The organism is Sulfitobacter sp. M13 (genome assembly GCF_053474885.1).
Map to the genome: position 1 here is coordinate 1060458 of NZ_CM130281.1, position 56871 is coordinate 1117328.

The 56871-nt window shown below is 59.2% G+C and carries 51 protein-coding genes, 1 tRNA gene, 3 pseudogenes and 1 riboswitch (2 of these 56 running past the window's edge); of the genes and pseudogenes, 28 read left to right on the forward strand and 27 right to left on the reverse strand.

The genetic code is table 11. The features are described from left to right. The 6 genes from exbB to ACVBAU_RS05070 form a co-directional block, all read right to left on the reverse strand. Positions 1 to 521 carry the 5' portion of a tonB-system energizer ExbB gene (gene exbB, locus ACVBAU_RS05045; protein ID WP_138924129.1) on the reverse strand. Its footprint begins 343 nt before the window's first position, so 521 of the gene's 864 nt are visible here — the first part of the coding sequence; the start codon lies at positions 519 to 521; its stop codon lies off the left edge, out of view. Position 522: 1 nt separating this feature from the next. Further along, positions 523 to 1206: a Fe2+-dependent dioxygenase gene (locus tag ACVBAU_RS05050; RefSeq protein ID WP_448328243.1), complete on the reverse strand. Its 684-nt coding sequence runs from the start codon at positions 1204 to 1206 to the stop codon at positions 523 to 525. 65 nt (positions 1207 to 1271) lie between these two features. Further along, complete coding sequence (locus tag ACVBAU_RS05055) at positions 1272 to 3725, reverse strand: TonB-dependent receptor (RefSeq protein WP_448328245.1); 2454 nt, start codon at positions 3723 to 3725, stop codon at positions 1272 to 1274. A 165-nt stretch (positions 3726 to 3890) separates the two neighbouring features. Next, positions 3891 to 4367 (reverse strand): hypothetical protein, encoded by a 477-nt coding sequence (locus ACVBAU_RS05060; protein ID WP_138924127.1) that lies wholly within the window; start codon positions 4365 to 4367, stop codon positions 3891 to 3893. Next, on the reverse strand, positions 4364 to 4528 hold the full coding sequence (gene hemP / locus ACVBAU_RS05065) for a hemin uptake protein HemP (protein WP_093734290.1): 165 nt from the start codon (positions 4526 to 4528) through the stop codon (positions 4364 to 4366). The genes ACVBAU_RS05060 and hemP overlap by 4 nt, the downstream gene beginning before the upstream one ends. Before the next feature lie 367 nt (positions 4529 to 4895). Next, complete coding sequence (locus tag ACVBAU_RS05070) at positions 4896 to 6539, reverse strand: BCCT family transporter (RefSeq protein WP_448328247.1); 1644 nt, start codon at positions 6537 to 6539, stop codon at positions 4896 to 4898. Positions 6540 to 6936: 397 nt separating this feature from the next. On the opposite strand from ACVBAU_RS05070, the gene ACVBAU_RS05075 reads away from it, so the two are divergent. The 3 genes from ACVBAU_RS05075 to ACVBAU_RS05085 all read left to right on the forward strand — a co-directional run bounded on the left by ACVBAU_RS05075 (position 6937) and on the right by ACVBAU_RS05085 (position 9838). After that, positions 6937 to 7668 carry a hypothetical protein gene (locus ACVBAU_RS05075; RefSeq protein WP_254700445.1) on the forward strand — a complete coding sequence of 244 codons (732 nt, stop codon included), beginning with the start codon at positions 6937 to 6939 and terminating at the stop codon, positions 7666 to 7668. A gap of 35 nt (positions 7669 to 7703) precedes the next feature. Continuing rightward, a riboswitch (cobalamin riboswitch) is annotated at positions 7704 to 7881 on the forward strand. A gap of 50 nt (positions 7882 to 7931) precedes the next feature. Continuing rightward, a complete protein-coding gene (gene bluB / locus ACVBAU_RS05080; protein WP_448328249.1) occupies positions 7932 to 8612 on the forward strand; it encodes a 5,6-dimethylbenzimidazole synthase in 681 nt (226 codons plus the stop codon). 227 nt (positions 8613 to 8839) lie between these two features. Continuing rightward, positions 8840 to 9838 (forward strand): hypothetical protein, encoded by a 999-nt coding sequence (locus ACVBAU_RS05085; protein ID WP_448328251.1) that lies wholly within the window; start codon positions 8840 to 8842, stop codon positions 9836 to 9838. 376 nt (positions 9839 to 10214) lie between these two features. Here the strand turns inward: ACVBAU_RS05085 and ACVBAU_RS05090 are convergent, their stop codons facing one another. From ACVBAU_RS05090 to tnpA, 6 genes and pseudogenes are all read right to left on the reverse strand, one after another. Further along, positions 10215 to 11156 carry an AAA family ATPase gene (locus ACVBAU_RS05090; protein ID WP_448328253.1) on the reverse strand — a complete coding sequence of 314 codons (942 nt, stop codon included), beginning with the start codon at positions 11154 to 11156 and terminating at the stop codon, positions 10215 to 10217. Continuing rightward, positions 11153 to 11551, reverse strand: coding sequence for a hypothetical protein (locus ACVBAU_RS05095; RefSeq protein ID WP_448328255.1), 399 nt, complete (start codon positions 11549 to 11551; stop codon positions 11153 to 11155). Before ACVBAU_RS05095 ends, ACVBAU_RS05090 begins: the two co-directional genes overlap by 4 nt. Positions 11552 to 11647: 96 nt before the next feature. Beyond that, positions 11648 to 12735, reverse strand: a protein-coding gene (locus tag ACVBAU_RS05100; protein WP_448325853.1) for an IS3 family transposase whose coding sequence is annotated in 2 segments (ribosomal slippage) — positions 11648 to 12474 and positions 12474 to 12735 — 1089 coding nt in all. Because the reading frame shifts where the segments join, the coding sequence is not laid out codon by codon here. A 72-nt stretch (positions 12736 to 12807) separates the two neighbouring features. Then, positions 12808 to 13835 (reverse strand): annotated as a pseudogene (tnpC, locus tag ACVBAU_RS05105) (IS66 family transposase); the annotation flags it as partial. Positions 13836 to 13897: 62 nt separating this feature from the next. After that, complete coding sequence (tnpB, locus tag ACVBAU_RS05110; RefSeq protein ID WP_086055032.1) at positions 13898 to 14245, reverse strand: IS66 family insertion sequence element accessory protein TnpB; 348 nt, start codon at positions 14243 to 14245, stop codon at positions 13898 to 13900. Continuing rightward, on the reverse strand, positions 14242 to 14616 hold the full coding sequence (gene tnpA, locus ACVBAU_RS05115) for an IS66-like element accessory protein TnpA (protein ID WP_243266315.1): 375 nt from the start codon (positions 14614 to 14616) through the stop codon (positions 14242 to 14244). The genes tnpB and tnpA overlap by 4 nt, the downstream gene beginning before the upstream one ends. Positions 14617 to 14708: 92 nt before the next feature. Here tnpA and ACVBAU_RS05120 point away from each other — a divergent pair, with 92 nt between their 5' ends. Further along, on the forward strand, positions 14709 to 15167 hold the full coding sequence (locus ACVBAU_RS05120; RefSeq protein WP_448328258.1) for a DUF4238 domain-containing protein: 459 nt from the start codon (positions 14709 to 14711) through the stop codon (positions 15165 to 15167). Between the two features lie 230 nt (positions 15168 to 15397). On the opposite strand, the gene ACVBAU_RS05125 is transcribed toward ACVBAU_RS05120, so the two are convergent. Then, positions 15398 to 15472: transfer RNA gene (locus tag ACVBAU_RS05125), tRNA-Thr, on the reverse strand. An 84-nt stretch (positions 15473 to 15556) separates the two neighbouring features. On the opposite strand from ACVBAU_RS05125, the gene ACVBAU_RS05130 reads away from it, so the two are divergent. The 6 genes from ACVBAU_RS05130 (at position 15557) to ACVBAU_RS05155 (ending at position 19918) form a co-directional block, all read left to right on the forward strand. After that, complete coding sequence (locus ACVBAU_RS05130; protein ID WP_093734285.1) at positions 15557 to 15757, forward strand: hypothetical protein; 201 nt, start codon at positions 15557 to 15559, stop codon at positions 15755 to 15757. 3 nt (positions 15758 to 15760) lie between these two features. Further along, a complete protein-coding gene (murA, locus tag ACVBAU_RS05135; RefSeq protein WP_448328260.1) occupies positions 15761 to 17029 on the forward strand; it encodes a UDP-N-acetylglucosamine 1-carboxyvinyltransferase in 1269 nt (422 codons plus the stop codon). Continuing rightward, positions 17026 to 17496, forward strand: coding sequence for a DUF2948 family protein (locus ACVBAU_RS05140; RefSeq protein WP_138924120.1), 471 nt, complete (start codon positions 17026 to 17028; stop codon positions 17494 to 17496). The genes murA and ACVBAU_RS05140 overlap by 4 nt, the downstream gene beginning before the upstream one ends. A gap of 81 nt (positions 17497 to 17577) precedes the next feature. Continuing rightward, positions 17578 to 18879 carry a histidinol dehydrogenase gene (hisD, locus tag ACVBAU_RS05145; RefSeq protein WP_448328262.1) on the forward strand — a complete coding sequence of 434 codons (1302 nt, stop codon included), beginning with the start codon at positions 17578 to 17580 and terminating at the stop codon, positions 18877 to 18879. 94 nt (positions 18880 to 18973) lie between these two features. Then, complete coding sequence (locus tag ACVBAU_RS05150) at positions 18974 to 19453, forward strand: UPF0262 family protein (RefSeq protein WP_138924118.1); 480 nt, start codon at positions 18974 to 18976, stop codon at positions 19451 to 19453. Next, positions 19454 to 19918 (forward strand): arsenate-mycothiol transferase ArsC, encoded by a 465-nt coding sequence (locus ACVBAU_RS05155; RefSeq protein WP_138924117.1) that lies wholly within the window; start codon positions 19454 to 19456, stop codon positions 19916 to 19918. Between the two features lie 38 nt (positions 19919 to 19956). Here ACVBAU_RS05155 and ACVBAU_RS05160 read toward each other — a convergent pair whose 3' ends face one another. Together ACVBAU_RS05160 and ACVBAU_RS05165 are read right to left on the reverse strand one after the other, a co-directional pair. Further along, positions 19957 to 20316, reverse strand: a complete 360-nt coding sequence (locus tag ACVBAU_RS05160; protein WP_448328265.1) for a hypothetical protein — start codon at positions 20314 to 20316, stop codon at positions 19957 to 19959. A gap of 155 nt (positions 20317 to 20471) precedes the next feature. Beyond that, positions 20472 to 21458, reverse strand: a pseudogene (locus ACVBAU_RS05165) (porin); the annotation flags it as partial. 463 nt (positions 21459 to 21921) lie between these two features. On the opposite strand from ACVBAU_RS05165, the gene lepA reads away from it, so the two are divergent. The 3 genes from lepA (at position 21922) to ACVBAU_RS05180 (ending at position 26560) form a co-directional block, all read left to right on the forward strand. Then, on the forward strand, positions 21922 to 23721 hold the full coding sequence (gene lepA, locus ACVBAU_RS05170; RefSeq protein ID WP_138924114.1) for a translation elongation factor 4: 1800 nt from the start codon (positions 21922 to 21924) through the stop codon (positions 23719 to 23721). A gap of 181 nt (positions 23722 to 23902) precedes the next feature. Next, positions 23903 to 25438 (forward strand): transposase, encoded by a 1536-nt coding sequence (locus ACVBAU_RS05175; RefSeq protein WP_448328267.1) that lies wholly within the window; start codon positions 23903 to 23905, stop codon positions 25436 to 25438. Between the two features lie 34 nt (positions 25439 to 25472). After that, positions 25473 to 26560, forward strand: a protein-coding gene (locus tag ACVBAU_RS05180; protein WP_448325853.1) for an IS3 family transposase whose coding sequence is annotated in 2 segments (ribosomal slippage) — positions 25473 to 25734 and positions 25734 to 26560 — 1089 coding nt in all. Because the reading frame shifts where the segments join, the coding sequence is not laid out codon by codon here. 207 nt (positions 26561 to 26767) lie between these two features. On the opposite strand, the gene ACVBAU_RS05185 is transcribed toward ACVBAU_RS05180, so the two are convergent. The 7 genes from ACVBAU_RS05185 to ACVBAU_RS05215 all read right to left on the reverse strand — a co-directional run bounded on the left by ACVBAU_RS05185 (position 26768) and on the right by ACVBAU_RS05215 (position 33207). Beyond that, positions 26768 to 27085, reverse strand: a complete 318-nt coding sequence (locus ACVBAU_RS05185) for a hypothetical protein (protein WP_448328269.1) — start codon at positions 27083 to 27085, stop codon at positions 26768 to 26770. A gap of 136 nt (positions 27086 to 27221) precedes the next feature. Beyond that, the gene (locus ACVBAU_RS05190; RefSeq protein WP_448328271.1) at positions 27222 to 27971 is read right to left on the reverse strand and encodes a polysaccharide deacetylase family protein; all 750 of its coding nucleotides are present in this window, start codon (positions 27969 to 27971) and stop codon (positions 27222 to 27224) included. After that, entirely contained in the window at positions 27968 to 29107 is a 1140-nt protein-coding gene (locus tag ACVBAU_RS05195) for a glycosyltransferase family protein (RefSeq protein ID WP_448328272.1), read from the reverse strand. Before ACVBAU_RS05195 ends, ACVBAU_RS05190 begins: the two co-directional genes overlap by 4 nt. Next, on the reverse strand, positions 29104 to 29685 hold the full coding sequence (locus ACVBAU_RS05200; RefSeq protein ID WP_448328274.1) for a histidine phosphatase family protein: 582 nt from the start codon (positions 29683 to 29685) through the stop codon (positions 29104 to 29106). Before ACVBAU_RS05200 ends, ACVBAU_RS05195 begins: the two co-directional genes overlap by 4 nt. Beyond that, on the reverse strand, positions 29682 to 30758 hold the full coding sequence (locus ACVBAU_RS05205) for a glycosyltransferase family 4 protein (protein WP_448328276.1): 1077 nt from the start codon (positions 30756 to 30758) through the stop codon (positions 29682 to 29684). The genes ACVBAU_RS05200 and ACVBAU_RS05205 overlap by 4 nt, the downstream gene beginning before the upstream one ends. Then, positions 30758 to 32005, reverse strand: coding sequence for a glycosyltransferase family 4 protein (locus tag ACVBAU_RS05210; protein ID WP_448328278.1), 1248 nt, complete (start codon positions 32003 to 32005; stop codon positions 30758 to 30760). Before ACVBAU_RS05210 ends, ACVBAU_RS05205 begins: the two co-directional genes overlap by 1 nt. Continuing rightward, a complete protein-coding gene (locus tag ACVBAU_RS05215) occupies positions 32002 to 33207 on the reverse strand; it encodes a glycosyltransferase family protein (RefSeq protein WP_448328280.1) in 1206 nt (401 codons plus the stop codon). Before ACVBAU_RS05215 ends, ACVBAU_RS05210 begins: the two co-directional genes overlap by 4 nt. 426 nt (positions 33208 to 33633) lie before the next feature. On the opposite strand from ACVBAU_RS05215, the pseudogene ACVBAU_RS05220 reads away from it, so the two are divergent. Together ACVBAU_RS05220 and ACVBAU_RS05225 are read left to right on the forward strand one after the other, a co-directional pair. After that, positions 33634 to 36065, forward strand: a pseudogene (locus ACVBAU_RS05220) (mechanosensitive ion channel family protein). 78 nt (positions 36066 to 36143) lie between these two features. Beyond that, positions 36144 to 36914 (forward strand): MBL fold metallo-hydrolase, encoded by a 771-nt coding sequence (locus ACVBAU_RS05225; RefSeq protein ID WP_138924107.1) that lies wholly within the window; start codon positions 36144 to 36146, stop codon positions 36912 to 36914. A gap of 72 nt (positions 36915 to 36986) precedes the next feature. On the opposite strand, the gene ACVBAU_RS05230 is transcribed toward ACVBAU_RS05225, so the two are convergent. From ACVBAU_RS05230 to ACVBAU_RS05245, 4 genes are read right to left on the reverse strand one after another with little or no spacing between them, the layout of a single operon-like run. Beyond that, positions 36987 to 38141 (reverse strand): ABC transporter permease, encoded by a 1155-nt coding sequence (locus tag ACVBAU_RS05230; protein ID WP_448328282.1) that lies wholly within the window; start codon positions 38139 to 38141, stop codon positions 36987 to 36989. Continuing rightward, the gene (locus ACVBAU_RS05235) at positions 38138 to 39166 is read right to left on the reverse strand and encodes an ABC transporter permease (RefSeq protein ID WP_138924105.1); all 1029 of its coding nucleotides are present in this window, start codon (positions 39164 to 39166) and stop codon (positions 38138 to 38140) included. The genes ACVBAU_RS05230 and ACVBAU_RS05235 overlap by 4 nt, the downstream gene beginning before the upstream one ends. Beyond that, positions 39163 to 41088: an ABC transporter substrate-binding protein gene (locus ACVBAU_RS05240; protein WP_448328285.1), complete on the reverse strand. Its 1926-nt coding sequence runs from the start codon at positions 41086 to 41088 to the stop codon at positions 39163 to 39165. The genes ACVBAU_RS05235 and ACVBAU_RS05240 overlap by 4 nt, the downstream gene beginning before the upstream one ends. Beyond that, positions 41081 to 42856, reverse strand: a complete 1776-nt coding sequence (locus tag ACVBAU_RS05245; RefSeq protein WP_448328287.1) for an ABC transporter ATP-binding protein — start codon at positions 42854 to 42856, stop codon at positions 41081 to 41083. The genes ACVBAU_RS05240 and ACVBAU_RS05245 overlap by 8 nt, the downstream gene beginning before the upstream one ends. A gap of 161 nt (positions 42857 to 43017) precedes the next feature. On the opposite strand from ACVBAU_RS05245, the gene ACVBAU_RS05250 reads away from it, so the two are divergent. From ACVBAU_RS05250 to ACVBAU_RS05300, 11 genes are all read left to right on the forward strand, one after another. Further along, on the forward strand, positions 43018 to 43512 hold the full coding sequence (locus tag ACVBAU_RS05250; RefSeq protein WP_138925178.1) for a class I SAM-dependent methyltransferase: 495 nt from the start codon (positions 43018 to 43020) through the stop codon (positions 43510 to 43512). A 165-nt stretch (positions 43513 to 43677) separates the two neighbouring features. Next, positions 43678 to 44733: a C4-dicarboxylate TRAP transporter substrate-binding protein gene (locus ACVBAU_RS05255; protein ID WP_448328289.1), complete on the forward strand. Its 1056-nt coding sequence runs from the start codon at positions 43678 to 43680 to the stop codon at positions 44731 to 44733. 27 nt (positions 44734 to 44760) lie between these two features. Next, positions 44761 to 45294, forward strand: coding sequence for a TRAP transporter small permease (locus tag ACVBAU_RS05260; protein WP_138924101.1), 534 nt, complete (start codon positions 44761 to 44763; stop codon positions 45292 to 45294). Further along, positions 45294 to 46634, forward strand: coding sequence for a TRAP transporter large permease (locus tag ACVBAU_RS05265; protein WP_138924100.1), 1341 nt, complete (start codon positions 45294 to 45296; stop codon positions 46632 to 46634). The genes ACVBAU_RS05260 and ACVBAU_RS05265 overlap by 1 nt, the downstream gene beginning before the upstream one ends. After that, positions 46631 to 47407 carry an IclR family transcriptional regulator gene (locus ACVBAU_RS05270; RefSeq protein ID WP_138924099.1) on the forward strand — a complete coding sequence of 259 codons (777 nt, stop codon included), beginning with the start codon at positions 46631 to 46633 and terminating at the stop codon, positions 47405 to 47407. The genes ACVBAU_RS05265 and ACVBAU_RS05270 overlap by 4 nt, the downstream gene beginning before the upstream one ends. A 28-nt stretch (positions 47408 to 47435) precedes the next feature. Beyond that, a complete protein-coding gene (locus ACVBAU_RS05275; RefSeq protein ID WP_448328292.1) occupies positions 47436 to 49532 on the forward strand; it encodes an FAD-dependent oxidoreductase in 2097 nt (698 codons plus the stop codon). A 46-nt stretch (positions 49533 to 49578) separates the two neighbouring features. Next, positions 49579 to 50787, forward strand: coding sequence for an acyl-CoA dehydrogenase family protein (locus tag ACVBAU_RS05280; protein WP_138924097.1), 1209 nt, complete (start codon positions 49579 to 49581; stop codon positions 50785 to 50787). Then, positions 50784 to 51917 carry an acyl-CoA dehydrogenase family protein gene (locus ACVBAU_RS05285; RefSeq protein ID WP_335745037.1) on the forward strand — a complete coding sequence of 378 codons (1134 nt, stop codon included), beginning with the start codon at positions 50784 to 50786 and terminating at the stop codon, positions 51915 to 51917. The genes ACVBAU_RS05280 and ACVBAU_RS05285 overlap by 4 nt, the downstream gene beginning before the upstream one ends. Further along, complete coding sequence (locus ACVBAU_RS05290; protein WP_335745038.1) at positions 51898 to 52326, forward strand: PaaI family thioesterase; 429 nt, start codon at positions 51898 to 51900, stop codon at positions 52324 to 52326. Before ACVBAU_RS05285 ends, ACVBAU_RS05290 begins: the two co-directional genes overlap by 20 nt. Then, positions 52323 to 53096, forward strand: a complete 774-nt coding sequence (locus tag ACVBAU_RS05295; RefSeq protein ID WP_335745039.1) for an oxepin-CoA hydrolase, alternative type — start codon at positions 52323 to 52325, stop codon at positions 53094 to 53096. The genes ACVBAU_RS05290 and ACVBAU_RS05295 overlap by 4 nt, the downstream gene beginning before the upstream one ends. A gap of 84 nt (positions 53097 to 53180) precedes the next feature. Further along, a complete protein-coding gene (locus tag ACVBAU_RS05300) occupies positions 53181 to 54674 on the forward strand; it encodes a class I adenylate-forming enzyme family protein (RefSeq protein ID WP_138924094.1) in 1494 nt (497 codons plus the stop codon). A gap of 85 nt (positions 54675 to 54759) precedes the next feature. Here ACVBAU_RS05300 and rpe read toward each other — a convergent pair whose 3' ends face one another. Continuing rightward, positions 54760 to 55449, reverse strand: a complete 690-nt coding sequence (gene rpe, locus ACVBAU_RS05305) for a ribulose-phosphate 3-epimerase (protein WP_335745040.1) — start codon at positions 55447 to 55449, stop codon at positions 54760 to 54762. Between the two features lie 238 nt (positions 55450 to 55687). Between rpe and ACVBAU_RS05310 the strand changes: the two genes are divergently transcribed. Together ACVBAU_RS05310 and ACVBAU_RS05315 are read left to right on the forward strand one after the other, a co-directional pair. Continuing rightward, the gene (locus ACVBAU_RS05310; protein ID WP_448328296.1) at positions 55688 to 56707 is read left to right on the forward strand and encodes an ABC transporter substrate-binding protein; all 1020 of its coding nucleotides are present in this window, start codon (positions 55688 to 55690) and stop codon (positions 56705 to 56707) included. A 69-nt stretch (positions 56708 to 56776) separates the two neighbouring features. Continuing rightward, on the forward strand, positions 56777 to 56871 hold the beginning of the coding sequence (locus ACVBAU_RS05315) for an ABC transporter ATP-binding protein (protein WP_448328297.1). The gene runs 673 nt beyond the window's last position; the window shows 95 of its 768 coding nt (coding positions 1-95); it begins with the start codon at positions 56777 to 56779; its stop codon lies beyond the right edge, outside the window.

Here is a 56871-nt window from a genome sequence, read left to right on the forward strand (position 1 = left end):
CCGAGGACCATCGCACCCGATTGCATTGACCGTGCAGCACCGGCCTCGATCCGCGAAAGTTCGGATGCGACGCGTTCCTTGATGCCGGCCTTGTTCAACCCGTCAGAGATAGCGATCTCTGCCAAAGCGGCGCGGACCATGGCGCGCATAGGCCCGGAAAAGGATTTCGCAGCAGCGCCTTTGACAGCACCTGCCTTGGCGAGCTTGCGATAGGACCGGCGCAGCCGTGCGTTGGCCCAGCTGACTTGTACAATCTTGCCCGCCCACACGGCCCAGCCCAGAACCGAGGCAATCGCCAGCCCGAACATCACCGCCTTTACGACAATATCCGCGCCCATGAACATCGCTAATGGAGAATGACCGCCCTGCTGCGCAGCAATGCGCATGGGGTCGGACAGGGCAGGCCCGATCCATTCATTGACCCATGTGATCAGCGCGATATTGACCGACGCGGTGTCGGCTGCGGCCAGTTGCGGCGTTGCGACAAGGACAGCCGCCAGAAGGATACTCGGAAATTTCATGTTAGGTCTCTGCCCATTGCCGGATGAGGTTGTGATAGATGCCGGTCAGGCGCACGGCGGTCGGGTCGTTCAGGCCCGCGCTGGCTGACAGCTCTTGGATGGATTGATCCAGATCGAACAGGATCTCGCGCTGGTCGCCGTCGCGCACCATCGATTGGACCCAGAAAAAAGATGCGACGCGTGCGCCACGGGTGACGGGTGTGACCTGATGCAGCGAGGTCGACGGGTAGAGCACACAGTGCCCCGCAGGCAGCTTGACCGATTGGGTGCCGTAATTGTCTTCGATGACCAGTTCGCCGCCGTCATAGTCTTCGGGGTCGTTCAGGAACAACGTGCACGATAGATCCGTGCGCAGGCGCTGGCCGGTTTGCGGGTTCACGCGGATGGCATTGTCGACATGCACGCCAAAGGTCTCCGCCTCTTCGTAGCGGTTGAACATCGGGGGCAGCACATGCAGCGGGAGGGCCGCGGAAACCCACGTCGGGTGACCCATCAACCGTTGCAGCACCAATGTCTGCAGGTCGGGCAGAACGGGGCTGTCGAGCGGAATTTGCTGGTTGCGTTTGGTTTGCGCCGACTGCGCGCCGGCGGTGTTGCGACCATCATCCCATTGGGCCGTATCAATGACATATCTGATGTGGGCAACTTCCTGCGGTGACAGGATATTTTCGACGCAGAGCAACATGGTGTATCCTTTCGAGGGGATCGGCTGGCGGCGCGGGCCTGCGCCGCCAGCCAGTGGTGTGTAGCTTAGAACTTCATGCTGACAGAGATCGACGCAGAGCGACCCGGCGCCACATAGACGAACGGCGTGCCGGAGCGGTACAGCGCGTCATAGTAGGTTTCGTCCAGCACGTTATCGATGCGGAAGTTGACCGAGGCATCATCCGTGATGTGGTAGTCCGCCATCAGATCAAAGCGCCAGTGGCTGGACAGCTCGTTGCCGTTGGTGGCCGCGAATGTGCCGCCCTGAACACTGCCGCGCCATGTGGCTTGACCGCCAAAGCTCCACTGGTCGTTGACGTCGTAACGGGCCAGTACGTTGAACTGCTCGTGTGCGATATTCGCGAACTCTTCGCCAACGTTGTCGGGGTTGCTGCTTTTCAGCACTTCGCTGTCCATCAGGGTCGCACCGCCAAAGAGGCTCAGCTTTTCGGTGATGTTGCCGCCAAAGCCCAGTTCGATCCCGCGGACGCGGTATTCACCGGTCGCCGTGGTCACAACAGGCGCGCCGCGACCGCCGGAGCTTTCACGGGCGTTGTCCTTGGTGGTCTGGAACAGCGCTGCGGTGGCGGTCAGGTTGCCGAACTGCCATTTGGTGCCCAGTTCGATCGCGGTGTTTTCTTCGGGCTCCAGCAGAAGGTTCGAGGAATCGATCCCGTTGTAGCTACCGCCCCCGGCATCCAGTTCGTCCCCGACAGGGTTGGATGAGGTGGCATAGGACAGGTAGACCGACCCGTTCTCACGTGGCTTCCAGACAACACCGGCGTTCCAGTTGAACAAGGTGTCATCGCGCGACAGCGTTTCAGCACCGGCTTGGGTGGTGGTCCGGCTGACGCTGTAATCATCCAGACGGGCACCAAGGTTCAGCTGCCACTGCGGGTTAAACGTGATCGTGTCATTCAGGTACAGCGACCGCGTGGTGACATCGGTCAGCGTCGCATCCGCGCTGCGTACCGGTGTCGCTGTGGAACAGCCGCTGGTGTCGGGGTTGTAGATCGAGACAGTGCACCCTGCCAGACGGTCTTCTGCGGTGCCGCCACCGACTTCGGAGGACAATCCGACATAGCCACGCTGGCTGATCTCTTCACGCGACAGCGCGAAGCCCGCGATCATGTCGTGGCGTGCCGATCCGGTGTTAAAACCAAAAGACAGCTCGCTGGTGTTGGAGGCCACTTCGTTCACCTGATACCGGCTCTTGGGGGAGGCGGTCAGGGTCCAGTTCTGCGGATCGGCATCCGAGGTGTCGGGGCCTTCAGGAGCTGACACGATATAGTCGTTTTCGGTCCGGCTTAGTCGGCTGCGGTTGTTAAAGGTCATGCCCGGCGCGATTTCAAAGGTCGCGCCAAAGGTGGCAACGCTTTGTGTCGCATCGTGAAAATCGCGGTCGGGGTTACCGTAGAAGGTGTCGCGATCCAGCGTCGGACGTCCGGCAGCGGATTCGGTGAAGGGCACGTTGTTGGTGCCATCCCATGGCACACCCCAATCAGGCATCTGTTTCATCTGCAGCTGGTAGGCTTCGAAATCCAGCGTCAGACGCTCGGTCGCTTTGTATTCAGCGGCAACCGACAGACCCAGACGGTCGTCTTTGCTACCATCGCGGCCTGCAACGTCGCTGACTTGGGCGACGGCACCGATGCGGGTCTTGAAACGGTCGTTCCAGACCTTGTTCCAGTCCACTTCCTGCCGTGCCAGATCGGCGGTGCCAAGGGTTGTGGTGGTTTTGACGAAGTCCGTATCTTGCGCCTTTTTGGTCACCAGATTGACCGCGCCGCCTGTGGTGGAACGCCCACCGATGGAGCCGGACGGCCCTTTGGTGATCTCGACCTGTTCGGCCATAAAGGTTTCGCGCACGGCAACGCCGGAATCTCGCACGCCGTCGATGAAGACGTCGTTAGAGGACCGGAAACCGCGAATGAACAGAACGTCGCCGAATGCGTTGCCGCCTTCGCCGGTGCCCAATGTGATGCCGGGTGTGGTGCGGGCGAGTTCACGGACCGACGTTGCATTCTTGTCGCGCAGCACTTCTTGGGTGACTGCGGTGACGGTGCGCGGTGTATCGACCAGCGGTTGCGTCAGCAGCGAGTTGCCCGATTGTACGGCCTGATATCCGGCTTCGGGGTTGGCGTAGGGCGACAGGCCGTTCTCGCCGGCAACCGGCGCGGCAGGTGCGGCGGGGGCTGCGACCACGGGGGCTTGGGCTACGACAGGCGCGGGGGCAGGTGCAGGTGTCACGCGTGGCGCTGGCGCGGCCGCGCGTTTCTTGGCGGGTTGCGGCTTGGGCTTGGCGGCCTGTGGTTCAGAGGTTTCAACTTCGATCCCGGGGAGCAGGAGCGGCTCGTCGCTGGATTGCGCATAAAGCGCTGCTGGAGAGGCCGCACTGATCGCGGCGGCGGTCATCATGCCGATGCTGCGGCTGGCCGTGTGGCCCCGCAAGCTGTGGGGTGTTTTCGTCTGTGTCATATCGCCCTCGTCATTGCCCATTCGGGCTGCTTTTAGGGGGCTGGTCACGACGATTGGCTACCTGTTCTAGGGCGGGGTACTAAAGCTGATAAAAACAATCAAGTATTAATGTTCAGTTGCCTTATGAAATTTTCGAAGGGTTGCCGCCCTGCACGTTTTGCGGCGAAAGGCCCAGGCCTGCGTTGATCAATGCAGCGTTGGTGCTGCCTCTATCCGGGCGATGTCGCGTGGCGCACTCAGGTGCATTCGCTTGAGCGCGAGGCCAAAATCAGCCGCAAGCGATGCCACCAACGGGGCCATATCTGCGCGTACCAGCAGGGTTGCGATCAGCATTGCATCTTCGCGCTGGCCCTCGGTGGCTGTGGAGATGAAATTCGCAAAGCAGGATTCATCAGCGCCAAGACATTTGCACGTCACAGAGTGGCGCATCAAAGGACGGCGACCGAACCGCGCACAAAGTGAGCAGAGCTGTTCAAACGTGGCAAGCGCCTTGGACCCGCTGGTGTGACCCAGAACGCTGGCCAGATCGCTGCCGACTTTTTCCTGCGCATCGGGCCCGTCACACCACATCCGCAAATAGATAACCGACGCAGCCTGAAGGCTGTTTAGCTCTGTGATAAATCCTACCGGCGCACCGCCGGGGTGCTGATGTGCATCCCTCATTTGGTCAGGATCAACTTGCCAGCACGCGTGATTCGCAACGTGTAGGTCTGGGTATCCAGCACGATTTGCGCCAGATCTCCGCCTTCGGTTAGGTCGCGGGCGGAATAGGTTGGAAGCGCGTTCATCGGGGTCTGGGTCTTTGGGGGGGCGTGAAAGGTCATAGGGCTGCTCTATCGGTTGGCGTGAATAGGGGGGGCGGCACGCGGCACGCAAGATCAGGCGGTCCGCTGGCGCAGACCTGTCGGATCACGGCAATATGCGTTTTGGGAATTGGGATCATCATGGGACTCCTCACATCAAATGTGTCGGGCGTCCCCGTGATCGTGCGCGGGGTGGCTAGACGTTGCGATAAACCTGATGGAAATAATAGGGTATGTCAATCCGACAGTTTTAGTCGGAATATAGAGGGTGGAGGAGTGCCAGTGATATTGCCCCGAGGCGGGGCATAAAATTACCCCCCGCAGCGCAGGGCCACGGGGGGTATTGATCTTGTCGACGCTCAGATAATGAACGCATCAGGTTCAGGTGTTACTGCGACTTCATCTCGTCGAGCAGGCCACGAATTATGGCATAGCACAAGAACAGCAGAACCACGGTGAACGGCAAACCGGTCGAGATAACCATCGACTGCAACGATTTGAGCCCGCCTGCCGAAAGCAGCAGCACGATCGCGACCGCACCTTCGAAGATGCACCAGAACACGCGCTGTGGCACGGGCGCATCGACTTTGCCGCCTGCCGTGATCGTGTCGATCACCAGCGAGCCGGAGTCCGACGAGGTCACAAAGAACACGATGACCAGCACGATGCCGATCAGCGATGTGATCCCGGCGAGCGGCAGCGCATCAAGCATCGCGAACAACTGGCGCGGCAGCTCTGCATCTTGCGCGGCGGTGTAGCCGTCGCTGACCACTTGGTCGATCGCTATGCCGCCAAAGACGCTCATCCACAAAACGCAGACCACGCTTGGGATTAGCAAAACGCAGGTGAGGAATTCACGCACGGAACGGCCACGGCTTACGCGGGCGATAAACATACCCACGAAAGGCGACCAGCTGATCCACCATGCCCAGTAGAACGATGTCCAGCCTTGCATAAAGTTCACGTCTTCACGGCCAACGGGGTTGGACAGGGCAGGCAGGTATTCGGCATATGCCACCAGGGATGACCCAAAGGTCGACAGGATCGCCCATGTCGGCCCCACCAGAAGGACGAACACCAGCAGCAGGAACGCCAGACCCATGTTGATCTCGGACAGGATTTTGACGCCGCCGTCCAAGCCGCGCAGCACAGATACTGTCGCAATCGCGGTGATACCGGTAATCAACAGAACCTGAGCCGTCGGGCCGACTGGCAGGCCAAAGAGCTCGTTCAGACCCGCGTTGGCTTGCGTGGCACCCAGACCCAGCGAAGTCGCCAAGCCAAAGAGCGTGGCAAATACCGCAAGGATGTCGATCAGGTGACCCGGCCAGCCCCAAACACGTTCGCCCAAGATCGGGTAAAACGCAGAGCGGATGGTCAGGGGAAGACCCTTGTTATAGCTGAACAACGCCAACGCCAGACCCACGACGGCATAGATCGCCCAAGGATGCAGACCCCAGTGATAGATCGTTGCCGCCATGCCCAGACGTGTCGCTTCGACCTGATCGCCTGCCGCTCCACCCAAAGGTGCCCAATCGCTGCGCAGCCCATCTTCGCCCAAAGCGGTGCCGCCCATAGAGCTTGAGAAATGCGACAGCGGTTCGGAGACACCATAGAACATCAGACCGATGCCCATGCCCGCTGCGAATAGCATCGAGAACCACCCAAGGTAGGTATAGTCGGGGATCGCATCCGCACCGCCAAGACGCACACGACCTAAAGGCGTGACAATCAGCATCAGGCAGAAAATTACAAACACGTTGCCGGCAGAGATAAAGAACCAGTCAAAGCCCTTTGTCACTGACGAAAACAGCCAGGTGAACAATGCGCCCGAGTGTTCGGGCAAGGCGAGCGTGTAGAAAACAAAGGCGATGATGAACACGCCCGAGATCGCAAAGACCGGGTTGTGAATGTCAAAGCCGAAGGGCCCGACGTTGCCTTCTTTGTTGTCTTGGCCAATCTCGTAATTGGTATCGATTACGGCAGCGGCCCCGTCGGGTGTCGGGATACCCGGCGACGTTTCATCCGTCATGAGATGCACTCCATTCTAAAGTATATGCGACCGAACATAGCGCAACTCCGACAAAACAGCCACCGTTGCGGGTCGGATTAAGCAAGTGAATATCATGGTTTAGGTTCTGAAAGCAGGCTTGACGGCTCGGAAGGGGGTCATGGGGTATACGTTTTTACCCCGATTTACCGCGAATCCCCTGTTTGGGTGCCAGACGTTCGCGGCGGGCGGTCTGACGTGTCGCGCCGCCAAATCCCGTCTGAACGAAGGGGGCAACCGCACGGCGGGATAGCCCTCTATCCCAAAAGATACCGCCCCCTATCCGTCGATGCCCCCGACCCACCTGCTTGCGCAAATGAAAGCGCAGCCGTCAGCGGTCACGATAGGTCCATGACAATTTTTCATCATGGGGGATGACATGAAAGTTACACACACACTGCCAATTCTTGCCACGGCCGCACTGATGGCCGCCACCGCTGCCAGCGCTGATAGTTTCAGCCTCTCGGGGGCCCGGTCGGCCATGCAAAGCGATATTTCGTTTAACGCCATGCAATCCGCGGGACAGGGGCAGATCAAACTGCGCCACAAGGTCCAGCCCAAAGCGCAGGCTCGTACCCCCACCATCAGCAGCCGCAGCCGTTCCTTTCAGGCGTTCAGCGGTGTCAGCACTGCGGCTGACCTCAAAAGCCTCATTGCTTGGGCCGAGGCCGGCCCCAAAGGGTACGACGCCGTGCAGTACGGGGCCAAGCGCCTGCCGCCGCAGCGCCCGACACAGATGACCATCGGCGAAATCTATCGCTGGATCGACCGCACACCCGGACAGCAACACGCCATTGGGCGGTATCAGTTCATACCTGCCACCTTGCGCAGCCTTGTGCGTCAGGCAGGGCTCAGCAAAAACGACCGCTTTACGCCAAAGCTGCAGGACGGGCTGGCGGATATTCTCTTGGCCGATGCAGGGTTCGTGTCCTTCAAGAAGGGCGAGATCAGCCGCCACCGCTTTATGGAAAACCTTGCGCGTATCTGGGCCGGGTTTCCCACTGCTAGCGGGCGGTCCTATTATCACGGCTATGCCGGCAATAAGGCGGTCATTTCATGGAACGAGTTTGACGCCGTCATGAGAAAGATTTTCGCGACCAAACGCAGCTGATCCCGCGATAGGGCTTGTTCCGGGCGGATAGCCGTGGCCCAATAGGACGGTCTGGTGTCCGCGTGGCGGAAGAATCGGGAAGCGGGTGAAAGTCCTGCACGTGCCCAACGCTGTAATGGGGATGGTTTGCGCCTAGGCCACTGGAGATATCCGGGAAGGCGTGCAGACCAGACGACCCTAAGTCAGAAGACCGGCCAGACAGTACAGCTTGCCCCGCGTGGACAGCGGGATAGGCGCAGAAATGTATTGTTGGGGAATGAACAATGCCGATATCGTCCGCGCTGGCACCCGCCGCGCCTTTCTCAGATGCTGAACGCGACGCCGTGTACAAGGCAATCTTTACCCGCCGTGATGTGCGCGATCAGTTCTTGCCCGATCCCGTTGCAGACGATGTCCTGCACCGAATTTTGACCGCCGCGCACCACGCGCCCTCGGTCGGCCTGTCACAACCGTGGAATTTCATCGTGATCCGCGACCAGCAGGCGCGCGATCAGGTCTGGCAGGCCTTCAACACCGCGAACGAGGAAGCCGCCCAGATGTTTGAGGGGGATCGGCAGACGACCTACCGGTCGCTCAAGCTCGAAGGCATACGCAAGGCTCCCGTCAATATATGCGTGACCTGTGATCGCAGCCGCGGCGGCAAGGTGGTACTGGGCCGCACCCACAATCAAAGTATGGACCTTTATAGCACCGTCTGCGCGATCCAGAACCTTTGGCTTGCCGCGCGCGCCGAAGGCATCGGCATGGGGTGGGTCAGCGTGTTCCACGATGCGGATTTGCGCAGCTTGCTGGGTATCCCCGACCGCATAGAGATCGTCGGCTACCTGTGTCTGGGGCACGTCGACGAGATGTATCAAACGCCCGAGCTTGAGGTGAAGGGCTGGAGCAAGCGGCTCCCCGTGGACGAAATGATCTTTGACGGCAAATGGCAGGGTGACCCCTAGGCGGGTATTCCCCCTGTGTCATGGGACACGTCGAATATTTGAGCAACTGGCGGAACTTTGCCGGTTCCATGACGTTCCCCCTCTGAAGCCTGCGTATGTCGCGCGGGCGCTAACAGAGGATTATTTCAAATGGGCGGTATCATTTATCTCGTAGGTCTTGTGGTTGTTGTCATGGCGGTTCTTTCGCTCATCGGCCTAGCGTAATTCAATGCCGGGGAGGCAATTACATGAATACGACACTTACTGACAAAACACCCGACGGATCATATGTCGACTGGCCTGCAATTTTCGCAGGTACCGTTGTCGCTGTGGCCATTGGCCTGTTGCTGACCAGCTTTGGCGCGGCGCTTGGCCTGTCGTCGATCACGCTGGACGGGACAGACAATTCTTCCACACTTGAACTGGTGCTGACGGCGCTGTGGCTGGTGATCACGCTGATCGCGTCTTACCTAGCAGGGGGCTATATCGCTGGCCGTATGCGCCGCCGTGTTGAAAGCGCGACGGAAGACGAAGTGACTGCACGTGACGGGATCAATGGTCTGGTTGTTTGGGGCCTCGGGTCGGTTATCACTGCCGTTATGCTGTCCACTGCCTTTACATTTGCCGCCAACACCGCAGGCAATGTTGCTGCTGGTGCAGGCAAAGCAGCCGGTACTGTTGTCGAAGCTGCGGGCTCTGCCGTGGGCGGTGCTGCAGCTGGTCTGGCTGATGCTGCTGGTGCGGCGATTCCGGACGAGGCAAAGAATGATCCGACCGACTATCTGTCGAACCAGCTTTTGCGTCCAAATCAGGTTAACCCGACCACCGCTGATCCAGAAGAGCTGGCACAGCAGACAGCCAGCATCATGGCAAATGTCTACCGCACGGGTGAAGTGAGCGAAGAGGATCGGACCTATCTTGCCGGTGCCGTCGCTGCACGTACCGATCTGACACAAGCACAGGCGAAGAAACGTGTCGATACGGTCGTGACCGAAGCGCAGGAAGCGCGCCAAGAGGCCGAAGAGGCAATCGCCGCAGCCAAGGCCGAAGCCGAGCAAGCTGCTGAAGCGGCGAAAGAAGCTGCAATCGACGCAGCTCAGGCGGCCCGTAACGCGGCCATTCTGACAGCCTTCGTTCTGGCTGCTGCGTCGTTGATCGCCGGTGTCGCATCGGTTGCAGGGTCTGTCCACGGTGGCCGTCACCGCGACCAAGGCCGCTTGTTTGCCGGTCTGACATACCGCGGTTAATCCGCATAACGTGAAAATTGAAACCCCGGCTGCACAAGTGGTCGGGGTTTTTTTATTCCATCGGCGATTCGCGAGAGTGTGCACGGCACAGTAGCCGGTCAGCGGAACGTCGATCAGATGGGCAACTGAGCTGCGAAAGCCGAACAGAGGCAAAGGCAATAAGATATGATCATTAAGGTGCCAATTGGGCATAAGCGTGCAAAGGATCACTAATCGGCAAGCATACCCCTGAAAAAAACGTTTTTAATCATAGGGTTAATTGAAGCTCCAAATTCATCTTCAATCATAAGCATGCAGCCGGGGAGAATAAACGTGCATGCCAAAAAAATGCCCGCCAAGGGCGAGCATTTTTTTGGAAGAACTGGGGTAATTTTAGCTATGAATTGATTTCAAATAGTCTTTGGGAGTCGAACGCCGTTAGGAAATCGGGTGCGGTGAATGGCGAGGATCGCATCAAAGTGCCTGTTTTTGCGGCGAACTGTACGGCAAAGTCATTTGCCTCAAGCTCATTTTTACCAGATAGTTTTACTTCTACTAACGTCTTGATCAACAACTCGATTACAAGCCCCCACCGGTGGGAGCATGCATGATCAAGGCGCGCCAAAAAGTCTGGGGTAACAAGTTCGTCGATATTCATCTCGACTCTATCGGCATAGCAGTACAAGAGTTTCACGAGTTGGTCACGGTCCCGTTTTAGTCTAATCTCATCAAAATGGACTGGGTCAACGAGCTTCTCAAGCTGTTCGTACGAACGAATATAATCGGAGAGGGTCGGAACACCCGACAAAATCAGCATCATTGGCCAACGCGGTTCTTTCATCATCGACTTGAAGCTATCAAGAAAAATTTTGTTAGATTTCGCGCCATCGATAAAGACATGCTGGCATTCATCATAATGAACACCGATGACACCTTGTCTCTCGGCTTGATCTACAACTCTTTCCCAAACGTACTCCTGTGTCCGGGTCCGGTGAAGATCATATCCAAGCGCCCTAAGTGTTTTGATGCCAAGATCCTTGAACGTGACACGACCAGAAAGAAGACAACTTACAATTTTCGCTGGCCGTCCGTTTGGCATCAAAGTCTCACTTTCATTGAATTTTCGGATGAGTGAATTCAACTCTCTGGATTTCCCAATACGAGACTGACCAGTGACCAGCAGGCCGCGAACTTCTAGGCCCCCAATCTGCTGGGCGGTTAAATGTTCCTCAACACACCTCTCGAAGGCCGATCTTAACTTCGCTTCTCGAGGGAACTCGAAATGTGGAGCCTTAAGCTCCGTCAAAAGCGCAATCCTTTCGCGGTTCACGAAGCTCATTTAAAACTACCTTTTCTTTTGGGTCGTCCGATAGGTTGGTGTTTCTTGTCAGTATCCGGCTTTACGCTCTTCGAAACTGAAGCTGTGGCAGCTGGGAGGAGCTCCGTATCAACTTGATCCATTTTATGAGCCTCTGCGACCTCTACGGACGGCTTTGGCGTCGCAGTTGGGCTGTTGTCCGCGCCAAGTGGATAGACGCCTGGGCCGCCGTTGCTAGAGGTGATTTCTCCAGGTCGTACTGTTTTGTGTTCGGAGTTTGATTGTTCAATGCGGACGCCCCTGAACACGTGCCGGGCCTTTTCTTCGCACTCTTCAAATGTTGAATAGCTGCGGGGCAATTTATTCTCGACGCCAATTCTTGTTAGCTGGTCGTGCAGCTTGCGACGTGTCGACATAATTAGATCTTGGTAGATTACCGCAGCGTCCGGAGCCTCGCGAAGGTGAGCTTCTGTGGTAATCCCCCCATTTTTAATGAGGTCCAGCGGTAGAATTCAGGCGGCTGTTTTCAGTTTCATTGCGGGTGTTATGCCGCCGATGCCCATGTTGGGTCGTTCGTTGTTGTAAGTCCAGAGCCATTCCGTGGCCTGATCCTGTGCCTCCTCGATGGTTTCAAAGATGTACTGGCTGAGCCATTCGCCGCGAACCGTGCGGTTGTAGCGTTCGATATAGGCGTTCTGTTGGGGCTTTCCGGGTTGGATGTATTCCAGCCTAACGCCTTGTTTTTCTGCCCATTCCATGAGCTTTCCACTGACATATTCGGGTCCATTATCAATACGAATAGCCTTGGGTTTTCCACGCCATTCGATGATCTGGTTCAGACTCCGCACCACGCGCTCGGCTGGCAATGAGAAGTCGACTTCGATGCAAAGGCCCTCGCGATTGAAGTCATCCAGGACGTTCAGTGTCCGGATCGACCGGCCGTCAGAGAGCTGATCGGCCATAAAATCCATCGACCACGTCTCATTTGGCTTGTCAGGCACAGCCAGCGGTTCTGGCTTGTCGCGCTTCAGCCGTTTCTTGGGTTTGATCCGTAGATTCAGCTCCAGTTCGCAGTAAATCCGGTACACGCGTTTATGGTTCCAACAATAGCCCTGCACGTTGCGCAGATACAGAAAGCACAGGCCAAAGCCCCAGGTGCGCTTGTTTGCCGTCAGACGTTCCAACCAATCGGCGATCTCCTCGTTCTCGGTGCTCAGCGTTGGACTGTAGCGATAGCAGGTCTCACTGATCTGGAACGTGCGGCACGCCAGCGCGACACTGACCCCATGCACCGCCACCATCTTCATGGCCATCTCTCGTCGATGAGACGGCCTCAAGACTTTTTTCCGAGGGCTTCCTTGAGCAACTCATTCTGCATGCTCATCTCCGCATACATCTTCTTGAGGCGGCGATTCTGCTCGGCCATGTCCTTCATCTCTGCGATGAGCGACGCGTCCATACCGCCAAATTTAGCCCGCCATTTGTAAAAGCTGGCACTGCTCATCCCGTGCTCCCGGCAAAGCTCAGAGACCGGCACACCGCCCTCCGCCTGCTTCAACACAGCCATGATCTGCGCATCGCTAAATCGTCCGTTCTTCATCGTAAATCTCCTCAGATATCTTGCCGAGAAAATTCTACTTTTGAACACCACTAATTTTAGGGGGGATTACCCAGGCGCGTAAAGCTTGGCATAACCCTTGTAACCGTCTGCCTGAAGGATACCGCTGGCATTAGAAGGATACCGCTGGCATTAGCCAGGTGGTCCAAGACATGCTCCTCCTTCCAATCCGGCGCAAACCGATAGACGGCTCCAGGTGGCGCATCCCCCGCCCATGGGCGCTGGTCACGCACATAGGCCCAGATCCGTCCCTGCCTGACGCCTTTACCAAGCCCTTTGTCGCGCAAAGATCGGTCCAGCACCCGGATCGGCGTGTCATCCGCATGCAGCAGGTCGCTGCCCATGATGTCAGCCTCGATCCGTTCGATCAGTGGCGACAAGGCCTTCATGGCCCGCCCGCACCAGCCCACAAGGGTGGTCTCGGGGATGTCTGCGCCCATGCGGGCGAAGATCTCGTGCTGGCGATATAAGGGAAGATGATCGTCAAACTTCGCGACTAAAATATGAGCCAGCAGGTTCGGGCCTGCCATGCTGCCTGGGATCGGACGGCTGGGTGCAGGCTCCTGCACCATCCGCTCGCAGCGGCGACAGGACTTCTTGATCCGGGCGATCTGAACCACCTTCATCTGGGCTGCAATCATGTCCAGCAGTTCGCTGACATCCTCACCCACCACGCGCAGATCGCCGCCACAGTCAGCGCAGCATGTGCCGGGATCAAGTTCACGACGCTCGCGCGGTGTCGCATCCGAGACACGTGGACGTCGACGCAGCGCGGGCGCAGAGGGATCATCCGGTGCCGGCTCGTCCTGACCTTCGTCGATGGGCGCTTCATCGCCCTCGGCCACGGCCAGTAGCAAGTCTTCAAGGGCCAGTTCCAGCTGCTCGATCTCGCGCTCGATCTTTTCCGATGACTTGCCGAAGGCCAGCTTCTGCAACTTTGCGATCCGCAGGCGGAGGGCCTGAACCAGCTGGTCGTGGACCCGCAATGTCGCCGAGATCTTGGCATTTTCCGCCTGCAAAGCCGCAATCATCGCCTTCAATATGGCGGGATCATCGGGGAGGTTTTGCGTTACATTCGACATGCACATGGCTACCACAATGCACGTGATAGCGCCATAAAAACAAAGCGTTTTAGCCTATATATTCAGCCCACGCGAGCGGGCGGCGCGCCCCAATCCGGCCTGCGCCAGTCAATGCCTTCCCACAACATTGCAAGCTGCGCGGACGTCAGACGGGCGGCCCCCTCGGTCATTGCAGGCCAAGGGAAGCGGCCGCGTTCCAGGACTTTATAATAGAGGCAAAAGCCCTGACCGTCCCAATACAGAAGCTTGAGCCGATCTCCCCTGCGGCCGCGAAAGGCGAAGACCGCACCGCCCGTCGGCTTCTGGCGCAGGACATCCTGGGTCAGCGCAGCAAGACCAGCAATGCCCTTGCGCATGTCCGTGACACCGCAAGCCACGTAGACGCGAACGCCAGTGCCCGGACCAATCATACTGCTTCCACAGCACGGATTAGCTGCGTCAGCGCCAAGGCAGCCATGTTGCTGTCGAAGTGCAGGCTGCGGCCGTTGCGCAAGCGCAGTTCGACCGCCATCGGGGCCGCGACGGTGGGTGTGTCAGCGATGGCGGGAACGCCGTGTTCAGGAATATCGAAAGGAAGGAAGAGCGCACCTGCGTCAGGCGACCAAAGTCCTTTGTTCTTCAGATCATGCCGCCACGCATAGATCTGTTGCCGCGTGATCTCGTGGCGCTGCGCCACCTGCGTGACCGTCGCACCATCCGTGTCCACCGACATGACAATTCCAAGCTTCTCTTCGTCGCTCCAGCGCCGCCGACGTTCAAACCCCAGTATCTCACCACGCATAGCCGACCCCCACCTAAGACACGTCGCTAACGACGTCGTTAAGCACGTCTCTTAGCAAATCATCAGCAGATCAGGCAGGTGGTCCCAATCGAGTGGTTACGAAAGAGCAGCAGCTATTCCAATCACTTTACGACTTAATTGACAACGAATTGGTCGGAGCAAAGATTAATCAAATGCATTGGCGGGTTTGGGAGTCCCCCTTGTCTGCTCCGACTTTTCTGACTTCCGATAGGCCGATCTTCCGAACCAATAATCTTCATGGGACAGGCGCACACCTTGGGCTTCCGATCAGCCCCCGCCTCCTTTTCATAGCAACCCCAGATCCCGGCTTTCTAAGCTCATTTTTGCAAGCCGATCAGATCAAGCTAGTAAAGGAAAGCAACCGTCAGATCGTGGAAGGGGCTCGGCGCTTCGTTTATGGTTGTGACGAAGGTCAGTTTCAGTTCATCAAGAATCGTTTCGGGGTGAATCCTCAGCCACGCCTAGTTGACGACATCGTTCGCAAAACCCCTGATATTCCTGCCGACAGCCATCTGCCTTCAGTAGGCTGAATCTCCGCTTAATCCGCCCAGCGGTCATCCGGTGGTCGAAATGCTGCGCGATGTGCGAAAGTCCGGTTCGGTGAAGCCGCGCAGCAGAGCTTGGACATCTGGCCAACTGCAGGACTGGGCCGTTTCCGCTCGGCTAAAATTTCTGAACGCACCAAACAAATCTATTGACAGTCATTTGCATCGAATAGCGTCGATTTGCACGCTTATGCTCCATTGGCATAAGGGGGATCTGGTGCTGAAGGGGAGGATTGAACTCCCGACCTCGTCATTACCAATGACGCGCTCTACCACTGAGCTACTCCAGCACTGTGGGCGGGTGATTAGCCCCATTCGCAATATGGTGCAAGCGCAATCTGGACCATATCGGTTCGCTACGCTAGACAATCGACATGTCAAAGGATACCGCCCCTCAAAAGCCGCCAAAACCCAATGAATTGCGGGAAGACAGGCTAAAGGCCGCGCTGAAAGCCAATATGGGCCGACGCAAGGCACAAGCGCGTGCGCGCAGCGACAAAACCCAAAGCGACGACGCGCAGAATGATAGCACGCAGACAGATAACGGCCCGACCGGCCAAAGCAAGGAAGGCTGAAGGATGGATTCTATTGTGGTCAAAGGCGGCGGTGAGCTGTCCGGACAAATTCCGATTGCGGGGGCCAAGAACGCCTGTCTGACGTTGATGCCCGCGACCCTTCTGTCCGAAGAGCCGCTGACGCTGACCAACGCGCCGCGCCTGTCCGATATTCGCACGATGACCGAATTGCTGCGGTCCCTGGGCGCAGAGGTGACGTCGATGCAGGACGGTCAGGTTCTGGCGATGTCATGCCACGGAGAGATCAACACACGCGCCGAATATGACATCGTGCGCAAGATGCGGGCGTCGAACCTTGTGCTTGGCCCGCTGTTGGCCCGCGAAGGGCACGCGCAGGTGTCATTGCCCGGGGGGTGCGCGATCGGTGCGCGTCCGATGGACATTCACACTGATGGTCTTGCGCTGATGGGCGCTGAAATCGACCTGCGCGACGGGTATCTGCATGCCAAGGCGCGAGGCGGGGCCTTGAAAGGTGCGGTTATCGACTTTCCGTTTGCCTCTGTCGGGGCCACGGAAAACATCATGATGGCCGCGACGTTGGCCAAGGGGACGACGGTGATTAACAACGCCGCCCGCGAGCCCGAGATCGTGGACCTTGCCGACTGCCTGCGCGCTATGGGCGCACAGATTGACGGCGACGGCACCAGCCGGATCGAGATTCAGGGCGTGGACCGTCTGCATGGTGCCACCCACCGGGTTGTGACCGACCGGATCGAACTGGGCACCTATATGCTTGCCCCCGCGATGTGCGGTGGCGAAGTCGAACTGCTTGGCGGGCGCATCAACCTGCTATCGGCCTTTTGTGAAAAGCTGGATGCCGCAGGGATCGATGTGACCGAGACCGACAAGGGGCTCAAGGTCGCGCGGCGCAATGGTGTAATCAGCGCAGTTGATGTGACGACCGAACCTTTCCCGGGCTTTCCAACCGACCTGCAGGCGCAGATGATGGCGCTGCTCTGTACGGCGGACGGCACTTCGGTGCTGGAAGAGAAAATCTTTGAGAACCGCTTTATGCACGCGCCGGAGCTGATCCGCATGGGGGCAAATATTGAAGTCCATGGTGGCACCGCGACTGTTCATGGCGTCAAAAAGTTGAAAGGTGCGCCGGTGATGGCGACCGATTTGCGGGCGTCGATCTCGTTGATCCTTGCCGGTATGGCCGCCGAAGGTGAAACACGCGTCAGCCGCGTTTACCATCTGGATCGCGGGTACGAACATGTGGTGGCAAAACTGCGCGGCGTGGGCGCAAATATTGAACGGATCAAAGAATGACCGAAGATGCACGTTTCGAAGACGGGCGCGAAGCCCCGCTGAACCTCGGCGCGTTGGACGTCGAAGACCTCAAGGTGATCTCGTCGCTGGCGCAGGATGCTGTGTTTCCGGGGTCGGAAATGCGTTGGCTGCAAAAGGAAGGGCGCTTTGCCTTGCTGCTGAACCGCGTTCGCTGGGAGGACGCCGGCAAGTCGCGTCACGTCCCTGAGCGGGTGCAAACCATTTTGATGTTCAGCAACGTGCAGCGCGTCTCAAGCCAGGGCGTGAACAAGGGCGATGCGGATACCATCCTGTCGCTGTTGCAGATCGAATTCACCGAAACCGACGCGCCATCGGGTGACGTGCTGCTGACCCTCGCAGGGGACGGCGTGATCCGTCTGACCGTCGAAGCGCTGGATGTGACGTTGAAAGATGTGACGCGCCCCTATGCGGCCCCGTCACGCAAGCTTCCGGAACATCCGGCCTAAGCGTTCTTTCTTGTCCCTCGTCGCGCAGCCTGACTGTGCGACGATTCTTCAAAGCCCATTGCGCCGCGCAAAGGACATCCGATGCCCCAATTCCTTGACTTTGATCAGCCCGATTTTGAACAGGTGTTTACAGCACTGCTGTCGGCCAAACGCGAAGACAGTCCCGATGTGGACGACACGGTCGCCGACATTATCTCGCAGGTTCGCGCGTCGGGTGATGTCGCTGTGATCGCACTGACCAAGAAATTCGACCGTATCGCCCTGACGCCCGAGACCCTGCGCATCACGGTAGTCGAAGTTGACGCGGCCGTGGCCGAAGTATCGACCGAGGACCGCGCCGCGCTTGAGCTTGCCGCCGCGCGTATCCGCGCCTACCACGCGCGCCAATTGCCCGAGGATGCCGAATGGCAGGACGACACGGGTGCAACGCTCGGCTGGCGGTGGAGCGCGGTTTCTGCCGCAGGGCTTTATGTGCCGGGCGGTCTGGCGAGCTATCCGTCCTCTGTTTTGATGAATGCGATCCCTGCCAAGGTTGCGGGCGTCGAACGGCTTGCGATGGTTGTGCCCACGCCGGATGGGGTTTTGAACCCGCTGGTGCTGCTGGCCGCACGGTTGGCCGGCGTCGATGAAATCTACCGCATCGGCGGGGCGCAGGCGGTGGCCGCGCTGGCCTATGGGACCGACACGATCCCGCCCGTCGACAAGATCACCGGCCCCGGCAACGCCTATGTTGCTGCCGCGAAACGGCGGGTGTTCGGCAAGGTTGGCATCGATATGATCGCGGGGCCGTCGGAAATTCTTGTGATCGCGGATGGGGATAATGACGCCGATTGGATCGCACTTGATTTGCTCAGCCAGGCCGAGCACGATGAAAGCGCCCAGTCGATCCTGATCACCACAGACCCCGCTTTTGGCCGTGCTGTATCGGATGCCGTAGATGCCCGACTGGAAACGCTGGAACGGCGCGCGATTGCGGGCACCAGCTGGCGCGAGAACGGGGCGATTATCACCGTGCCGGATGTGGCGACGGCAGCAAAGCTGAGCAACCGTATCGCGCCTGAGCACCTTGAGCTTTGCGTCGCGGATGTGGATGCGCTGAGCGCGAAAATCACCCATGCGGGCGCGATCTTCCTTGGGCAGTGGACGCCAGAAGCGATTGGCGATTACGTTGGCGGGCCGAACCACGTGCTGCCCACGGCACGCTCTGCACGGTTTTCCAGCGGGCTGTCCGTGCTGGATTTCATGAAGCGGACGACTTTGGCGCGGATGACACCGGATGCGTTGCGCGCCATTGGCCCGTCGGCAGAACGACTGGCGCGATCCGAAAGCCTCGAGGCACACGGATTGTCGGTTACCGCGCGGTTGCGCAAATTGAACGACTGACGCAACGGCCCCATGTTCGGTCTGCCGATGCCAATTGTAGAACCCCGCCGCCCGGTCTAAGGTCGGCGGGATTGACACTAAATGAGACGTCCCCATGTCCCGGATCACGCATATTGCGCTTGACGACGCGAACCTGCCCCCACCCACGCCCGAGATAGAACAAGAGCGCAAGGTCGCGATGTTTGACCTGCTGGAGGATAACGTTTTTACCCTGCCAGTGCGCGACGACCGTCCTGTGCCACAGGGGCCATACCATCTGGGACTGTCGATCCGTGACAAACGGCTGGTGTTTGATGTGAACACTGAAACCGCTGAAAAGGCGGCAGAATTCCATCTGTCGCTGGGGCCATTCCGGCAGGTCGTCAAAGACTACTTCCAGATTTGCGAATCCTACTTTGAAGCCGTCAAGAAATCAGCGCCAGCACAGATCGAGACCATCGACATGGCGCGGCGTGGGATTCACAACGAAGGCTCTCGGGTGCTGCAAGAACGGCTTGAAGGCAAGGCCGAGATCGACACCGACACGGCTCGCCGTCTGTTCACCTTGATCTGCGTTCTGCACTACGGCGGCTAGATGACCCAGAAACTGCCCCAATCGGTGCTGTTTTGCTGCGATCACAACGCGGTGCGGTCGCCTATGGCCGAAGGGTTGATGAAAAAGTTCTACGGCACGGGCACCTATGTGCAATCCGTCGGCGTGATGAACGACCTCGAGATCGACGGTTTTTCCATTGCCGTGTGCCAAGAACTGGACGTTGAACTGTCGCGCCATCGGTCGCGCAGCTTTGACGAGATGGAGAATTGGGGCGATGATCTAAGCTCGTTTGACCTGATCATCGCGCTGAGCCCTGCCAGCCAGCGCCGCGCGCTGGAGCTGACACGCTTTTATCATCTGACGGTGGAATATTGGCCAATTCTTGATCCGACGGGCTTGGGTGAAACCCGTGACGCCAAGATAGAACAGTATCGGGCGGCCCGCGATCAGATCAAGGATCGCCTGATCGATCGTTTCGGCCCGGCAACGCGCACAAAGCCCTAGGGCAGGGGGCGTCCCCCTGCCGCCGGAGCGTTAAATATTCAGGTGGCGCTGCACAGGGTCGATGCGGTCTGCCCGTAGGCTTTCCAGACGGCCCAGAAATCATTGTCGCTTTTGCTGTCCGACTGGCGCGCCTCTTGCAGGGTGTGCGGGTCGTCGAATACGCGCGCACCGCGGCGTTGATCGGAGGAGGAAAGCTCTCTGTCGGCGACGGCCTGAATGCATCCGCAGCGTGCGACGCTGGCCTGTTTGCGACCCGACTGCAAGCATGCGGAATTAATCGGCCCCGTGGCAAAAAGCACGGCGCCCCGGCCAAGTCCGCCGCTGGGGTTATAGCCGCGCGGTCCACCGCAAGCGGCCAGCGTGCCAACAACACAGAAAATCGTGAAAAGTCGTACCATCGTTTTGCCTCATCTCTTGGACGCCGGGTTGATCCCGAGGCTGCCCTAACTGCTGCTGGCATTTATGCCGTAAAACTGCAGGTTGGGCAATTCACGATTGATGATGCAAACGGAAATGCCTTTGCCCGAAGGGATCGGGCAAAGGCGAATGTTGCTTAGAACTTCCAGCGTGCGCCGACGAAGGTCACGTCCAGATCCTGATAGGAGGCCGACGAGTCGTCGAAGTCATAGCTGCGGTGTGTCGCGTAAAGTTCGGTGTTATACGCATCAAGACGCTGCACAACGGCGACACCAACCGAAGACGTGCTGGAACCTGCGACGACAAAGTCGTTGCCGTCGTAGTAATCAACCGAGAAGGATGTCGCGCCCGCGGCGATGTAATCGCGCGTGATGCCTGCTTTGATGTAAGCATAATCTGCGTCACCCGCGACTTTGCGGCCAGCGGAAACCGCAAGGTTCAGACCGGTTGGTTGGTGCAGAACAGCGGCGGAGCCCATGACCAGATCGTTGGTGGTGTCACGGAACGAATAGCCCAGACGTGCGTCGACCGAATAGTCGCCGTAGTCTTGAACGTAGCGTGTGCCAACATCGTAATAGTCGTTGTCATTGCCCGAGCTCAGGACTTCCTGACCGTAGGATACGGAGGCAGAGAAGCCGTTGAAGACTGGGGTGTCATAGCGGACGCGGAAACGACGGCTGCCATCAAACGACCCGTTGGTGTCCCCGATTGCGACGGACGACAGGGTGCCGTCTGCAAAACGCAGCAGCTGGCTGCCCGCGATGTCGCTGATGCCCACATAGGCTGCAACGCCGGTACGCGAGAAGTCGGCTTCGGCGGAACCGTCAGTCGACGTGCTGCCTTGACCAAACGAGAAAATGCCCGCGTTTGGCGTGCGGTAGGTCAGGTCCAGCTTGCGCAGCTCGGTGCGGTGGTAGTCGACGTCCAGGCTGTCGTCGGAACCATTGATTGCGGAAGACCCGGTCAGGCCAAGGCCCGCTTCGAAGGTCAGGCGCAATTCAGAGCCGTTTTGCAGCGCTTGGGTCATGGTCAGGCCGACGCGGCTGTTGGAGTTGTCGTTGTCGATAAACGTGGTGTTTGTATCGACGCCGTCGTCAACGCTCAGAACGCCAAAGTTCAGCTGGCCGTAAACGTCCCAGACGGGGCCTTCTTAGGCCTGAGCCAACGCGGGAAGCGACGCCAAGCCAAGAGCTGCAACGGTCACTGTTCCAAGAGGGTGTTTCATCTTCATCTCAAAATTCCTTATTCGCCCGATCTGCGAGGGTGCAGATCATTTGAGAAGGTTCCTCTAACGGGAAGCTGAGGGCGGTAAAGCTGTAAGGCAGCCATACTAAACGCCTGTGTTGCATCCTTGCGTGGGGCGCGGGTACCGCCCGGTACTGCAAACTGCCTTGCTACATTGGCTCGAACGGCGGTATGCGGAATTTGCATGCCAGATGCCCGCGAAAAAATCGCATCCCCCCTTTGACAGCCGCGATCAGAATGCAGGTAAATCCGCCGATGAGTCTCAGCTGCCCCAAGGATCAACGGGAACAGGCGATCCAGCCCATTGACCAGCGCATGAATCCGCACCATATCGTTGATCCATGATACCACTTTCACATATCCGCAATTTCTCCATCGTCGCGCACATCGATCATGGCAAATCCACGCTCGCCGATCGCCTGATCCAAGAGACGAACACCGTTTCCCTGCGCGATATGAAGGCGCAGATGCTCGACTCGATGGATATCGAGCGCGAGCGCGGGATCACGATCAAGGCCCAGACAGTGCGGATCAATTACACCGCCAAGAATGGCGAGGAATACGTCCTCAACTTGATCGATACCCCCGGTCACGTCGATTTTGCCTACGAGGTTTCGCGGTCCATGCGCGCGGTCGAAGGATCGCTGCTGGTTGTCGATAGTACCCAAGGCGTAGAGGCGCAGACGCTGGCCAACGTCTATCATGCGATTGACGCGGATCATGACATCGTGCCGGTTCTCAACAAGATCGACCTGCCCGCATCAGACTGTGACCGTGTTGCCGAACAGATCGAAGACGTGATCGGCATTGATGCCTCCGAAGCGATCCGTGTCTCGGCCAAGACGGGTCAGGGCATTGTCGAAACGCTCGAAGCCATCGTGCACAAGCTGCCCGCGCCCAAGGGCACGCAGGACGCGCCCCTAAAGGCGATGCTGGTGGATTCGTGGTACGACAGCTATCTGGGTGTGATCGTTCTGGTGCGGATTATGGATGGCCAGCTGAAAAAGGGCGACCGTATCCGCATGATGCAGAACGGGTCGGTGCACCATGTTGAGCGCATCGGCGTTTTCCGCCCCGCCATGACCGAGATTGACAGCCTCAACCCCGGTGAAATCGGGTTCCTGACCGCGTCGATCAAACAGGTGCGTGACACGCGGGTCGGCGATACGATTACGCACGAGAAAAAAGGCACCGAAACCCCGCTGCCGGGCTTTAAACCGGCGCAGCCTGTGGTGTTCTGTGGTCTGTTCCCCGTGGACGCCGCCGAATTCGAAGACCTGCGCGACAGCATCGAAAAGCTGGCACTGAACGACGCTTCGTTCAGCTTCGAGATGGAAACATCTGCCGCTCTTGGTTTCGGTTTCCGCTGTGGTTTCCTCGGCTTGCTGCACCTCGAGGTGATCCGCGACCGGATCGAGCGCGAGTATGACATCGATCTGATCACGACCGCGCCGTCGGTTATCTATGACATCCACATGAAAGACGGCACGGTCGAGCAGTTGCACAACCCCGCCGACATGCCCGACCTGACTTTTGTCGATCACATCGAAGAGCCGCGCATCAAAGCGACGATCCTTGTGCCCGATGAATATCTTGGTGATGTGCTGAAGCTCTGTCAGGACCGCCGCGGGATGCAGATTGACCTGACCTATGCGGGCAGCCGCGCCATGGTGGTCTATGACCTGCCGCTGAACGAAGTCGTCTTTGACTTTTATGACCGGCTGAAATCGGTAACCAAGGGCTATGCCTCTTTCGACTACCAGATGATCGGCTACCGCGAGGATGCGCTGGTCAAGATGTCTATTCTGGTGAACGACGAACCCGTTGATGCGCTCAGCACCATGGTGCACCGTGACCGTGCCGAAATGCGGGGCCGTGCGATGGTTGAAAAGCTCAAGGATCTGATCCCGCGCCACATGTTCAAGATCCCTATTCAAGCGGCCATCGGCGGCAAGGTGATTGCGCGCGAAACCCTGAGCGCGATGCGCAAGGATGTGACCGCGAAATGCTACGGCGGCGACGCCTCGCGCAAACGCAAACTGCTGGACAAGCAGAAGGCGGGTAAGAAAAAGATGCGCCAATTCGGCAAGGTCGACATCCCTCAGGAAGCGTTCATTTCCGCGCTCAAGATGGACAACTAAGGCAGATTATTCAAAAAGGGGGCGCATCAAGCGCCAGCCCCTTACGGCAAATGTTGAAATAAATACTTCTGTTGGCCATTAAGTGGCCAACATTACCATCAAAACAGTATCTTGACCCACTTTTTGATGGAGGTGACAAGTGCTCGATGGCTCGAAAATATCTTCGACAGAAATACCCTGCTTGGAACGGCGATTTCCGCTGCCGTTTGAGGGTGTCGATATAAACTTCTGTCGTAACCCGCAATGTGCGACCTACGGCGTTTTTCCTGACCCCTTCAAGCGACCCAACGGCACAGAACCTGCGCCGCCGGACGTGCTTCGAGGTGTTGTTGCGGGCAAGAAACACGAAGAGTTCTTCAAATGCCCTACCTGCACTAAAACCTCACGGATAAAGAACAACCGCGCGATAGTCGAAGAATACAAGCGTCTCAAGTATTTGCAAGAGTATGATCCGACTGTTCCATCCTGTCAGTCGGATGGCTGCTTCGCGCACGGAATGGCGCCGGAGACCAGTCCCGAGTTCTACCGTCGCTTCGGGAAGACGGCGAAGGGGGATCCTCGCTTCCAGTGCCGCCTTTGCTTCAAAACCTTCTCTATCGGAAAGGCGGCCAGGCGACACCTACGCAGCGACAAGAACCGGATCATCTTCCAGATGCTCTGCAACGATGTCTCGCTGTCAAAAATCAGCAAGATTGCGGATATTTCCTACCGGGATCTCTACGGCAAGATCAACTTTTTCTACGATCAAATCCAAAGTTTCGTTGCGCAGAGAGAGGACTTCTCGAAGGTCGATTTCCGTGAGGTGGGGTCCAAGTTTGGCACCGACAGTCAGACGCTGATGTTAAACTGGCCTACAAGGCGAAAGCGGACACCTGTAGCAGTTCAGCACCTTTGCACCGCCCACGCGCGCTCCGGTTTCATTATGGAGGCGGCTATTCAGTTCGACCCCACGATGACGATGGATGAGGCGGAAGATCTGTCATCTGCAGCCGATGAAGAATATCTCTCCGTCGCCTTTCGTCGGCATGCTCGGGTCTGGACAAAGACGGAGTTCCAAGGGCATCTGACCCGCCTGCGCAAGCAAAAGCGGGTAAAGACCATTCAACTCTACCAGTTGCCCCACGAGGGGGTTTTGGTGCGCTATGACATCCTCCAATATGCGCACGCGCTCAGGGTGCGGGAGATGCTTTCAGGGACCGATGTGCCACTCCTGTTGGTGATGGACGACGATCGAGGCTTGCAGCAAGCTTTTCAGGCAGCATTCGTTGATGAGATAAGTTCTCACCGTGCAGACCTGGCTGTTGTCAGCTTCGATAAGGGGATGACCAATGATATGCGAAATCAGGTCGCCGCAGCCGCACAGGTCCGCCTGTCACGTATGTCAGGGATGAGCCTGCCAGACATCCGAAAACTTTCAAATAAAGACTATGCCCAGCTCGTCGATTTCATCTTAGCTTGGCAGTTGATGGGCTGGCCACTTAATCTGGGCGTTAGCTTTCCATTCTCTCGGAAATCTGAACCGAACAAGGTCGTAAAGGTCCCGACTTGGCGACCCGGGCGTTCAGGGAAATCCGCGGCTCGCCTCGTCCGGAGAGCAACCCTGCGCAGCGTCGATTCCTATTTTCACAAGTTTCGGTGTAATGTCCGTTTCGCATCGCGGCCCGCGATTTCAACTGGAAAGGTAATCCCCCCTAAAATTAGTGGTGTTCAAAAGTAGAATTTTCTCGGCAAGATATCTGAGGAGATTTACGATGAAGAACGGACGATTTAGCGATGCGCAGATCATGGCTGTGTTGAAGCAGGCGGAGGGCGGTGTGCCGGTCTCTGAGCTTTGCCGGGAGCACGGGATGAGCAGTGCCAGCTTTTACAAATGGCGGGCTAAATTTGGCGGTATGGACGCGTCGCTCATCGCAGAGATGAAGGACATGGCCGAGCAGAATCGCCGCCTCAAGAAGATGTATGCGGAGATGAGCATGCAGAATGAGTTGCTCAAGGAAGCCCTCGGAAAAAAGTCTTGAGGCCGTCTCATCGACGAGAGATGGCCATGAAGATGGTGGCGGTGCATGGGGTCAGTGTCGCGCTGGCGTGCCGCACGTTCCAGATCAGTGAGACCTGCTATCGCTACAGTCCAACGCTGAGCACCGAGAACGAGGAGATCGCCGATTGGTTGGAACGTCTGACGGCAAACAAGCGCACCTGGGGCTTTGGCCTGTGCTTTCTGTATCTGCGCAACGTGCAGGGCTATTGTTGGAACCATAAACGCGTGTACCGGATTTACTGCGAACTGGAGCTGAATCTACGGATCAAACCCAAGAAACGGCTGAAGCGCGACAAGCCAGAACCGCTGGCTGTGCCTGACAAGCCAAATGAGACGTGGTCGATGGATTTTATGGCCGATCAGCTCTCTGACGGCCGGTCGATCCGGACACTGAACGTCCTGGATGACTTCAATCGCGAGGGCCTTTGCATCGAAGTCGACTTCTCATTGCCAGCCGAGCGCGTGGTGCGGAGTCTGAACCAGATCATCGAATGGCGTGGAAAACCCAAGGCTATTCGTATTGATAATGGACCCGAATATGTCAGTGGAAAGCTCATGGAATGGGCAGAAAAACAAGGCGTTAGGCTGGAATACATCCAACCCGGAAAGCCCCAACAGAACGCCTATATCGAACGCTACAACCGCACGGTTCGCGGCGAATGGCTCAGCCAGTACATCTTTGAAACCATCGAGGAGGCACAGGATCAGGCCACGGAATGGCTCTGGACTTACAACAACGAACGACCCAACATGGGCATCGGCGGCATAACACCCGCAATGAAACTGAAAACAGCCGCCTGAATTCTACCGCTGGACCTCATTAAAAATGGGGGGATTACCGAAACGTCGGCCATACTTGGGACAAGCAATATCTATACAAACCAGAGATGTTAGCGAAGATTGCTCAAATCTACCGTTTCTATCACAACTGGTGCGATCCAGGTGCTGACAAGAAAACGCCCGCGATGCGGATAGGCCTCGCACGCGGACGCATTTATGAGCGCGATTTTATGTAGTTGCGATCACGTCAACAACTTCACAGAAGTTGATGACTTCGATATCTTTGAATGGATAGATAGCAAAATACGGATACTGATCGTCTTCATACTGCTTTACGATGACAGCCTCATGCTTCAGGTCAATTTCAACATCGGAAACTGAATATTGAGTAGATGCAGAATTTTTCTGCCGGATAGCAAGTTCCAAGTTTTTTGAACGCGATCGGATCCTTACTCCCGATTTCGCTGCTAACGGTTTAGTTTTCAAGTTCGCCAGAGTTTCCGCAATTTCGTAAAACCCGCCGTAGAAATTCTCTTCAGTAGTCACTTTAGATTCCTCATTTAAGTTGTCCTGAAGAAATGGCTACGATTTACTTGCTACGGAAATAGCCCTGACTAAAGAGTCAGGGCTATCAACATTTGCCGTAAGGGGCTGGGCATCAAGCGCCCCTTTTTTCGAACGATTAGGGCAGGCTGCGCATATCCGCCGGCACCGCCCCACCGTCTAGCAACCGCGACAGACAGGCGTGTGTGAACCCCCAGATATCTTCGTCATGCACAAGGTGGTGCGTCAGAAACCCCAGCGGTTCGTGCGGGTCTGTCCTCCCGCTGCGGCGGTCTTGCAGCAGTTTGGTAATCGTCGCGATCAGCGTCTCTGGCGGAACTAGCCCGCGTGTGCCGCGCCAGTAAATCGGGTCGATATGGGTGTTGATCTGTACCAGACCCGGTGCTGCCATGCGGCCCTCGCGCGGCAGATACGTCGACACCCCGACATAGCCCGCCTGCGCCAGAACCGGCAGCAACCCGTCGTCCAACCTGTTCCACGGCGGCACAAATATCGGCAGCAGGTCGTCGCCAAACAGGCTTTGCATCCGGTCTAACCCTTGGGTTAGCTCGTGTGCCGCTTCAGGGCGGGGGTGGCCGAACTCTGCCTTTTTCGCCCCTTCGGGCGCGTGGCTGATGTGTTGCCAGCCGTGGACCAGCGGGCGGACCAGCGGGCGCTCTTGGCAAAGCTGTGCCAGCGCGGGGTCTGCATGTTTCGGGATCACGGCGATATGCACGGGGAGTGAGAGGTCACCGGCCATTGTAGCCAGACGGTCCAACGCGGGCGTCGGCGCAATGGCATCATCGTCACGCCACCAGAGCGGCAGGGTCAGCCCCTGCGCGCGCCAGACGGCAAGCTCCGTGCCCAGACTGGTCCAATCCACTGTCATGGCGCTGACTTTCTTATGTGTTCGGTCAAGGCGACGGTCATCGCCGCCCCGTCAAACCCGTCGGTCTGTGCAGGGCGAGGCGCATCGGCCAGTACCATGCCTAAGGTTGACAGCAAGGCATCCGGCGTCAGGGCCGCACTGCGCAGCACCTCGATCCCCGGCAGCGCGGCGAGGGCATCGGCCCGAAGCCCTTGTTCTACCTCATTGCCAGCATCAAAGGGCACAAACACGGCGCGCACCCCGCTTTGCAGCACGTCCAGTGCGGTGTTGTACCCGCACAGCGACACCGAAGCGGCGGCGTGATACAGCATCTGCCGGAACTCGGGGCGGGCGGGTTCGATCATGACATTCGGGGGGGCATTCTGCATCAGTTCGGCGCTGCGCCGCGCAGCGTCCTGACCGCCAAGCAGCAAGCGCCACACTCTATCCGGATCGCGCGTAGCAGCAGCAAGGCAGGTGTCAAAGACATGCGCCCCCACGTCGCCGCCACCAGCGCTGACAATAATCTCATTGTGACCCAGCTGGTCGGGATGGGGGCTGGCGGCGGGCGGTGCAACGAAGCCGGTATAGCGCAGCTTGGCCTGCAACGCGGGTGACACTGGCCAGCTGAGCGACAGCGGTGTGACGTCCCCGTCTGCGTGCACCAGCACCGCGTCATAGTATTGCGCGATCAGCTCATCTGCCAGCTGCGCCTTGGCGGGTTTTGACGGCGGGGCGAGGATATCCCGAACCGAGGCGCAGATCAGGGGCGGCACGCGCAGCGCCTGCGCAGCGTCAAGAAGGGCGACGAATTCTGCCTTGAGCGTGCGGCGGCCAAAGGGGAACAGCTCTGTTATCAGAAGATCAGGCCGCCGAGACTTGATATGTGTCACCAGCATCTCGCGTCGTGCCGTCATGACCGCGTCCGAGGCGACGTCCCCGCGATCATCCAGCAGACGCGCGAAATCCACCCCGTCGGACCGCAGGGGCGGCAATTGGACCATATCGACGCCATCGCTGTCTAACTGTGGCGCAGGCATCCCACCCGAGACGACCTGCACATCGTGTCCCGCGGCCGTATAGGCACGGCCAAGGGTCAGGGCGCGGGCCAGATGACCGGTGCCCAGCAGATGGGTGACGACGATGCTAACCTTCATAAGCGCGGCTCCAGTCGGATCGGGTCGGGCAGGGCGGACCAGCCGCTCGGTGAAATCTCTAGGAGATATAAGCGGTTGCGCTTGATCTGAAAGGGGGCGGGGCCGTCAAAGTCCCAGCCGATCGCATGGGCCAGCAGTACGCGCATGACGCCGATATGGCAGACGGCAACGGTATCGCCGGTCAGGCTGCCCGCCCAAGGGATCAGTCGTTTGCGCAGGCTATCGGGGCTTTCGCCGTCCGGCGGGGTATAGTGCCAGCCCCAATCCTCGATGTCGCGAAATCCACCGGCCGGGTCCGCCTTTAGGTCGGTGCCGTGCAGCCCTTCCCATTGGCCCCAGTTCATTTCCATTAGGGCAAAGGAGGTCTCTGGCGTGCGCGCTGCGACAAGCTGGGCGGTTTCAACCGCGCGGGCCAAGGGGCTTGATACCAGATCAGCGCGGTCCCAAGGCGCGGGTAGCTGTTGCGCGGCCAGTTGCGCACGCGCCTCGTCGTCCAGCGGGATATCCGTGCGCCCCTGAATCCGGCCAGCGCGGTTCCACGCCGTATGGCCGTGGCGCAAGAGAGCAAGGCGGATCACGGGTGCACCCCGCATTCGGCCAGCCCCGCCAGCAAGGTCGCCGTCGCCGAGGGTAACAAATGCTGGCCGGCGACAAAGGCGCGTGCGGCAGTGCTGCGTTGCTGGCGCATCGCGTCATCCGTCAGCAGCGCTGTGATCTGGGATGCCAGCGGCGCTTCCCCGTCCTGAGGCGCGGGATAGGCGGCAGGGGCCAGAACATCGCGCACGCCGGGACGGTCTTGGGCCACGACGGGCAGACCCGCGGCCTGCGCCTCCAGATAGGCCAAGCCAAAGGCCTCGTTCACACCGGGCCAGAACAAGAGCGCGGCCTGTTGATAGGCCTGTGCCATCGCCGGCGCATCGAGCTGGCCCAGAAACCGGACCGCGTTGCCAAAGGGGGCCATCAATGTCGCGACCTCTGCGCGGGCGGGGCCGTCGCCTGCGATGTCCAAACGCCAGGTGTCACGGGCAAGCAGCGCCAGCGTGTCGGCGATAATTTGGTAAGAGGCGCGCTTGTCCCCCCCGCGCAGCATGCCGACTGCCAGCATGGGGCCGTCCAGCGTCGAGGGCGGTGGCAAGGCTTCTTGCGCCAGAAACGGGCGCAGATGGATAAGGCGTTGGTCGGGCGTCTGGTCGCGGCGCAGCGTTTCCGCATCCCGGTGGGTCAGATAAAAAATCACATCCGCCGCGTCACTGGCGGCCTCTGCGGCTTGGGCAAAACCGGCCCAAGGACCGGTCAGACGTTTGCGCGCGCGACTGGATTCGACAAGCAAATAGGGAATGCCCAAGGCCCGTGTGACAGCGGGGCCAATGAGGTCGGGGGCCTTGTAGTAATTGTGATAGGTGATCCACGCCTGCCAGCCTTCGGCGTGGCCGCGGGCGATTGCGTTTGTGATTTCGGTCTGTGCGGCGTCAATGAGGTCGCGTTGAACCGCGCCATCGCCCGCGCCGTCGCGGCTGCGCAGGGTGCTGGCCATCGCTACGGCCGCGCCGCCGCGTTTCAGTGCTGCGATTAAACCCCGCGCCATCGCCCGATCCCCCGACGGGACCGGATGATCCGGCGATTTCAACGGAGCGTAGAACGCGAGCTGCATCAGCCGCCCTGTGCCAGCATTGCGGTCAGCCGTTTGTGCAGCTGACGGATGCCGGGGGCCATGGTGAATTCGGCGTGCAGCCGATCGTGGGCTGCGTCGGCCAGTCGCGGGCCAAGCGCAGGGTCATCGGCGAAACGCCGCATCGCATCGGCCAAGGCGGCGGGGGCGTCATCGCTGAGTATGCCGGTACTGCCGCTGGTGATAAATTCGGGGATGGCTGACACTGGCGTGCTGAGCATAGGGAGCTTCTGGCTCGCGGCCTCCATCAACACATTGGGCAGGCCGTCGCGGTCGCCGTCTTTGGCAATACGCGATGGCAGCACGAACAGGTCGGCGGCCCGCATGGCGTCGATCACCTCTGGCTGGTCGCAGGCCCCGCGCCACGTAATACGGTCGTTGATTCCATGCGACTCTGCCCGCGCCTTCATCGTGTCCGACAGGTCACCGCCGCCGATGTGGGTCCAGTGCCAGTCAAAGCTGTCTGGCAGCAGCGCCAGCGCGTCGATCAGATTATCAAAGCCCTTCTTCTCTACCATGCGCCCGACCGACATCATCTGGAACGGGTCGCTTTTGCCGCGCGGGACCCGCGTTGGCGGTTCGGGGAAACGTGCCAGATCAAGCCCGTGATAGACCAGATCAATCCGGTCGGGATCGCCAGAGAGACTGCGCAGATGTTGCGCGTTGAAATCTGTGCAGGTGGCCCCGAAGGCGGCTCCGTGACTGGCGGGGTCAAGCTTTTCGCGCAGCTCCCACTCGGGCGAGGTCCAGATGTCCTTGGCGTGTGCAGAAAAGCTCCATGGGAGGCCGCGCAGGATCGCCGCGTATCGCGCAACAGACGAGGGCGTATGCAAGAAATGGGCATAGATGCCCCGCGTGTCGGCGGGCAGCTCGTGGGCCATGACACAGGCCTGACCAAAGCGGCGACGCCGGTTGGGCGTGTCATCGCGTGCCAGATCCTGCTGGAAGACATCCCACGCGGCAGCGTAGCCGGGCATGGATTGCGCGGCTTCCTGCGCTGCGGCCACGCGTTCGGGATCGTCGCGCAGGTATTCGGGCAAGTAACGCACACGCGCCTTCAGCCGGTCGTGCAAGGGGTGGGTCTTCACATCGGTCGGGTGGCGCAAAGACCATATGTCAAACCGCAATCCCGCTTCTTCCAGCGCGACGAGCTCTTGCGCGATGAACGTCTCTGACAGGCGCGGCCAGCCTTTGACGACAATGGCGAGGGGGGCAGGGGTATCGTTCATGCGGCACCATCCATCAGGGCGCGGCCCCGTTCGACAACCACGTCCAGCCCGTCCAGCAGCCCGTTCGCACCCGCCTCGGATGGTTTGTTCTGATGGGGCAGGTTGCGGATCGCGGCGATCATCGCTTGTGGCGTCATGCCGTCGCGGGTTTCGTCAAGCATGCGGACCAACCCCAATTCTTCGGCACGGCTGGCACGGATCCATTGTTCCAGGCGCGGCACGGTGCGGGGCACGATCACGGCGCGTTTGTCAAAGGAAAGCACTTCGCAAAAGGTGTTATAGCCGCCCATGCAAACCACGCCCTCGGCACCGACATACAACTGCTCAATCCGGCTATCAAAACCAAGCGCGGTTACGCGTCCACCCAGCTTGGCCACCCGCGCATCAAAGGCTTCGCGCACGTCGCCCGAAAGGAAAGGCCCATAGATCAGCTTGGCATTGGGGGTCAGGTCGGGGTCTTGCTCGTATGCGTCCAGCACAAGCGACACCATCGCCGCCCCGTCACCACCGCCACCCGGCGTGATCAGCACATAGGGCTCTTCGGCCGGGGGTGTTTCATCGGGGGCTTCGCGGCGTAGATATCCTGTCCAGTGCATCCGGTCGTGCGTCGCCTGTGACAGGGGCAAACCCTTGGTCGGGTCATAGACGTCTCGCATGCCATAGACCCAGATCTCGTCATAGTATTTCTCTGCCGCTTCGACGGCACCCTTACGTTCCCATTCGGCGGCCAGTACATCCGGCTCGTCCAATACGTCGCGCAGGCCAAGCACGACTTTGGTCGTGCCGTTCTCGCGCAACCAGTCAAGGCTGGGCAGCAGCTCTCCGCGGAAGCCAGTGGGCTCTTTGTCGACGATCAGCAGGTCGGGGGTATATTCCTCGAGGGCCGTGCGTATCAGGTTGGCCCGCAAAGAAGTTACCTGGTCGATATCAAGATGCAGCGACTGCGCCACATAGCTGCCGTCAACTAACTTGGTCACGCCGGGCAGACGGATGTGGTCGACCCCTTTTGGGAAGGTGAACCGGCCTGCTACAGGGGATCCGGTCAGGATGATGGCCGAGGCGTCTTCGTCCCCATCCATCAAAGCAGCGGCCAGTGCCCGCGAGCGGCGCAAGTGCCCCAACCCAAAAGTGTCATGACTGTAAAATAGGACCCGCCGCGCAGGTTTGCCGTTGCGGGTATTCTTCGAGACCGTCTGGCGCATGGGCCGATCCTAACTTGGTAAATCATTCGTGGCCGCGCAGATCGTGTCGGCGGCGAGAAAGCGTATTAATGTCAAAGGCAGGAAAACCCGTCCCGCCCGATGCACCCAGAAACCGGATAAACTAAATCACCTTGCAAATTCACCTTGGTCTGCCGACGCAGCAGGCCACTGGAAATACCTTAGGCATCTAAGGCGAACATGTCATGCTTTTCAGCACGTTCCGACCCAACGGTCCTTGAATGCGGCCGGCTGGCCAGTGTTGATACGGGGGGCGGGCTGCCCGGAGGATGCGGCGCGTGTCATGGTCGTCTTCCTTCGCGGTTCATCGTCAGGGGAACTAGGTGGGGCCGCGGGGTTCATATTGCAATGGTAACGGGGGTCGCATAGCGTTCTACTCCTGCTCCCCCACATCACGAGCGAGGACATATGCGGCATTTTATCTTCACCCTCTTTTTGTCGCTTTGGTTCCTATCCCTAGCTAACGCCTCAACGGCGCAAGGGGTTCTATCCCTTTTGCCAAAAGCGCAAGAAAAAGCCGCCAGCGACACAGATACCGACGCCGCACGGCTGCAAGAGGTCATCAAACAGGCTGCCGAAAGCGGCGTGAGCGTGGTGGTCGTCGACAGCGCAGGCGGGCTGCTGAACCAGCCCGCCCCTGCCCAAACAGGCGAGGGTGCGCAGCCAGAGGACGTGCTGGCGAAAGACACCTCTCCGCTGATGCACCTGCAAGAACGCGGCAACCAATTCCGCACCGCCTTGATCGAGCGCATCGTGCAATTGCCCGACGCGATCAACGAGGTCGTCTATATCCTGCGCGCCGCAAGCCCGGATGGCACGCTGTGGGCCTTTGGTAAGACGCTGTTGATTGCGCTCGCGCTTTTTGCTGTCGGGGTCGTGGTCGAGGTAGAGGTTTTTGGCAAACGGATCGCGCGCAGGTTTGTTACCGCCAAGGTTCAGGAGGCCCCCGTCGGCTATGCCGAAAAGATGCCGTTCCTGGTGTTTCGCTTTTTCATGGGTATCATCGGCGTGCTGGTGTCGATGCTGGTCGCCTATGTCCTCGGGGCGTTGTTGTTCGGCCCACTTGAAGATACCGCGATCCAGTTCACTGCGACGTTGATCAACATCGGCTATTTTGTCTGTCGCGTGGCGGCAGGGCTGTGGCGGATGATCCTGTCGCCGTTCCTGACGCAATACCGTATTCCGGTGTTCAGCGACCGCGATGCCAAACGCCTGCATCGCTGGCTGTGGATGATGGCCAGCCTAGACACTTGCGCGATCCTGTTCGGGATATGGATCGGAGAGCTGGGACTGAACTACGACGTCTACGCGTTCATTGCGTCGCTGATGTCAGCGGCAATTGTGGTCGCCAATATCCTGATGATCTGGGTCAACCGGCGGGCCATTTCAAACGCGCTTCGGCAGGGCAAACCCGCTTCGGAATGTAGCGCGGTTGGGCGTTTCATGTCGCGGGTCTGGGCCCCGCTGGTGGTGGCCTATGCGCTTTTCGCCTGGGTCGAACTGACCTATGATCTGGTGCTTGAAAACCCTAGCTCTGTGCCGCTGATCGCGGGGGCTTACGGTATCTTGGTGTCGATCATCGTGGTCTATGGCGTGATCAACTATGCCATCGAGCGCGGCTTTGCGCGCGCACGGATGATGCGCTGCCTGAACGCGCTGCGCCGCGAGAAACAGGCCGGTATTTTGCCGGACGATGGCGATGCGATAGCCGCAGATATCACGGGCGCGGATGGCACGAATGCGCTGGATACGGCCGCTGAACAGGCCGCATTGGCACCGCGTCAGAGCCTGACCAGTTTCGAGAGCTTGGCCCGACGGGTGGCCGGTATCCTCGCTTTCGTCAGCGGGGCTTACGCGTTTTTCTTTATTTGGGACACCGAGGCCACGGTGATGGTCGAGAGCCACGCGGACAAGCTGCTGGACGTGATGGTGATCCTGTTTATCGGCTATGTCATCTATCACGCCTTCCGCATCTGGATTGATAGCAAGATTGAAGCCGAAACTGCCGATCAGCCGGAGGCAGAGTTGGGCGACGAAGGCAGCGGGGCGTCCTCGGCCAGCCGACTGGCAACGCTGCTGCCGCTGTTTCGCAACTTTGTGCTGATCGTCCTGATCGTGACCATCGCCCTGATCGTGTTGATGGAATTCGGGATCAACGTCGGCCCCTTGTTTGCCGGCGCAGGGATCGTCGGCGTTGCTGTCGGCTTTGGCAGTCAGGCGCTGGTGCGCGATATCTTTGCCGGTGCATTCTTCCTGTTCGATGACGCCTTTCGCAAAGGCGAATACCTCGACGTGGGCGGGGTGAAGGGCACCGTAGAGAAAATCTCTGTCCGGTCATTCCAGCTGCGCCACCATCTGGGCGCACTACACACCATCCCATTTGGCGAGCTGCAGGTGATGACGAACTATAGCCGCGACTGGGTGATTATGAAGCTGCCCTTGCGTGTGACCTATGACACGGATGTCGAACGGGTTCGCAAGCTGATCAAAAGCTCGGCATCGAACTGCTGGATGATCCGGTGATCGGCGATAACTTTATCCAGCCGCTCAAATCGCAGGGCGTCATCGAAATGCAGGACTCTGCGATGATTATCCGAGTCAAGTTTATGACCAAACCGGGGGATCAATGGCTGGTGCGCAAGAAGGTCTACGAGGAAATTCGCGCCCTGTTCGAACGCGAAGGCATCCGTTTTGCGCACCGCGAAGTCACGGTGCGTCTGGCGGATGGAAAGGTGCAGGACCTTAGCGATGAGGAACGCAATGCGGTGACCGCCGCGGCACAGGCATCGATGGAAGAAGAGGCAGACGCAGGCCCCGCGCAAAGCGAGGACGACCGTTAAGCGCGTTTGACGCAGTTGTGACATTGAAACGGGCTCCGCTGGCGCTAGCATCTAGGCATCTGCAACAGGAGAGTTCCGATGAAACAGTCCAGACGCCAATTCCTGACGACCACAGCTGCTACAGCCGGTGTCGTGACGCTACTGCCCTATGCCGCACAAGCCGCAGCCCACGGCGGCAACATGTTCCCCGTCAGCGGTGGCGAGGTCAAAGTTCACCCCGTCGACCACGCGTCCTTTGTGATGGAGACACCAGCCGGCGTGATCTACTGCGATCCCGTGGGCGACGTTGCGAACTACAGTGATTTTGCCACGCCCGATCTGATCTTGATCACCCACGAGCACGGCGATCACTATAATGCCGAAACGCTGGCCGGTATCGTGGGTGACAACACGCAAATCATCACCAATCCCGCCGTATTCGACATGCTGCCCGCCGCGCTAAAGGCCAAGGCGAACGCGCTGGCCAACGGCGAGAATGCGATGTTCAACGAAGTATCGATCGAAGCGATCCCCGCCTATAACACCACCGAAGAACGCAAGCAGTTCCACCCGCAAGGCCGCGACAACGGCTATATCGTGAACCTCGCCGACTTCCGCGTTTATATCTCTGGCGATACCGAAGCGACGCCGGACATGCTGGCGCTGGAAAACATCGATCTGGCGTTTGTTTGTATGAACCTGCCGTTCACCATGGACGCGACCTCGGCTGCCGCTGCGGTGTCGACCTTCAAACCCGCGTTCGTCTACCCCTATCACTACCGCGGGCGCGATGATGGCACGCAAGACCCCGCCGCCTTTGCCGCAATGGTCGGCGAAGGGATCGAAGTCAAAATGGGCGAATGGTATTAAGCCAGCGCAGCGGGGGGGCAGCCCCCCGCACCCCCTGGGATTTAGGCCATCTGAAAGGGTAAGCCGACCGGATCAGGATTTATACGGGTCAAGGCTGGCCCGCAGGCCGTCGCCTAGGAAGTTGAACGCCAGAACCACCACGATGATTGGTATCATGGGGATGGCGGTCCACCAGTAGATTTCGATGCTCGCGAGGTTTTGCGCATCATTCAGCATGACGCCCCAGCTCACGGCAGGCGCGCGCAGGCCCAGTCCAAGAAAACTCAACGCGGTTTCACCAAGGATCATCGCAGGGATCGACAGGGTCGCGCTGGCGATCAGATGCGACATGAAATTCGGCAGCAGGTGGTTGCGGATCACCCGCGCGGGCGAGGCACCCATCATCTCGGCTGCCTTGACGTATTCCTCTTCGCGTAGGCTCAGGAATTTGGAGCGTACGGCGCGCGCCAGCCCTGGCCAGTCCAGAATTCCGAGGATGATCGAGATGATAAAGAACACCGACACCGGCCCCCAGTTTGACGGCACCGCCGCCGACAGCGCCAACCAGAGCGGCAACTCGGGCAAGGACCGCAGGATTTCAATCGCGCGGTTGACCAGCCAGTCCGTCTTGCCACCGAAGTAGCCCGCCAGTGACCCAAAAAAGATGCCCAGTACAAAGCTGACCGTGATGCCGATCAGCCCCACCGTCAAAGACAGCTGCGCGCCATAAAGGATGCGGCTGAACACATCGCGGCCCAGCCGGTCCGAGCCCCAGAGAAACACCGTGGCCCCATCCGGGGCGCAGAACAGATGGGTATCGGTTGGGATGAGGGCAAAGAGGTGGTAGGTTTCACCCTTACAAAAATACTCAATCTTGCGCGGCTTGCTGGTATCGGTGTCGTAGACCCAGCGAAAATTGACCAGATCCGCCGTTCCCGTCGTCTTGTAGACATAGGGGCCGATGAAGGCACCATCGTGCCAAAGGTTGATGCTTTGCGGCGGCGCATAGATGTGTTCGGCATTGCGTTCGTTGGGCGTATAGGGCGCGATGAACCCCGCCACCGGCAATATCAGATAGCAGAACGCCAGAAACAGCCCCGACACGAGGGCAAGCTTATGTCGGCGGAACTTGCGCCACATGAGCCGCGCAACTGAGGCGTCCATCTCGGCCCGTTCGGGCGCAGATAGGTCGGCATCATCAATCCAAGGGGTCGTGTCAACAAAACGGTTGTCGGGCTGGATGCTCATGTGGTGCGTGCCCCGTAACGGATGCGCGGATCAAGCAGGACCAGCAGCATGTCAGAGATCATCGTGCCAATCAGCGTCAGCAGGGCCACGAACATCAGGATGAAGGCGGCGAGGAATTGGTCTTGGGACTTCAGCGCAACCAGCAGATAGGGGCCGATTGTTTGCAGGCCTAGGACAACCGATACCAGCACCGACCCCGAAATCATCGCGGGCAGCAGATTGCCGATATCGGCGACAAACGGGTTGAACGCCACACGTAGCGGGTATTTTGACAGCAGCCGTGCGGGGGCCATGCCTTTGGCTTTGGCGGTTTCGACATAGGGTTTATCAAGCTCGTCCAGCATATTCGCCCGCAGCCGCTGCATCATCGCGGCTGCGCCCGCTGTGCCGATCACAAAGGTTGGTACGATCAGGTGCAGCAGCACAGAGCGTACTTTTTCCCATGACATCGGCTGGCCTTCAAGCTCGGGGGCCATCAGCCCGCCAATCGGCAGGTCAAAGTATTTATGCCCGTAATAGAACAAGATCAGCGCCAGCAGGAAGTTCGGCGTCGCGAGCCCGAGGTAGCCCAGAAAACCGGCGGTATAATCGACCCACGTCTCGGATTTAGCCGCGGCGAGCACCCCCAGCGGTAATGCGATGAGATAAACGAACAATACGGCGGCCAGATTGACCAGTACGGTCATCCAAAGGGCGTCCCCGACAATTTCGCCAACGGGGCGGTCGAATTCGAACGACCAGCCGAAATTGCCCTGGATCAGCCCCGCAAACCCCTGCGGCCCCGGCACCATGCCGACCCAGATCAGGTATTGTTTCCAGATCGGTTGATCCAGCGCGTATTCGTGCCGCAAAAACTCGGCCTTGGCGACGCCTTCGGCCTGACCTGTGGCACGCAGCTCAGCGATCTGGTTCGACAGGTAATCGCCGGGGGGCAGGTTGATAATGACAAACACCAGCAGTGAGACCACCAAAAGGGTCAGCAGCATCGTGATGAAACGCCAGACGGCGTATCTGAGGAATATCATCGGCTTACCTGCACATGGGGGTCTTTGAAGTAGAATTCATCGATACGATGGATGCCGAAATGCGCGCCGGGATCAAAGGCCCAAATGCCTTTTTCCGGCACGTTCATCAGATCATTCGATACAACGACGGGCTGCGGCGCTTCGGAGAGGATACCGATACCGAACTGCTGTTCGGCATGGATGGCCAGCATCCGTTTCCAGATGTCTTCGCGGACCTGCGGATCGTCGGTGTGGTTCCAGTCATTCGCCAGCAACATCAGGCGTTTGGCCGGCTGCATGTCAGGGGGCGATCCGGCTTGGCCAACCGTTTGATAATACTGCCCCCACATCGGCCAAGCAAAGAATTCCTGATTGGTGGGCGCAAGATAGGATGGCGACGTCGACGGCCCCGGAAGCCCGTTGTCCCAACCATACCAGACCGAGGCCATCGTCCGCCCCGCATAGATCCGGTTGCGCAGGATGTCGCGGTCCAGCGGGCGCATGATCAGACGGATGCCCAGATCTCGCCATGTGTCCGTGATGATCGCCAGCGCGTTTTCTTCCTCGCTGCGTTCGCCTGCGGTCTCGATCACGAACTCCATCGGGCGGCCGTCGGGCAGTTCGCGCAGGCCGGCGGGGGTTCGTTCTGTCAGGCCCATATCGTCAAGCAGCGCATTGGCATGGGCAAGGTTCATCGCTGACCATGAATGGGTGTTGTCTTCGTCATAAAGCGCACTTTGGGACAGGGCGGACATGCCGCCTTCGCTGGCGAGACCAAAGTACAGGGCGCGGTTGATCATCCGCCGATCGATGCCAAGGCTCAGTGCGCGGCGAAAGCGAACGTCGCGCATCACTTCGCGCCAGACAGGGTCGGCGAAGTTCAGGTTGGGGTAAATCGCAATCTGGCTGGCGGCACCATTGGCCCACAGCAAGGTGCGGTATTTGCCGCCGTCGACCTCTCCCTTTTTGAGGATCGCCACATCGGGAAAATCGAGCCCGCGTGCCTGTAGGTCGACCTCGCCCGCGTTTGCCTTGGCCGCGATCAGCCCACCGCCGACGACGGTCATCTGCACCACGTCGATATAGGGCAGTTGCACGCCGCGGCTGTCGATGCGGTGGAAATAGGGGTTTCGCACGAACAGTTTGCGCGAGCTGTCCGTGTCCGACGTGTTGATCCACGGCTGCAGCGTTGGCTGCGCGGGATTGTCGAACTTGTACATGTTGTCGCGTTTGTTGTGCAGCGCGGCCCAGCTTTTGACGCGGGCGGATTTGACCTTTTCGATCAGCGCGTCAGGGTCGGCGAACTTCACGTGGAACTGTGACAGATAGTGGGCGGGCCGGTAGATGAACGGCGGGCTGGCCTGTGCCAGCAGCGGCAGGAAATTCGGATTGGGGATCTGCCATTCAAACACGACCGTTTGCGCGTCGGGAAAGGTGACCTTGCCCAGCCGGTTGTCCACGATCATAAAATCAGGCGGCCCGCTGGGGGTAATATCGGGATCGTTGGCGACGTTCTCCCACCAGTATTTGAAATCATCCGAGGTAAAGGGCACGCCGTCGGACCAGCGGTGGCCGGGGCGCAGACGGAGCGTGAACTTGCGGCCTTCTTCCACATCAACAGCGGCAAGAAGATCGGGGGCGAGCGTGTAATCGGATTGGTACCCGACCAACCGCGCATAGCCGTAGACGGCCATCTGCCGCACATCCTTGGTCCGCGAGATCAGCGTGCGGAGTGTACCGCCCTGACGACCAAAGCTGCGGCCCTTGGCTTCGAGATCGACGACCAGCGGCTCTGATGGAATGCGGTCAGCGACGTGGGGCAGGTTGCCGGAGTTGACCTCTTGTGCCCAAAAACTGCTTTCCTGCAGCACGGGGCCGTCGCTGTGGGCGGCAATGGGCGCAAGTGCGAGAGAAGCGGCGAGGGCGAGTAAGAGCTTACGCATGGCAACGTACCTTATGGCCGGGCTCAAGCTCGCGCAGGGCAGGGGCGTGGGCGCCGTCAAAGCGGAACTGCTCTGGCCAAAGCGTGGGCGATCCTGCGCCCTTGGCGACCAGATCAAGGTCGATGGGGCGGCTGATATCGGGTTCAGGCTGTGCCGCAATCAAGGCGCGGGTATAGGGGTGTTGGGGGTTGTAGAACAACGTATCGGGCGAGGCCTGTTCGACAATAACGCCTGCGCGCATCACCGCGACCTCATCCGCAATACGGGCAACGACGGCCAGATCATGGCTGATGAACAGATAGCTCAGGTTGGCACGGTCACGGATGTCTTCGAGCAGGGTCAGGATCTGTTCCTGAACCGACACATCCAGCGCCGAGGTGGGTTCATCGCAAATCAGCAGCTTCGGATCGAGCGTCAGCGCGCGGGCGATCGACAGACGTTGGCGCTGCCCGCCTGAAAAGGCGTGAGGGAAACGGCCGAGCATATCGGGGTTCAACCCGACCCAACGCAGCATTTCCGCCGCCTTTTCGCGGCGGTCTCGGGCTGTGCCGATGTTGTGCACCTCCATCGGTTCGGTCAGGGCTTGTTGTACGCGCATGCGCGGGCTGAGCGATGAATACGGGTCCTGGAACACCATTTGCGCCTGCCGTTGAAATGCTTTCCGCTCGGCGGGGGACAGGTCATGAACGGCCAGCGACGCGGCAGCGGGGTCAGGGCGAAACAGCACCTCGCCGCCAGCATCGGGGCGTTCGGCCCCCATCGCGATGCGGGCGCAGGTGGTTTTACCTGATCCGCTTTCGCCGACAATCGCCAGCGTCTTGCCGCGCGGCAGTTGCAGGTCGACGTTCTGGCAGGCGGATACGGTTACGGGTTTGCGCCAGCCGCCCGCCCGCATGGTGTAGGTCTTGGATACATTGCGCAGTTCAAGGATCACGTCGTCAGGGGCGGCCGAGAACGTAGGCGCGGGGGCCGCAACGGCCGGGATCATCGGGGCGGCGGCGAAAAGCTTGGCGGTATAGGGGTGGGCGGGGCTGCCCAGCACATCTTGTGCATTGCCCCGTTCCATCACGCGCCCCTTGTGCATCACGACGACTTTCTGCGCCATATTAGCCACGACGCCCAGATCGTGGGTCACAAGGATCACGCCCATGCCGGTTTCAGCCTGAAGCGACCGGATCAGCCCCAGCACCTGCGCTTGCGTCGTCACGTCCAGCGCGGTTGTCGGCTCATCCGCGATCAGCAGCTCGGGTTTGGCGACCATTGCCATTGCGATCATTGCACGTTGGCGCATCCCGCCCGACATCTCGAAGGGATAGCTGCGCCACGCCCGCAGCGGATCGGCAAAGCCGACCTTTTCGAACTGCTGCAAAACCGCGCGTTTGGCGGCACCGCGCCCCATGTTGCGGTGCAGACGCAGAACCTCGGCGACTTGGTCGCCAATGCGGTGCAAGGGCGACAAGGACCGCATCGGTTCCTGAAAGATCATCGAAATGCGGTCACCTCGAATGGCGCGCATCTTTTTCTCGGGTAGCGCCAAAAGGTCGACCGGGCCTTCCGCTCCGTTAAAGCGGATCGATCCACCGCGCATCTGCGCTGCATCCGGCAGCAAACGCAGCACAGACCGGCACGACAGCGTTTTGCCAGACCCGCTTTCGCCGACCAGCGCAAGGGTTTCGCCTGCATTCAGCGCAAAGCTGACGCCATCCACGACTAACGGGCCGGCACTGAAACCGATCGACAGATCATTTACTTCAAGAAGGGGGGCCATGGTCATCCCAAGCGCATCAAAGCGAAAATTACCAATCGAGTGAAGCCGATAAACGCCTAAGCGTCTAGGGGGGCAGCGTGAAAACCAAGCGTCAGCGGTACACAATTGGCGGCTGCGTCCCCATGTTGCATCAGTACGACCCAACCCGAAGGAGAACCGTGATGAGCCGCCTGGAAATTTTTATCGACCGTATGGTGTCACAGCGCGCGTGTATCGATCATGCCGCCGCATTGACGCAGACATTGACGGGGCCAGTGTTTGAATTGGGGTTGGGCAACGGACGGACGTTTCACCACATCCGCGAAACCCTGCCCGAGCGCGATATATTCGTGTTCGAACGGGCCGTGGCGTCTAACCCCGATAGTACCCCCGAGGACCATCAGCTGATTTTGGGCGATGTGCATGAAACCTTGCCGGCCGCGTTAAACCGGTTCGGGCCAAATGCCGCGCTGATTCACGCGGACCTCGGCGGTCATAATCTCGCGAAGAACGATGCTTTTGCGCGTGCTCTTTCGCCTCTGATCGAGCCTTTGTTGGCTGTTGGAGGCGTGATGGTGTCGAGCGATAGGATGTATTTCGACAATTTGACCGAAATTGCTTTGCCGTCCGAAGCGGTCGCCGGACGCTGCTTTATGTACCGCCGTGACAAGTCTTGATCTGGCTTAAGTAATTGTAATTGATTTGTAAAATATTGTACGGCACCGGTATTTCGGTGCCGTTTTAAGTTTCGCTTGCGTGTTCCAAGTCCCCTCCCTAGTGTGCGCCCGAGACATAGTGAAACGATGTTTCGCATGGTGAAACAATTCTTGGGAGGGAATTACATGTCCTTTTTGAAAAACCTATCCTTCGCAGCCGCACTGAGCGTTGCAGCCTCTGTCGCCGGTGCCGAAACCGTCCTGATCCACGGCGAAGCCGGCCCGAATCGCGGTGCCCGCGCCAACGCGCTGCAGTGGTTTGCGGACCAAGTGGCCGAGCGGTCGGAAAACGATCTGCGTCTGGACATCCAGTGGGGCGGTGCGCTGTTCAAAGCGAACGCGGCGGTTCAATCCATCGGTGACGGTGTGGCGGACATAGGATCCGTGATCGCTGTCTATTACCCGCAAGAAATGGCGGCCTATGGCATCGCCGACCTGCCTGTCAGCAACCCCGACGCTTGGGTCGGTATGCGCGCCACGGACGAGCTAATGCGTTCGAACCCGGCGATTGCGGACAATCTGGCAGACAAGAACCTTGTTTACATCGGGACATGGACCACCAGCCAGGTGAACATCGGTTGTAAAGGCGACGCGATCCGTTCGATCGCCGATATCGCGGGCAAAAAAGTACGTGGTACAGGGGCCTACGGTAAAGTCTTTGGCGACGAGGGCGCGAACATGGTCAACATGTCCATCTATGACGCGTACCAAGGGCTGGACACTGGCTTGATCGATTGTAGCCAGGGCTATTCCTACGCCGTCGCAGCGCTGAAGCAGGCCGAAGTTATGGACAACTACACCCTGCTGAACTGGGGCCAAGTTGGTGGTGTCGGCATCTTCATGAACAAAGACATGTTCGATGGTCTGTCCGAAGATCAGCAGCAGGTACTGTTGTCCACTGGTGCCGACCTGTCCGATGAATTCGGTCGCATGATCACGATCGCCAATGATGACGCCATTGCAGCGATGAAAGACGAAGGTGTCGAGGTTCTTGAACTGCCCGCAGAAGAGCGCGCCAAACTGGTGGCCGGCGGCGAAAAGTATCTGGCCGAGTGGATCGAGACAGCCAACCGCACCGGCCTTCCCGGCGAACAGCTGCTGGAAGACTACAAGGCGTTGATCGTGAAATACACGAACGAGCGCGACGAGAACGGTTACCCTTGGGCAGCTGATAACAACTAAGCATTAGCTTTGGGAGGAGCAGGGACCATGTTGGTACCACTTGAGAAAATCCTGTTGGGGTTGGGCGCGGCTGCGGTCATCCTGCTGGGGATCTTGATCACGTCCAACGTGGTCGCGCGCGCCGTCTTCGCATCTAGCGTACCCGACAGCGTTACTTTGGTGCGGGAGCTGATGGTCGCGGCCATCCTCCTGCCCCTTGCAGCAGCAACTGCCAACCGCGCGCACGTCAGCGTGGCCTTTGTGTCCGACCGGTTCGGGCCCAAGTTGCGGTCCTGGTTGATCGTGCTGGGATCGGTGATGGGAATGATTGCCTTGGGCGGTCTGATCTATGCCGGCGGCCGCGAATTCCTGAGCGTTTGGGAAAAGGGCAGCTTTTTCTACGGCGACCTGAACCTGCCCAAATGGCCCGGACGTTTGTTGTTTGTGATCGGCATCGCCGCTTGCTGGCTGCGTCTGGCCGAACTGGCGATCCGCGATGTCCGCACGATCCTGTCCGGCGGTACGGTCTCGGACGAAGAAAATCACACAATCGAACTCCTTGCTGAAAAAGAGGTGCTGTAATGGACGCGTCAACCATTGGCCTGATTGCCTTTGCCGCAGTGTTGATCCTGCTGGCGCTTAGGGTGCCGATTGCGTTTGCTCTGGCCAGTGTGGCCACGATCGCCACCTTCTTTATCTTCGCGTTCCGCACCGGCACCTTTATGCCAGAACGTGCCATCCGCGCGACCACGTCGATGGTGTTCTCGAACTCCTTCGATCTGATACACTCGTACGATCTATCTATGATACCGCTGTTCGTGGCGCTTGGACATATCGCCTATCGCGCCGACATCACGACCAAGATTTACCATGCAGCCAAGGTTTGGCTCACGCGTCTGCCCGGCGGTGTTGCCATGGCAAGCGTCATGGGCTGTGGCGGGTTTTCGGCGATCACCGGCAGCTCTATTGCCTGCGCCTCGACCATGGGGAAAATCTGCACACCCGAGATGTTGCGCATGGGCTATGACCCACGTCTTGCCACGGCATCGGTCGCGGCAGGGGGCACGCTGGGGTCACTGATCCCGCCGTCGGTTTTGTTCATCATCTACGGTATCTTCACCGAGACCTCTATTTCGTCCCTGTTTCTGGCCGGTGTTCTGCCGGGGCTGCTGACGCTGGCGGGCTTTATCCTCGTGATTGCCGTCTGGGTCTGGCACTCGCCTGAAATCGCACCGTCCACAGCGACGCGTTATTCCACAAAGGAACGGTTCGCTGCAGCTGCGGAAAGCTGGCCTGCGGTGATGCTGTTCGTGCTGATCATTGGTGGCATCTACGGCGGCATCTTTACCGCAACCGAAGCGGCGGCTGTTTGTGTGGTCGCGGCAACGCTCATCGGCTTTGCGCAGCGCAAACTGACGCTGCAAGGCCTGTGGGACGCGGTGAAAGAAACCTGCATCCAGACCGCGGCGATTTTCTTTATCGCGGCGGGGGCCAAGATCTTTGTGGCCTTTATCGCGCTGACCAACGTCGCCCCGATGATTGTGAATGTAGTGGCCGAGGCCGAGCTGTCGGCCGTGGTCCTGCTGCTGGCGATTGCGGCGATCTATCTGCTGCTTGGCATGTTCCTTGATCCGATTGGCATCATGGTTCTGACCCTGCCACTGATGATCCCGCTGGTCGAAAGCTATGACATGAACCTGATCTGGTTCGGTGTTGTGGTGATCAAGCTGCTGGAAATCGGTTTGATCACACCGCCCGTCGGGCTGAACGTCTTTGTCATCGCTAATGTGGTGGGCAAAGAGGCTCCGATCGACAAGATCTTTGCCGGTATCACGCGCTTCCTGAGCGTCGACGTGATCGTGCTGGTGCTGATCATGTCCTTCCCGATGATCTCGTTGCTTATTCCCATGGCGGCGCGATGAGTGGCGACACCACAGATCGGAAATTTGCCAATACTCTGGCGCGGGGGCTTGCTATATTGCGGGCCTTTCGCGCCAGTGACAGCGGGCTGACCCACGCGCAGATCGCGGATCGTACAGGGCTGCCGAAACCCACGGTGTCGCGGTTGACCTATACGCTATGCGAGCTGGGGTATCTTAGCCACGGCGGGCGCAATGACCGCTTTCGGTTGGGGCCGTCGGCCATCGCACTTGGCTCTGTCGCGTCGGTGGCGGTCAACTTTTTGGATCTGGTGTCGGATGCGATGCAGCAGCTGGCCGATGATACGGGCACGCTTACGCTAGTCGCCGTACGCGACGCCGAAAAGATGATGCTGGTGCGCACATGGCGCCCGCAGAATGCATCGACCATCTGGCTGGAGCCGGGACACCGGATTCCGTTGATTGGGTCGTCTTCTGGCATGGCCGTCGTGGCGTCACTTAGTGAAGAGCGCTTTGAGCAGTTGACGCCCGAAGCGGATATGCGAAGGTTCCAGGCGGAGGGATATTCGCAACTGATAGAACAAGGGTTCGCCTACGCGTTGGAAGGCACAAGATATGCCAGCACGATCAACGCCGTAAGTGTCCCCTATTTTGCCGAAGAGTTCGGCGAACCGGTATCGTTCACCGCCGGTGCCATGCCTCATGATTTGCCCGATTCCCGTATCGTGCAAGAGGTCGGCCCCGCGTTGCGTGAACTGGTGCGGGCGCTTGAACAGCGCACCGGGCGCACGCCTGCGCTGAGCCGCCGCGACTGAAACAAGACTAGACCAAGGAATATGCTAAATGACTGACAAGATTGGATATACCCGCAAAGGCGACGTGGCCGTACTGCGGATCAAGAACCCCCCGGTCAACGCGTTGTCCCATGCTGTTCGTGAAGGTCTGGTTGCCGGCATGGCACAGGCCGAAGCGGACGAAGGCGTCAAAGCCGTTGTTATAGTCGGGGAGGGCCGTGCCTTTATCGCCGGCGCGGATATCACCGAATTCGGCAAAACGCCGCTAGAACCCTTCCTGCCTGATGTTTGCAAACGGATCGAGGATTCCCCGTTGATCGTCGTCGCCTCCATGCATGGTGTATCGCTGGGTGGCGGGCTCGAGATCGCGTTATCGGCGCATTACCGCGTGGCGCAGCCGTCGGCCAAAGTGGGCCTGCCCGAAGTGCATCTGGGCCTGATCCCCGGTGCCGGTGCCACCCAGCGTTTGCCGCGTCTGATCGGTGTGGACCCGTCGCTTGATCTCATCACCTCTGGCCGTCAGGTCAAAGCGGCCGAAGCCGAAAGCCTTGGCATTGTCGATCAGGTGACCGAGGGCGACCCCGAGGACGTAGGCGTCGCCTATGCCGAGACCCTGATTGCCAAAAACGCGCCGCGCCGCCCCGTGAGCGAGATGGCCGCACCGGCGCCGATCGACTGGGATGCGGCCTATGACGGGACGCTGAAAAAAGGCCGCGGACAGATTTCTCCGGCGCAGGCGGTCCGCGCTGTTCAGGCCGCTGCAGAGCTGCCCTTTGACGAAGGCATGCGGGCCGAGCGCAAGATTTTCATGGAACTGATGGAAACCGACCAACGGCAGGGCATGATCCACGCGTTCTTCTCTGAACGTGCGGTTGGTAACCTGCCGGAGCTTAAGGGCGTAGAGCCACGCGCGCTGCAATCCATCGGGATCATCGGTGGCGGCACCATGGGGGCAGGCATCGCCACGGCTGCGCTGTTGGAAGGCTTTAACGTTGTGCTGATCGAGATGAAGGCTGACGCCGCAGAGGCCGCGCGCGGTCGCATTGCAGGCAATCTTTCGGGCGCGCTGAAGCGCGGCAAGATCACCCAAATGAAATACGATGCGATGACCAACACCGCGCTTGAGGTGTCGATCAACTATGACAGCCTCGCCTCGGTCGATCTGGTGATCGAAGCGGTGTTCGAGGACATGGACGTCAAGAAAGAGGTGTTCGGCAAGCTCGACGCCGTGTGCAAACCGGGTGCTATTCTGGCGTCCAACACGTCCTATCTGGATGTGGACGAGATCGCCGCCAGCACCTCGCGCCCTGCGGATGTAATCGGGCTGCACTTCTTCTCGCCTGCGCATATCATGAAGCTGCTCGAAGTGGTCGTCGCCGAAAAGACGGCAGCGGATGTGGTCGCCACGGGCTTCGCCCTTGGCAAGGCGCTGAACAAGATTTCGGTACGCGCCGGTGTGTGCGACGGCTTTATCGGCAACCGTATTCTGGCCACTTACCGCACCGCGGCCGATCATATGGTTCTGGATGGTGCGTCGCCATACCAGATCGACAAGGCGCTGGTCGACTTTGGTTTCGCCATGGGCCCGTTTGCCGTGGGCGATCTGGCCGGTCTCGACATTGGCTGGGCCACACGCAAGCGCAAGGCGGCCACGCGCCACCCTGCCGAACGCGTGCCGACATACCCCGACAAGATCTGCGAAGCCGGCAACTTTGGCCAGAAGACCGGCAAAGGCTTCTACATCTATGAAGCCGGCACACGCGGTGGGGTGCCAAACCCCGAGGTGCCCGAACTGATCGCCGCCGAGCGCGCCGAACGCGGCATCATCCCGCGTGACTTTACCGACGCAGAAATCGTACGCCGCTATATGGCCGCGATGGTCAACGAGGCGGCAAAGGTTGTGGGCGAGGGCATTGCGAAACGGCCCTTGGACGTCGATATGGTGCTGCTCTTTGGCTACGGCTTCCCGCGCTATTGGGGTGGGCCGATGAAATGGGCCGACCTGCAAGGTCTGCCGGCGCTGCTGGCCGACATCGAAGGCTACGCCAAGGATGACGCGTGGTTCTGGGAACCCGCGCCGCTGTTGAAACAGCTGGTTGCAGAGGGTCGCACCTTTGACGACCTGAACAAACAAGCCGCAAAGTAAATGAACAAGGGCGCAATGCCCGACAATATAAACCGGAGGAAGACAAATGGATCTGAGCTATAGCGACGAAGAAAAGGCTTTCCGCGCCGAAGTGCGGGCCTTTCTTGAGGAAAAGCTCCCCAAGGAAATGAGCGACAAAATCCGCAAGGGTGAAGAGCTTGGTAAAGACGGTCAGGAACAGTGGCATGCTATCCTGAACGCCCAAGGCTGGCTGGCCCCGAACTGGCCCAAAAAGTTCGGTGGTGCCGAATGGAACGCGGTTCAGCGTCACATTTTCGAAGAAGAAGCCGCTGCCGCCTATGCGCCGCGCCTCGTGCCCTTTGGTCTGTCGATGTTGGCCCCCGTGCTGCAAAAATTCGGCTCGCAAGAGCAGAACGATTACTGGCTGCCACGCCTCTTGGCGGGCGATGACTGGTGGTGTCAGGGCTATTCCGAGCCGGGCGCAGGTTCCGATCTTGCCTCGTTGAAAACAGAAGCGGTTTTGAACGACGAAGGCACGCACTATATCGTCAACGGCCAAAAGACATGGACCACGTTGGGTCAGCACGCGAACATGATCTTCTGCCTCGTGCGCACCGACAAGACCGTGAAACAGCAAGAGGGTATTTCCTTCCTGCTGATCGACATGGAAACCCCCGGCGTCGAAGTGCGCCCGATCATCCTGCTCGACGGCACCCACGAGGTGAACGAAGTCTGGTTCACGGATGTGAAAGTACCGGTCGAAAACCTTGTTGGCAAAGAGAACGAAGGCTGGACCTACGCCAAGTACCTGCTGACTCACGAACGCACCAACATTGCGGGCGTCGGTTTCTCGCAAGCGGGTCTGACAGCGGTCAAGCGCATCGCCAAAGCCGAGATGTCCGGCGGCAAACCCTTGATGCAGAACCCGCACTTTGCGGCGCGCGTCGCACAGGTCGAGATCGACCTGATGGCGATGAGCACCACAAACCTGCGCATCGTCTCCAAGGCGGCGTCGGGTGGCGCGGCACCGGGCGTCGAAGCATCTATGCTTAAGGTCAAAGGCACGATCATCCGTCAAGAGATCAACGATCTCGCGCGCCGTGCGGCTGGTGCCTATGCGATGCCATTCGCATCCGAAGCGATCGAAGGGTCGAACCTGGCCCTGCCTGATCCGTTGAATGCCGGCCCCGTCGCCGCGCAATATTTCAACAACCGTAAACTGTCGATCTTTGGCGGCTCGAACGAAATCCAGCGCCAGATCATTGCCAAAACAACGATGGGAGGTGGAGCATGAACTTCGACCTGACAGAAGAACGCCAAATGCTGCAAGACAGTCTGCGCCGTTTCCTGCGCGACAAATATGACACGGCAACGCGTAACAAGATCCTCGAGAGCGACTCCGGCTTTTCCGCGGATATCTGGAACGGTCTGGCCGAACTGGGTGTCATTGGCGCGCTGTTCACCGAAGATCAGGGCGGCTTTGGCGGCGCTGGTTTCGACATCGCAGTTGTGTTCGAGGAACTGGGCCGTGCGGGCGTGGTCGAACCCTTCCTTGATACGGCCATTCTGGGCGGCGGTCTGATTGCCGATTTGGGCAATGATGACCAGCAGGCCCACATCGAAGAGCTGATCGGCGGCGCGCTGCAGGTGGCTTTTGCCCACGGTGAACCCACCAGCCGCTATGACCTGAACCAGGTCACGTCCACGGCCAAGGCCGATGGCGACAACGTCGTGCTGAACGGTCGCAAGGCTGTTGTGGTCAACGCAGAAAACGCCGACATGCTCATCGTCTCTGCCCGCGAAAGCGGCGCGGCAGGCGACGAAGACGGTATTTCGCTGTTCCTCGTTCCGGCGGACGCCAAGGGCATCACGCTGCAAGGCTATGCGCTGTTGGCCGGTGGCCGTGCCGCCGAAGTCACGCTGGATGATGTGTCCGTGCCTGCCTCTGCCCGTCTGGGTGAAGCCGGCAAGGCGTTCAAGGCCATCGAGGCCCGCGTCGCAGCGGCCAACGTCGCAATCTGTGCCGAAACATTGGGCGCCATGGAAACGGCAACGCGTCTGACCCGTGAATACCTGATGACCCGCAAACAGTTCGGCAAGCCCATCGGCACCTTCCAGGCGCTTGCGCACCGGATGTCCGATCTGCTGATCGAGATGGAACAGGCGCGTTCCGCCGTGATCGTTGCGGCTGGCCACCTCGAAGCGGAGTACAAAGCGCGCGAGACCCATATCTCTGCCGCCAAGAACCTGCTGGGCCGCGCGGGCCGTCTGGTTGCCGAAGACAGCATCCAGATGCACGGTGGTATCGCCATGACCCAAGAATACGAACTGGCTCATATCGCCAAGCGTATCATCATGGCCGATCACCGCTTTGGCGACACAGACCACCATCTGGAGCGTTTCATTGCCCTTGCAGCCGCTTGATGAAAGCCAGCTGATCCGGGACGAGACAGGCACCCAAACCCTTGTCGGATATGTCGTGGACATATCCGACAAGGCCCACGGGCGCTGCTTTCTTGATCTGGGTCCGCAGCACTTTAACCGCCATGGGGTTCTTCATGGCGGTATTGCCGCCACTTTGCTGGATAACGCCTGTGGCATGACCGGATCGCTCAGCGTGGACCCCACGGGCCAGAACCCGTTTCTCACGATTTCGCTGACGACGCAGTTTCTGGCCGCTGGTATGCCAGGTCGCGTGACCGCGACCGGCACGATCAAGGGCGGTGGCCGCAGTCTGGTGTATATCGACGCTGAACTCGTCCACGAAGACGGCACGGTCATTGCGACATCCACAGGCGTGTTCAAACGCGTCCCTCAGGAGAAACTGAAATGAGCGCTCGGATCGAAGACAAGGGTGACCGTATCGTCATCTGGAACGGAAACGCGCACAAGCGGGGCGCATTGTCGCCCGAGCTTTACGCCTGCATCGCGCAAGCGATTGAAATGGCCGCCGAGCCGCGCATCCGTGCCGTGATCCTGACCTCCGAAGGCGATTTCTTTTGCGCAGGGGGCGATCTGAACGTCCTGATCGCGCGCCGCGACATGCCCAAGGATGAACGCCGCGGCAAGATCAACGAATTGCACAGCCTGATCCGCGCAATCCGGTCCAGCCCGGTGCCGGTCATTGCCGCCGTCGAAGGCGGTGCTGCCGGGGCAGGGCTGTCCTTTGCGTTGGCCTGCGATCTGGTCGTTGCTGCAGCCGGTGCCAAATTCACCGCCGCCTACGTCAAGGCGGGTCTGGTGCCTGACGGGGGGCTGACCGCCTCGCTTGCCCGCGCATTGCCGCGTCAGCTCGCCATGGAGATGTGTCTGCTGGCGCAGCCCGTGACGGTAGAGCGGATGCATGATCTGGGCGTGGTGAATGTCGTCACCGAAAAAGGTGGCGCGTTTGATGCTGCTATGGCGCTGGCCGATCGTTTGGCCGCAGGACCCCGCGATGCCCAAGGGGTGATCCGCGGCTTGGTCGCGCAGGGCTATGACGTGTCCGAGGCTGACCAGCTGGACGCGGAATGCGATGCCATGGCCCACGCCACCGGCGCTGATGAGGCCGCCGAAGGCATCGCCGCTTTCTTGGAAAAGCGCACACCGAATTACGGCGGCTGAGCCTCAGCCACCGATCTATTGACCCAACCCGCAGCCAGACGCGCTGACCGGGTTCTGACTGACTGCGGGGAGGCAGGGAATATTATGGTACGTGTAGAGCAATTTCTGGCGGATCAAGTGGCCGCACGCGGGGACGCGCCCGCGCTGAGCGACAGCACAGGGGTACGCTGGACGTACAAAATGTTCGACAAGGCAAGCGACGACATCGCGCAGGCGCTCAAGGATGCCGGTGTGCAGCCCAATGACCGCGTCCTGATGCTGTCGGAAAACTGTGCCGCCGCCGTGGCGACCGTGTTTGGCACATGGAAAGCCGGTGCCGTCATTATCCCCGTCAATGCACGGCAAAGTGCGGGCGAAATCCAGCGGATCATCGACCATGCGGCGCCGGCTGCGGTGGTGCTGACCTGCCATGCTTCATCTGATGCAACAGTCCACGCCGAAACTCTGAACGCCGCAGAAATCACCGGCGCCTTTGGCACGATGCATCTGGCCACGCCGATCGCAAGCAACCCCGATGATGAGCTAAGCGATGTGGCCGTGCTGCTTTATACCACGGGCACCACGGGCGATCCCAAAGGTGTAATGCTGACCCACGCCAACGTGCGCTTTGGCGGCAAGGCGTCGGCGAAACTGCGCGGGATCAATCCGGGCGATGTGGTCTATGGCGTGCTGCCGCTGACCCACGTCTTTGGTCTGTGCTCGGTCATGACCGCATCATCCTGTGCCGGTGCCGAAATCCGGCTGGAGGCGCGTTTTTCGGCCGAAAAACTCTATCAAGCCCTGACCACGGGGGTGAATTTCCTGTCCGCCGTGCCACAGATGCACGCGCTGTTGATGCAATACACCAAGGAACAAGGGCTCACGCAGCTGAACTCCGAAACGCTGCGCTATGTGTCGTCGGGGGCGGCGCCGCTTGACCCGACATGGAAGCGCAAGGCCGAAGGGTTCTATGGCGTTGCGATCCAGAATGGCTATGGCATGACGGAATCCACGGCTGGTATCTCGGCCACCAGCAACCCGCTGGGATCGCCTGATATTTCGGTCGGGCCTTCGTTGCCTGGCATCGAGACCAAGATCGACGATACCGTCGAGGGGGGCACCAACGGCAAGGGCGAGGTCCTGACCCGCGGGGCGCATGTGATGAAGGGTTACTACAAGAACCCGACAGAGACGGCCAAGGTACTGAGTGCTGACGGTTGGTTGCGCACGGGCGATCTGGGGACCTTCGATGAGCACGGCCACCTGCACATTCTGGGACGCTCGAAAGAGCTGATCATCCACGGCGGGTTCAACGTTTATCCGCCCGAAGTCGAGGCCGCGATCAACGATCACCCGCAGGTTATTCAGGCCGCTGTGGTCGGCCGGTCCACCGGCAATGACGAAGAGGTTCTGGCTTTTGTCCAGATTGCCGAGGGTGACACGCTTGACCCGCAAGATCTCAAGGCCTTCGTCAAAGAGCGGCTGACCGGTTATAAGCGCCCCAGCCAGTTCATCATCGGGACGTCACTGCCCGCGGCACCTACGGGCAAGATTCTCAAGCACAAGCTGATCGAGACGTTTAAGGACCAGCTTGCCTAATAGCCTTTGGGATACCCAATAGAAAAAGGCCGGTCCCTGTGGTGGGTGCCGGCCTTTTTGTCCGAAAGTGTTGCTGCGCTGGCGCTTAGACGTAAATGCCCTCGGCTGCGCCGCGGATGGCGCGGATATTTTCGCCGTAGGGCGCGGGGTTACTGACGGACCCGCCACGGAACACGGCAGAGCCCGCGACCAGCACATCGGCCCCTGCTTGCGCCACGCTGGACGCAGTGTTCACATCAACGCCGCCGTCAATTTCGATATGGACCGGACGGTCGCCGATCATCGCACGCAGAGTGCGGATCTTGTCGCTCATGTCGATAAATTTTTGTCCGCCAAAGCCAGGGTTCACGGTCATCACACAGACCAGATCGGCGACGTCCAACAGGTGCTCTACTGCAGAGGCAGGCGTGCCGGGGTTGAGCGCGACACCGGCCTTGGCACCCGCGCCCCGGATCGCTTGCAGCGTGCGGTGGATGTGGGGGCCGGCCTCTACGTGGGCGGTGATCACGTCGGCACCGGCCTTGGCAAACGCGTCGATATAGGGATCAACAGGTTCGATCATCAGGTGCACGTCCATCACGCCCTTGATGTGGGGCCGGATCGCGGCGCATGTGGTTGGGCCAAAGCTGATGTTCGGGACGAAATGCCCGTCCATCACATCGACATGTACCCAGTCTGCGCCCTGCGCCTCGATGGCTTCGCACTCGGCTCCAAAATTGGCAAAGTCGGCAGCAAGAATAGACGGGGCGATTTTGATCGAACGGTCGAAGGTCATGGGATCGGGCCTTTTGTGGAGGGGAGGGGCAGGAGCACCCTTTGCGCCCATATAGGCAATGTCGCTGTCGGAGGCAATCTGGGGAGCCTTCGGCGAGGATTTGCGGCCATTTGGAAGCCGCCGTGGCGCGATTACGTTGCTGGTCATGCGGGCGCGAGGGGGTGTTTTCGCGGGGCGCGTGCTTGACACTACGTCATGCCACGACCCATTGTGCGCACAAATCCAAGGGGAGGATATCATGACCACATTCAACCGCCGCCAGACACTGGCCACCATGGGCGCTGCCGCTGCCGTCGGGCTGGCCGCGCCGGCCATTGCGCAAGGTAAAAAGATCACGTTGGGTGCGCTGCGCTTTACCAGCCATTCAGGCACGTTCGTGGCTTATCAGCGCGAGTATTTCAAACAGGCTGGTCTGGACGTTGAGATCAAGTTCTTTCAGGCGGCACAACCAATGGCCGTGGCGATTGCCAGCGGTGATGTCGATTATGCCGTGACTGCGGTTTCGGGCGGGTTGGTGTCGCTAGCGGACAAGGGCGCGATCAAGGTTATTGGCGGTGCGCTGTCCGAGGAAAAGGGCATCGACGGGCAGAAGTTTCTAGCCTCTGACGCGGCCTATCAGGCCGGTGTGACTGGGCCTGCGATGCTGGACGGGAAAAGCTATGGCATGACCACGGCGGGATCGTCTTTTCACTATATGGGCTCAAAGATGGCGCAGGCCGAGGGGATCAACCTGTCGTTCAAGCCGTTGCAAAAAGTCGGTGCAATCATCGGTGCGCTGAAAACCGGCCAGATTGATGCTTGGTCGATCGTGCCGCATATCGCCAAACCACTGGCGGGGTCGGGCGCGGTACATATCATCGGGAACGTGTCCGACTATCTGCCCGACTATCAGGTCACCACGGTCTTTACCTCGACCAAGAATGCGACCGACGAAAAGCAGCAAACGCAGGATTACCTTGCAGCCTATGCCAAGGGGGCTGCCGACTACAACGCGGCGATGATCGAACAGACCGCCGGCGCTGAAGGCGTGGCCGAAATGGTCAAGCTGATCCACAACTATGTCTATACCGACAAGACGCTAGAGGCCGCGACACCGGGCATCGTCAACGGCACCATGCGTCTGAACGAGGGTGCCGCGTTGAACGTGGCATCGGTGCGCGACCAGCTTGAGTGGTTCCAGTCCGAAGGTCTGGTGGATGCGGATATCACGCTTGAGACACTGATCGACACGTCGTTCGTCGACACCATCGGCGCCTGATCGCGTCCCCTTTACCAACGTAAGGTCGGGCAGCCTTTGCCCGGCCTTTGATATTGCAGGACGGTTCTCATGGATCTTAGGTTAGCGAACGTCAGCCATTACTATGGCGAGACCGAAGTGCTGCGCGACATCAGCCTTGATATACCGTCGGGGCAGATTGTCTG

Excerpts from the sequence above, each read along its gene's own strand:
- ACVBAU_RS05085 (WP_448328251.1), top strand. The coding sequence starts at position 8,840 with ATGAATACGACACTTACTGACAAAACACCCGACGGATCATATGTCGAC.
- rpe (WP_335745040.1), bottom strand. The coding sequence starts at position 55,449 with ATGACCTTCGACCGTTCGATCAAAATCGCCCCGTCTATTCTTGCTGCC.
- ACVBAU_RS05090 (WP_448328253.1), bottom strand. The coding sequence starts at position 11,156 with ATGAGCTTCGTGAACCGCGAAAGGATTGCGCTTTTGACGGAGCTTAAG.
- ACVBAU_RS05235 (WP_138924105.1), bottom strand. The coding sequence starts at position 39,166 with ATGATATTCCTCAGATACGCCGTCTGGCGTTTCATCACGATGCTGCTG.
- ACVBAU_RS05230 (WP_448328282.1), bottom strand. The coding sequence starts at position 38,141 with ATGAGCATCCAGCCCGACAACCGTTTTGTTGACACGACCCCTTGGATT.
- ACVBAU_RS05265 (WP_138924100.1), top strand. The coding sequence starts at position 45,294 with ATGGACGCGTCAACCATTGGCCTGATTGCCTTTGCCGCAGTGTTGATC.
- ACVBAU_RS05240 (WP_448328285.1), bottom strand. The coding sequence starts at position 41,088 with ATGCGTAAGCTCTTACTCGCCCTCGCCGCTTCTCTCGCACTTGCGCCC.
- ACVBAU_RS05155 (WP_138924117.1), top strand. The coding sequence starts at position 19,454 with ATGACCCAGAAACTGCCCCAATCGGTGCTGTTTTGCTGCGATCACAAC.
- ACVBAU_RS05195 (WP_448328272.1), bottom strand. The coding sequence starts at position 29,107 with ATGAAGGTTAGCATCGTCGTCACCCATCTGCTGGGCACCGGTCATCTG.
- ACVBAU_RS05070 (WP_448328247.1), bottom strand. The coding sequence starts at position 6,539 with ATGACGGATGAAACGTCGCCGGGTATCCCGACACCCGACGGGGCCGCT.
- hemP (WP_093734290.1), bottom strand. The coding sequence starts at position 4,528 with ATGACCTTTCACGCCCCCCCAAAGACCCAGACCCCGATGAACGCGCTT.
- ACVBAU_RS05055 (WP_448328245.1), bottom strand. The coding sequence starts at position 3,725 with ATGGGCAATGACGAGGGCGATATGACACAGACGAAAACACCCCACAGC.
- ACVBAU_RS05060 (WP_138924127.1), bottom strand. The coding sequence starts at position 4,367 with ATGAGGGATGCACATCAGCACCCCGGCGGTGCGCCGGTAGGATTTATC.
- ACVBAU_RS05310 (WP_448328296.1), top strand. The coding sequence starts at position 55,688 with ATGACCACATTCAACCGCCGCCAGACACTGGCCACCATGGGCGCTGCC.
- ACVBAU_RS05275 (WP_448328292.1), top strand. The coding sequence starts at position 47,436 with ATGACTGACAAGATTGGATATACCCGCAAAGGCGACGTGGCCGTACTG.
- ACVBAU_RS05295 (WP_335745039.1), top strand. The coding sequence starts at position 52,323 with ATGAGCGCTCGGATCGAAGACAAGGGTGACCGTATCGTCATCTGGAAC.
- ACVBAU_RS05150 (WP_138924118.1), top strand. The coding sequence starts at position 18,974 with ATGTCCCGGATCACGCATATTGCGCTTGACGACGCGAACCTGCCCCCA.
- murA (WP_448328260.1), top strand. The coding sequence starts at position 15,761 with ATGGATTCTATTGTGGTCAAAGGCGGCGGTGAGCTGTCCGGACAAATT.
- ACVBAU_RS05280 (WP_138924097.1), top strand. The coding sequence starts at position 49,579 with ATGGATCTGAGCTATAGCGACGAAGAAAAGGCTTTCCGCGCCGAAGTG.
- ACVBAU_RS05190 (WP_448328271.1), bottom strand. The coding sequence starts at position 27,971 with ATGACAGTGGATTGGACCAGTCTGGGCACGGAGCTTGCCGTCTGGCGC.
- ACVBAU_RS05255 (WP_448328289.1), top strand. The coding sequence starts at position 43,678 with ATGTCCTTTTTGAAAAACCTATCCTTCGCAGCCGCACTGAGCGTTGCA.
- ACVBAU_RS05270 (WP_138924099.1), top strand. The coding sequence starts at position 46,631 with ATGAGTGGCGACACCACAGATCGGAAATTTGCCAATACTCTGGCGCGG.
- ACVBAU_RS05210 (WP_448328278.1), bottom strand. The coding sequence starts at position 32,005 with ATGAACGATACCCCTGCCCCCCTCGCCATTGTCGTCAAAGGCTGGCCG.
- hisD (WP_448328262.1), top strand. The coding sequence starts at position 17,578 with ATGCCCCAATTCCTTGACTTTGATCAGCCCGATTTTGAACAGGTGTTT.
- ACVBAU_RS05160 (WP_448328265.1), bottom strand. The coding sequence starts at position 20,316 with ATGGTACGACTTTTCACGATTTTCTGTGTTGTTGGCACGCTGGCCGCT.
- ACVBAU_RS05215 (WP_448328280.1), bottom strand. The coding sequence starts at position 33,207 with ATGCGCCAGACGGTCTCGAAGAATACCCGCAACGGCAAACCTGCGCGG.
- ACVBAU_RS05075 (WP_254700445.1), top strand. The coding sequence starts at position 6,937 with ATGAAAGTTACACACACACTGCCAATTCTTGCCACGGCCGCACTGATG.
- tnpB (WP_086055032.1), bottom strand. The coding sequence starts at position 14,245 with ATGATTGGTCCGGGCACTGGCGTTCGCGTCTACGTGGCTTGCGGTGTC.
- ACVBAU_RS05205 (WP_448328276.1), bottom strand. The coding sequence starts at position 30,758 with ATGCAGCTCGCGTTCTACGCTCCGTTGAAATCGCCGGATCATCCGGTC.
- ACVBAU_RS05250 (WP_138925178.1), top strand. The coding sequence starts at position 43,018 with ATGAGCCGCCTGGAAATTTTTATCGACCGTATGGTGTCACAGCGCGCG.
- ACVBAU_RS05285 (WP_335745037.1), top strand. The coding sequence starts at position 50,784 with ATGAACTTCGACCTGACAGAAGAACGCCAAATGCTGCAAGACAGTCTG.
- ACVBAU_RS05130 (WP_093734285.1), top strand. The coding sequence starts at position 15,557 with ATGTCAAAGGATACCGCCCCTCAAAAGCCGCCAAAACCCAATGAATTG.
- tnpA (WP_243266315.1), bottom strand. The coding sequence starts at position 14,616 with ATGCGTGGTGAGATACTGGGGTTTGAACGTCGGCGGCGCTGGAGCGAC.
- ACVBAU_RS05050 (WP_448328243.1), bottom strand. The coding sequence starts at position 1,206 with ATGTTGCTCTGCGTCGAAAATATCCTGTCACCGCAGGAAGTTGCCCAC.
- lepA (WP_138924114.1), top strand. The coding sequence starts at position 21,922 with ATGATACCACTTTCACATATCCGCAATTTCTCCATCGTCGCGCACATC.
- ACVBAU_RS05300 (WP_138924094.1), top strand. The coding sequence starts at position 53,181 with ATGGTACGTGTAGAGCAATTTCTGGCGGATCAAGTGGCCGCACGCGGG.
- ACVBAU_RS05260 (WP_138924101.1), top strand. The coding sequence starts at position 44,761 with ATGTTGGTACCACTTGAGAAAATCCTGTTGGGGTTGGGCGCGGCTGCG.
- ACVBAU_RS05140 (WP_138924120.1), top strand. The coding sequence starts at position 17,026 with ATGACCGAAGATGCACGTTTCGAAGACGGGCGCGAAGCCCCGCTGAAC.
- ACVBAU_RS05225 (WP_138924107.1), top strand. The coding sequence starts at position 36,144 with ATGAAACAGTCCAGACGCCAATTCCTGACGACCACAGCTGCTACAGCC.
- bluB (WP_448328249.1), top strand. The coding sequence starts at position 7,932 with ATGCCGATATCGTCCGCGCTGGCACCCGCCGCGCCTTTCTCAGATGCT.
- ACVBAU_RS05245 (WP_448328287.1), bottom strand. The coding sequence starts at position 42,856 with ATGGCCCCCCTTCTTGAAGTAAATGATCTGTCGATCGGTTTCAGTGCC.
- ACVBAU_RS05095 (WP_448328255.1), bottom strand. The coding sequence starts at position 11,551 with ATGTCGACACGTCGCAAGCTGCACGACCAGCTAACAAGAATTGGCGTC.